At 42.1% G+C, this 57,671-nt stretch carries 52 protein-coding genes and 1 pseudogene (2 of these 53 running past the window's edge); 24 read left to right on the top strand and 29 right to left on the bottom strand.

Features of this window, described 5'->3' with window-relative positions; translation table 11 throughout:
• The 3 genes in view from CCS02_RS11825 to CCS02_RS11815 are tightly spaced (at most 7 nt apart) and all read left to right on the top strand, a layout consistent with a single transcriptional unit that may run on beyond the window.
• Positions 1–41 carry the final stretch of a TenA family transcriptional regulator gene (locus tag CCS02_RS11825; RefSeq protein WP_100636662.1) on the top strand. The gene continues 631 nt to the left of window position 1, outside the view, so only the last 41 of its 672 coding nucleotides appear in the window; its start codon lies beyond the left edge, outside the window; it ends in the stop codon at positions 39–41.
• 7 nt (positions 42–48) lie between these two features.
• Positions 49–888: an SDR family oxidoreductase gene (locus tag CCS02_RS11820; protein WP_084122430.1), complete on the top strand. Its 840-nt coding sequence runs from the start codon at positions 49–51 to the stop codon at positions 886–888.
• Positions 885–1,520 carry a tetratricopeptide repeat protein gene (locus tag CCS02_RS11815; RefSeq protein ID WP_100636661.1) on the top strand — a complete coding sequence of 212 codons (636 nt, stop codon included), beginning with the start codon at positions 885–887 and terminating at the stop codon, positions 1,518–1,520. Before CCS02_RS11820 ends, CCS02_RS11815 begins: the two co-directional genes overlap by 4 nt.
• Before the next feature lie 100 nt (positions 1,521–1,620).
• On the opposite strand, the gene CCS02_RS11810 is transcribed toward CCS02_RS11815, so the two are convergent.
• From CCS02_RS11810 to CCS02_RS11800, 3 genes are all read right to left on the bottom strand, one after another.
• Entirely contained in the window at positions 1,621–2,769 is a 1,149-nt protein-coding gene (locus tag CCS02_RS11810) for a N(5)-(carboxyethyl)ornithine synthase (protein ID WP_100636660.1), read from the bottom strand.
• Positions 2,770–3,081: 312 nt separating this feature from the next.
• Positions 3,082–4,596: a malonate--CoA ligase gene (locus tag CCS02_RS11805; protein ID WP_100636659.1), complete on the bottom strand. Its 1,515-nt coding sequence runs from the start codon at positions 4,594–4,596 to the stop codon at positions 3,082–3,084.
• Positions 4,597–4,598: 2 nt separating this feature from the next.
• Positions 4,599–5,846, bottom strand: coding sequence for a malonyl-CoA decarboxylase (locus CCS02_RS11800; protein ID WP_100636658.1), 1,248 nt, complete (start codon positions 5,844–5,846; stop codon positions 4,599–4,601).
• Between the two features lie 275 nt (positions 5,847–6,121).
• Between CCS02_RS11800 and CCS02_RS11795 the strand changes: the two genes are divergently transcribed.
• Positions 6,122–7,243: a DNA alkylation repair protein gene (locus CCS02_RS11795; protein ID WP_100636657.1), complete on the top strand. Its 1,122-nt coding sequence runs from the start codon at positions 6,122–6,124 to the stop codon at positions 7,241–7,243.
• Here the strand turns inward: CCS02_RS11795 and CCS02_RS11790 are convergent.
• Together CCS02_RS11790 and CCS02_RS11785 are read right to left on the bottom strand one after the other, a co-directional pair.
• Positions 7,240–8,598, bottom strand: coding sequence for a GGDEF domain-containing protein (locus CCS02_RS11790; RefSeq protein ID WP_100636656.1), 1,359 nt, complete (start codon positions 8,596–8,598; stop codon positions 7,240–7,242). The two genes, CCS02_RS11795 and CCS02_RS11790, sit on opposite strands and share 4 nt — an antisense overlap.
• Positions 8,599–8,639: 41 nt before the next feature.
• A complete protein-coding gene (locus CCS02_RS11785) occupies positions 8,640–9,998 on the bottom strand; it encodes a GGDEF domain-containing protein (protein WP_100636655.1) in 1,359 nt (452 codons plus the stop codon).
• A 301-nt stretch (positions 9,999–10,299) separates the two neighbouring features.
• Here CCS02_RS11785 and CCS02_RS11780 point away from each other — a divergent pair, with 301 nt between their 5' ends.
• Together CCS02_RS11780 and CCS02_RS11775 are read left to right on the top strand one after the other, a co-directional pair.
• Positions 10,300–11,820, top strand: coding sequence for a bifunctional metallophosphatase/5'-nucleotidase (locus CCS02_RS11780; RefSeq protein WP_100636654.1), 1,521 nt, complete (start codon positions 10,300–10,302; stop codon positions 11,818–11,820).
• Positions 11,821–11,822: 2 nt separating this feature from the next.
• Positions 11,823–13,493, top strand: a complete 1,671-nt coding sequence (locus CCS02_RS11775) for a GGDEF domain-containing protein (RefSeq protein ID WP_100636653.1) — start codon at positions 11,823–11,825, stop codon at positions 13,491–13,493.
• Positions 13,494–13,554: 61 nt separating this feature from the next.
• Here CCS02_RS11775 and CCS02_RS11770 read toward each other — a convergent pair whose 3' ends face one another.
• Positions 13,555–14,751: a sugar transporter gene (locus tag CCS02_RS11770; RefSeq protein ID WP_100636652.1), complete on the bottom strand. Its 1,197-nt coding sequence runs from the start codon at positions 14,749–14,751 to the stop codon at positions 13,555–13,557.
• A 283-nt stretch (positions 14,752–15,034) separates the two neighbouring features.
• Between CCS02_RS11770 and CCS02_RS11765 the strand changes: the two genes are divergently transcribed.
• From CCS02_RS11765 to CCS02_RS11755, 3 genes are all read left to right on the top strand, one after another.
• A complete protein-coding gene (locus CCS02_RS11765) occupies positions 15,035–16,648 on the top strand; it encodes a methyl-accepting chemotaxis protein (protein ID WP_100636651.1) in 1,614 nt (537 codons plus the stop codon).
• A gap of 202 nt (positions 16,649–16,850) precedes the next feature.
• The gene (locus CCS02_RS11760) at positions 16,851–18,074 is read left to right on the top strand and encodes a GGDEF domain-containing protein (RefSeq protein ID WP_100636650.1); all 1,224 of its coding nucleotides are present in this window, start codon (positions 16,851–16,853) and stop codon (positions 18,072–18,074) included.
• A gap of 116 nt (positions 18,075–18,190) precedes the next feature.
• A complete protein-coding gene (locus tag CCS02_RS11755; RefSeq protein ID WP_100636649.1) occupies positions 18,191–19,237 on the top strand; it encodes a Fe(3+) ABC transporter substrate-binding protein in 1,047 nt (348 codons plus the stop codon).
• A 42-nt stretch (positions 19,238–19,279) separates the two neighbouring features.
• On the opposite strand, the gene ilvY is transcribed toward CCS02_RS11755, so the two are convergent.
• Positions 19,280–20,173 (bottom strand): HTH-type transcriptional activator IlvY, encoded by an 894-nt coding sequence (gene ilvY / locus CCS02_RS11750; RefSeq protein WP_100636711.1) that lies wholly within the window; start codon positions 20,171–20,173, stop codon positions 19,280–19,282.
• 225 nt (positions 20,174–20,398) lie between these two features.
• On the opposite strand from ilvY, the gene ilvC reads away from it, so the two are divergent.
• On the top strand, positions 20,399–21,871 hold the full coding sequence (ilvC, locus tag CCS02_RS11745) for a ketol-acid reductoisomerase (RefSeq protein ID WP_100186424.1): 1,473 nt from the start codon (positions 20,399–20,401) through the stop codon (positions 21,869–21,871).
• 129 nt (positions 21,872–22,000) lie between these two features.
• Entirely contained in the window at positions 22,001–23,440 is a 1,440-nt protein-coding gene (gene modF, locus CCS02_RS11740; RefSeq protein ID WP_100636648.1) for a molybdate ABC transporter ATP-binding protein ModF, read from the top strand.
• 65 nt (positions 23,441–23,505) lie between these two features.
• Here modF and CCS02_RS11735 read toward each other — a convergent pair whose 3' ends face one another.
• Positions 23,506–23,781 (bottom strand): helix-turn-helix domain-containing protein, encoded by a 276-nt coding sequence (locus CCS02_RS11735; RefSeq protein ID WP_100636647.1) that lies wholly within the window; start codon positions 23,779–23,781, stop codon positions 23,506–23,508.
• Between the two features lie 217 nt (positions 23,782–23,998).
• Here CCS02_RS11735 and aphA point away from each other — a divergent pair, with 217 nt between their 5' ends.
• Positions 23,999–24,709: an acid phosphatase AphA gene (gene aphA, locus CCS02_RS11730; protein WP_100636646.1), complete on the top strand. Its 711-nt coding sequence runs from the start codon at positions 23,999–24,001 to the stop codon at positions 24,707–24,709.
• A 98-nt stretch (positions 24,710–24,807) separates the two neighbouring features.
• Here aphA and CCS02_RS22370 read toward each other — a convergent pair.
• Positions 24,808–25,341, bottom strand: a pseudogene (locus CCS02_RS22370) (HD domain-containing protein).
• A 368-nt stretch (positions 25,342–25,709) separates the two neighbouring features.
• Between CCS02_RS22370 and CCS02_RS11720 the strand changes: the two are divergent.
• On the top strand, positions 25,710–26,105 hold the full coding sequence (locus CCS02_RS11720; RefSeq protein ID WP_100636645.1) for a hypothetical protein: 396 nt from the start codon (positions 25,710–25,712) through the stop codon (positions 26,103–26,105).
• A 186-nt stretch (positions 26,106–26,291) separates the two neighbouring features.
• On the opposite strand, the gene CCS02_RS11715 is transcribed toward CCS02_RS11720, so the two are convergent.
• From CCS02_RS11715 to CCS02_RS11695, 5 genes are all read right to left on the bottom strand, one after another.
• Positions 26,292–27,344, bottom strand: coding sequence for a Stealth CR1 domain-containing protein (locus tag CCS02_RS11715; RefSeq protein ID WP_100636644.1), 1,053 nt, complete (start codon positions 27,342–27,344; stop codon positions 26,292–26,294).
• Positions 27,345–27,508: 164 nt separating this feature from the next.
• Positions 27,509–28,318: a substrate-binding periplasmic protein gene (locus tag CCS02_RS11710; protein ID WP_232728870.1), complete on the bottom strand. Its 810-nt coding sequence runs from the start codon at positions 28,316–28,318 to the stop codon at positions 27,509–27,511.
• Complete coding sequence (locus tag CCS02_RS11705; RefSeq protein WP_232728869.1) at positions 28,308–29,483, bottom strand: sensor domain-containing diguanylate cyclase; 1,176 nt, start codon at positions 29,481–29,483, stop codon at positions 28,308–28,310. The genes CCS02_RS11710 and CCS02_RS11705 overlap by 11 nt, the downstream gene beginning before the upstream one ends.
• A 326-nt stretch (positions 29,484–29,809) precedes the next feature.
• Positions 29,810–30,625, bottom strand: coding sequence for a 2,5-didehydrogluconate reductase DkgB (gene dkgB, locus CCS02_RS11700; RefSeq protein ID WP_100636641.1), 816 nt, complete (start codon positions 30,623–30,625; stop codon positions 29,810–29,812).
• A gap of 13 nt (positions 30,626–30,638) precedes the next feature.
• Positions 30,639–31,826 carry an MFS transporter gene (locus tag CCS02_RS11695; RefSeq protein WP_100186437.1) on the bottom strand — a complete coding sequence of 396 codons (1,188 nt, stop codon included), beginning with the start codon at positions 31,824–31,826 and terminating at the stop codon, positions 30,639–30,641.
• 170 nt (positions 31,827–31,996) lie between these two features.
• Here CCS02_RS11695 and CCS02_RS11690 point away from each other — a divergent pair, with 170 nt between their 5' ends.
• The 3 genes from CCS02_RS11690 to CCS02_RS11680 all read left to right on the top strand — a co-directional run bounded on the left by CCS02_RS11690 (position 31,997) and on the right by CCS02_RS11680 (position 35,233).
• Positions 31,997–32,887 carry a LysR family transcriptional regulator gene (locus CCS02_RS11690; protein WP_100636640.1) on the top strand — a complete coding sequence of 297 codons (891 nt, stop codon included), beginning with the start codon at positions 31,997–31,999 and terminating at the stop codon, positions 32,885–32,887.
• Between the two features lie 135 nt (positions 32,888–33,022).
• Entirely contained in the window at positions 33,023–33,238 is a 216-nt protein-coding gene (locus CCS02_RS11685) for a YgaP family membrane protein (RefSeq protein ID WP_072840111.1), read from the top strand.
• A gap of 27 nt (positions 33,239–33,265) precedes the next feature.
• A complete protein-coding gene (locus CCS02_RS11680) occupies positions 33,266–35,233 on the top strand; it encodes a putative bifunctional diguanylate cyclase/phosphodiesterase (RefSeq protein ID WP_100636639.1) in 1,968 nt (655 codons plus the stop codon).
• Positions 35,234–35,272: 39 nt separating this feature from the next.
• Here the strand turns inward: CCS02_RS11680 and CCS02_RS11675 are convergent, their stop codons facing one another.
• From CCS02_RS11675 to CCS02_RS11665, 3 genes are all read right to left on the bottom strand, one after another.
• Positions 35,273–36,094: an SHOCT domain-containing protein gene (locus tag CCS02_RS11675; protein ID WP_100636638.1), complete on the bottom strand. Its 822-nt coding sequence runs from the start codon at positions 36,092–36,094 to the stop codon at positions 35,273–35,275.
• 304 nt (positions 36,095–36,398) lie between these two features.
• A complete protein-coding gene (gene yghU / locus CCS02_RS11670) occupies positions 36,399–37,259 on the bottom strand; it encodes a glutathione-dependent disulfide-bond oxidoreductase (RefSeq protein ID WP_100636637.1) in 861 nt (286 codons plus the stop codon).
• A gap of 45 nt (positions 37,260–37,304) precedes the next feature.
• Positions 37,305–38,081 carry a ferredoxin--NADP reductase gene (locus tag CCS02_RS11665; protein WP_100186442.1) on the bottom strand — a complete coding sequence of 259 codons (777 nt, stop codon included), beginning with the start codon at positions 38,079–38,081 and terminating at the stop codon, positions 37,305–37,307.
• Between the two features lie 455 nt (positions 38,082–38,536).
• On the opposite strand from CCS02_RS11665, the gene msrA reads away from it, so the two are divergent.
• The 4 genes from msrA to CCS02_RS11645 all read left to right on the top strand — a co-directional run bounded on the left by msrA (position 38,537) and on the right by CCS02_RS11645 (position 41,440).
• Complete coding sequence (msrA, locus tag CCS02_RS11660) at positions 38,537–39,163, top strand: peptide-methionine (S)-S-oxide reductase MsrA (RefSeq protein ID WP_100636636.1); 627 nt, start codon at positions 38,537–38,539, stop codon at positions 39,161–39,163.
• Between the two features lie 258 nt (positions 39,164–39,421).
• A complete protein-coding gene (locus CCS02_RS11655) occupies positions 39,422–39,991 on the top strand; it encodes a porin family protein (protein WP_072840118.1) in 570 nt (189 codons plus the stop codon).
• 144 nt (positions 39,992–40,135) lie between these two features.
• Positions 40,136–40,873, top strand: coding sequence for an oxygen-insensitive NADPH nitroreductase (gene nfsA, locus CCS02_RS11650; protein ID WP_232728868.1), 738 nt, complete (start codon positions 40,136–40,138; stop codon positions 40,871–40,873).
• A gap of 42 nt (positions 40,874–40,915) precedes the next feature.
• Positions 40,916–41,440 (top strand): peroxiredoxin, encoded by a 525-nt coding sequence (locus tag CCS02_RS11645; protein WP_072840120.1) that lies wholly within the window; start codon positions 40,916–40,918, stop codon positions 41,438–41,440.
• A 94-nt stretch (positions 41,441–41,534) separates the two neighbouring features.
• Here the strand turns inward: CCS02_RS11645 and CCS02_RS11640 are convergent, their stop codons facing one another.
• Positions 41,535–42,767 (bottom strand): NAD(P)/FAD-dependent oxidoreductase, encoded by a 1,233-nt coding sequence (locus CCS02_RS11640; protein ID WP_100636634.1) that lies wholly within the window; start codon positions 42,765–42,767, stop codon positions 41,535–41,537.
• Positions 42,768–42,814: 47 nt separating this feature from the next.
• Entirely contained in the window at positions 42,815–43,687 is an 873-nt protein-coding gene (locus tag CCS02_RS11635; protein WP_100186446.1) for a LysR substrate-binding domain-containing protein, read from the bottom strand.
• 100 nt (positions 43,688–43,787) lie between these two features.
• Here CCS02_RS11635 and CCS02_RS11630 point away from each other — a divergent pair, with 100 nt between their 5' ends.
• Positions 43,788–44,213: a VOC family protein gene (locus tag CCS02_RS11630; protein ID WP_100186447.1), complete on the top strand. Its 426-nt coding sequence runs from the start codon at positions 43,788–43,790 to the stop codon at positions 44,211–44,213.
• 73 nt (positions 44,214–44,286) lie between these two features.
• On the opposite strand, the gene CCS02_RS11625 is transcribed toward CCS02_RS11630, so the two are convergent.
• Complete coding sequence (locus CCS02_RS11625; protein ID WP_100186515.1) at positions 44,287–44,769, bottom strand: Hsp20 family protein; 483 nt, start codon at positions 44,767–44,769, stop codon at positions 44,287–44,289.
• A gap of 190 nt (positions 44,770–44,959) precedes the next feature.
• Complete coding sequence (locus CCS02_RS11620; RefSeq protein ID WP_100636633.1) at positions 44,960–45,922, bottom strand: LysR family transcriptional regulator; 963 nt, start codon at positions 45,920–45,922, stop codon at positions 44,960–44,962.
• Between the two features lie 174 nt (positions 45,923–46,096).
• On the opposite strand from CCS02_RS11620, the gene CCS02_RS11615 reads away from it, so the two are divergent.
• Entirely contained in the window at positions 46,097–46,753 is a 657-nt protein-coding gene (locus CCS02_RS11615) for an NAD(P)H-dependent oxidoreductase (RefSeq protein ID WP_100636632.1), read from the top strand.
• A gap of 267 nt (positions 46,754–47,020) precedes the next feature.
• On the opposite strand, the gene CCS02_RS11610 is transcribed toward CCS02_RS11615, so the two are convergent.
• From CCS02_RS11610 to hutU, 7 genes are all read right to left on the bottom strand, one after another.
• Positions 47,021–48,088: a GGDEF domain-containing protein gene (locus CCS02_RS11610; protein WP_100636631.1), complete on the bottom strand. Its 1,068-nt coding sequence runs from the start codon at positions 48,086–48,088 to the stop codon at positions 47,021–47,023.
• A 105-nt stretch (positions 48,089–48,193) separates the two neighbouring features.
• Complete coding sequence (locus tag CCS02_RS11605) at positions 48,194–48,655, bottom strand: heparin lyase I family protein (RefSeq protein WP_100636630.1); 462 nt, start codon at positions 48,653–48,655, stop codon at positions 48,194–48,196.
• 135 nt (positions 48,656–48,790) lie between these two features.
• Positions 48,791–49,327 (bottom strand): DUF924 family protein, encoded by a 537-nt coding sequence (locus CCS02_RS11600; RefSeq protein ID WP_100636629.1) that lies wholly within the window; start codon positions 49,325–49,327, stop codon positions 48,791–48,793.
• A 90-nt stretch (positions 49,328–49,417) separates the two neighbouring features.
• Positions 49,418–50,233, bottom strand: coding sequence for an N-formylglutamate deformylase (gene hutG, locus CCS02_RS11595; protein WP_100186452.1), 816 nt, complete (start codon positions 50,231–50,233; stop codon positions 49,418–49,420).
• Between the two features lie 13 nt (positions 50,234–50,246).
• Positions 50,247–51,467, bottom strand: coding sequence for an imidazolonepropionase (hutI, locus tag CCS02_RS11590; RefSeq protein ID WP_100636628.1), 1,221 nt, complete (start codon positions 51,465–51,467; stop codon positions 50,247–50,249).
• 78 nt (positions 51,468–51,545) lie between these two features.
• Entirely contained in the window at positions 51,546–53,081 is a 1,536-nt protein-coding gene (gene hutH / locus CCS02_RS11585) for a histidine ammonia-lyase (RefSeq protein ID WP_100186454.1), read from the bottom strand.
• 155 nt (positions 53,082–53,236) lie between these two features.
• A complete protein-coding gene (gene hutU, locus CCS02_RS11580; protein ID WP_100636627.1) occupies positions 53,237–54,925 on the bottom strand; it encodes a urocanate hydratase in 1,689 nt (562 codons plus the stop codon).
• A 302-nt stretch (positions 54,926–55,227) separates the two neighbouring features.
• Between hutU and CCS02_RS11575 the strand changes: the two genes are divergently transcribed.
• The gene (locus tag CCS02_RS11575; RefSeq protein ID WP_100636626.1) at positions 55,228–56,628 is read left to right on the top strand and encodes a formimidoylglutamate deiminase; all 1,401 of its coding nucleotides are present in this window, start codon (positions 55,228–55,230) and stop codon (positions 56,626–56,628) included.
• The gene (locus CCS02_RS11570; protein WP_100636625.1) at positions 56,618–57,232 is read left to right on the top strand and encodes a HutD/Ves family protein; all 615 of its coding nucleotides are present in this window, start codon (positions 56,618–56,620) and stop codon (positions 57,230–57,232) included. Before CCS02_RS11575 ends, CCS02_RS11570 begins: the two co-directional genes overlap by 11 nt.
• On the opposite strand, the gene hutC is transcribed toward CCS02_RS11570, so the two are convergent.
• On the bottom strand, positions 57,229–57,671 hold the 3' portion of the coding sequence (hutC, locus tag CCS02_RS11565) for a histidine utilization repressor (RefSeq protein ID WP_232617082.1). It continues 313 nt past the right edge of the window; the window shows 443 of its 756 coding nt (coding positions 314–756); its start codon lies off the right edge, out of view — the gene reads right to left on this strand; the stop codon is at positions 57,229–57,231. The two genes, CCS02_RS11570 and hutC, sit on opposite strands and share 4 nt — an antisense overlap.

Below are 57,671 nucleotides of genomic sequence, written 5' to 3'. Positions count from 1 at the left end.
GCGAGCTAGACAGTACAACAGCTCAAGCCGACGCGGCATAGGAGAAGCATGATGCAATGGCAACAACAAACCTGTTTATTAACTGGCGCGACGGGCGGCATAGGTCAAGCAATCGCGAAAGCCTTAGCCAACAAAGGGGTAAGCTTGATACTGCAAGGTCGAAGTGAATCTCGCTTGCAACAACTTAGCGATTCTTTGACTGGCGAACATAAGATACTCGTGGCGGACATCACCACAATACAAGGCCGTGAAAAAATCTGCCGCATGGCTGAATTGAACGCAATCAGTATGTTGATTAATAACGCAGGCGTTGGGCAGTTCTCTTTACTGGAAGAGACAGAAGAAGCCGTCATTGTAGACACCTTAGAAATCAACTTATTAGCACCAATTCTACTTATTCAAGAATTACTGCCTTTGTTGCAAAAAGCCGATCAACAGCAACCAGCACCGTCATACGTGATCAATGTTGGCTCAGCGTTTGGCAGCATAGGTTTCGCTGGACAATCGATTTACTGCGCCAGCAAATTTGGTCTACGAGGTTTTACTGAAGCCTTGTACCGTGAATTAGCAGATACGAATGTTCATATTAGTTACTTTGCGCCACGAGCAACCGCCACCAGCATTAACAGCGATCAAGCAATGGCGATGAACAAAGCCTTGGGCAATAGCGTAGATTCACCAGAAAGCGTTGCTAACGCCCTTATTCAACAACTTGAAAAAGGTCACGCCAGACTGTTTGTCGGTTTTCCTGAAAAGCTCTTTGTCAAAATCAACGGTGCTTTTCCACATATTGTGGACAAAGCTCTGTTTAAAAAACTTCCGATTATTAAACGCTTTCTACGTCGTGAAAAAGACGTCGAGCAAACAGCACAAGAGGTATTATCATGAAATCATTTATTACTGCTAGCCTACTCACTCTCGGCTTAGTTTCCTCTACTTGGGCCGCTGGCACCTCTAGTTTGTTAGAGATTCAACAGCGTTGGGCGCAAATTAACTATCAAATGGAAGACGATGCCAAAGAAGCAGCGTTTAACGACCTTGCGATCAAAGCGCAGGAACTGGTTAATGCAGAACCGAATAATCCAGACGATCTGATTTGGCTTGGTATTATTCAATCGAGCACTGCGGGTGCAAAAGGCGGATTAGGTGCGTTATCTTTAGCGAAAGCGGCGAAAAAGTCATTCGAAGACGCTATTACGATTAATCCTAGTGCTTTATCGGGTTCCGCAATGACAAGCTTAGGCGTGCTTTATCATAAAGTGCCAGGTTGGCCGATTGGCTTTGGTAGCGACAAAAAGGCCAAAGAATTACTGGTGCAGTCTTACAAACTTAACCCGACTAGCATCGACAGTAACTACTTCCTTGCAGAGTTTTTATACGACGATGGTGACTATGAAGGAGCGAAACAACACCTAGAAAAAGCCCAAAAAGCCGCTCCTAGACCAACTCGTCCTATCGCTGATATTGGCCGCCACAAAGAAGTGGATACCTTGATGGAAAAGGTAAATCAGAAGCTATAAAGGACACTCCTGTTTACCAATAAAATGACAGAAAGCCATCACAGCCAAGCTTCCATCTCACACCGGAATATTGGCTGTTTGTTTTTTTGCCTTGTTCTATTTACGCCGTTAGCGCGGCATAAGGAGGTGTAATTTCCCGATGTTGAAAGGATAAAATCAGCGGATTTTTAATCACGCCTTCATCGATGTTTATCGCTCGGCGAATGGTTTCGTTTTGCTGCCAATGCTCGCGGCCTTCTAAGACGTTTTCTAAGTAGACAATCAAGGCGGCAGAAATCGAGCGCGTGGCGCTTTCCCATAAGTAGCTTGGCGTATGATCGACAGCATAATAATCGATAGTGTTGTACTGAAACATCGGCTCTTGGAAGCTAGTCGGCTTGGCAAAGAAAAAGCCCATGCCTTCGTCACAGCTGACATCAATGATTAAACAATTTGGTTTCAACGATGCCGCTTCGGATTCGATAATAAAATTGGTCGGATGATCTGTTTCTTGGAAAGTACCATTCACGATAATATCCGTTTCACCAATCAGCTCAGTCAAAGGACGAATCGTGCCGTCGTGTTCAACCACCACCATGCGCGCTTCACCTTTTTCTCCTTCGCGTACTTTTACATAATGACAATCAAGTACTTCTTCACGTACTTCATGGTCTGGTCGCTGAATACAAATGGTGATATCACGAAATCCGTGGGCTTTAAGCGCATAAATCGCACCGCGACTTACTGCTCCAAAGCTAAAAATAACCACTTTACGCTGGTTGCCATAATGTCCGTCGATGCCTTTTAACTGCAAGGCATGAATCACCGCACAATAACCGGCCATTTCGTTGTTTTTATAAAAGGTATGACGACCAACTTGTCCCGTTGGAGACCAGACAAACATGTCTTCGAAAGCAATCAAGGTGAGCTTGCGATCCAGTGCCGCTTGGGTAATCTCCCGTTGTTGCACGCAATGAACATAACCCCACAAAATGCCGCCTTCGCGTAATTCTTCTAAATCGGCCAATACAGGTTTGGCTATAATTACCGCACCAATATCGGCAAGTATTTCATGGCGTGTGGCAATGCCGCCAGTTTGTGCTGCAATCTCGTCGTCAGAAATATTAAACGCTGATCCGTAGCCTTCTTCAAAAATTAAGCGATGACGAAGATATTCAGGAATGCGAACTAAATGCTCCGGATGGATAGGATAACGTCGCTCATCTGTTTTTCTAGATGTACCGATCACGCCAAAAGTTAGTTGACTCATACTGTTTCCTTTTTAATAAAGAATTTAATAAAAATATAAACTTGTTTGAGTTCACAAACGCGTGATCAACCACGCCAATAAACTGGTTTAGATCTGTTAAATGTCGTTAGAATTATTATTAATACTGCTGATGTATAAAAGATACGAAGTGGTCTGAGAGGGACATCCAATCTTGCAAAAGTAGGCGTCCATTACGGGGTGTGGATCAGTGCGAAGACAGGCCATGGTAACACCAAAGCCCATCAATAACTGGCTTAACCTGACATTACCAATAAAAAAGGTGGCACAATGTGCCACCAAGGGAGATTTTCTTTATGCTGCGAATAGATGCCCGAACTGATCTCGCAATAGATTTTTCTGTACTTTGCCCATCGTATTTCTTGGCAACTCCTCGATAACAACAAACTTCTTCGGTTGCTTAAAACGCGCCAAAGTCTGAGCAATATTTTTCTCTATCGACTCTAAATCTAGCGTCACACCTGGTTTTGCAATTAAAACGGCAACAACCGTTTCACCAAAATCTGCATGTGGCACACCAATCACGGCACTCTCTAATACACCTTCTTCTTCGTCGAGCAATAACTCCAACTCTTTTGGATAAATATTGTAGCCGCCAGAGATAATGAGGTCTTTATTACGTCCGACGATATGAACATAGCCATCTTTATCGATAAGTCCTAGGTCTCCTGTAATAAAGAAACCATCTTCACGCAGCTCTTCAGCCGTTTTTTCTGGCATTTGCCAATAGCCTTTAAAGACATTAGGTCCACGTACCTCAATCTGGCCAATTTCACCCTGAGGTAACGTTTCGCCTGTATCCATATCAGTAATTTTCACCTCGGTTCCCGGTAGAGGAAGACCAACAGTACCTGCACGACGCTCCCCGTCATAAGGATTAGAGGTATTCATATTGGTTTCCGTCATGCCATAACGTTCCAAAATGCGATGCCCAGTTCGTTCTTCAAACTCAACATGAGTATCGGCTAACAAAGGCGCGCTACCAGAAATAAACAAACGCATAGGCTGCGCAAGTTCTTTGGTAAAACGAGGATCACTCAATAAACGTGTGTAAAAAGTTGGAACCCCCATCATAACCGTCGCCTGAGGCATCAAATTCAACATGATATCAAGATCAAACTTTGGCAAGAAAATGATTTTACTACCTGCAGTCAATGACACGTTTGTCGCAACAAACAAACCATGAGTATGGAAAATAGGAAGTGCGTGGAGCAGAACATCTTGCTCAGTAAAACGCCATTCATCGGCAAGTGCTTGAGAGTTGGATAACAAGTTACCATGAGTTAACATCGCACCTTTTGAACGCCCAGTCGTACCTGAGGTATAAAGGAAAGAAGCCAAGTCATCCTCTTCACGAGGTACCGTATCAAACACTGTAGGCATAGTTTGAGCTAATACAGAAAACTCACCGGAACCATCTTCGTTTAGCGTTTTTAATATAGCGCCACAAACGGCGGCCACAGGTTGCAATGCGGCGGCTTGTTTCTCGTCACAAAGTAGCACTTTTGCTCGACTGTCTTTGACAAAGTAAGATACTTCATCCGCGGTATAAGCCGTATTCAATGGCAAGAAAACAACACCGGCTTGTGCACAGGCTGCATATACAGCTAAGGCTTGGGGAGACTTAGCAATTTGTACCGCTAGACAATCATCAGGCTGCAAACCTAACTGAACCAATGTATGGGCGTATTGCGAGGCCAATTCAAGAAACTCATTATGAGTCATAGTAGAGCCATCAGGCTGCTGCAAAAAAACGCTTGTTTTGCCTTTATGCTTACCAAATAAGCGATCGTATAGTGGGTTTGTCATTGTTATTCTCCTTTTTTTCTAGTCGCGATAGAAGCACTTAACGCATGTACCGCATCCGATGCCACTACTTTTTGTTCCGTGACGAACTGTTCGTGATTTTTTGAAACCTGAGATAAGTCGTATAAATAATTCACCATGGCACCATTTGACTGTTTCAAACCATTTTTCGAGATATCAGCATCGGCATGCACAGCTTGAATCATCGCACCATTACCGAGATGAAAACGCGTAACAGGGTCTAAAGGTTTACCATCAGGACGCTTAGCATTCAGCAGATAATATGCAGCTAAAGCTTGGTCTTTCCCCTTCCCTAAAGACCCCATTCCAGCGCTATTAGCCCACTTAGCCAAACCTGGAATAGGTGACAGGGTCACAAAGGTATTTAGATTATCCAAGTCTCTAGCAAGGTTTGCAGCAACTTGTTTGATGAGGAAATTACCAAACGATATTCCCGCTAATCCAGGCTGGCAGTTAGAAATAGAATAGAAAACTGCGGTGTCAGCTTCGTCAGCTTCAATTATTTCTCGATCGGTCGTCAACAAAGATTGTATGGAGCTCGCAGTGCCTTTGGTTAATGCGACCTCAACAAAAATTAATGGGTCGTCCGCCATAGAAGGATGAAAAAAGCCATAACAACGACGATCTGAAGGCTTTAAACGTTGGCGTAAATCATCCCAGCTATCGATGGCGTGCACAGCTTCATAAGCTATGATTTTTTCCAAAATACTGGCAGGACTGTCCCAATTAATTGGGCGTAGCACCAAAAAGCCACGATTAAACCAGGAAGTGAATAGATGGTTAAAATCTACGTCTAAAATCCCTAATGAGGCATCTTCTTTAGTGGCTTTTAATAAGTCTTCACGCATTTTTACCAATTTTGGCGTAGCGCCAGGAACTTGATTAAAGCGACGAATCAGCTCTTGTCGTCTTGGCTCACAAGCAGAGGCAAAGGCCTTATAAGTCTGCTTGCTTGGTTGCTTTTGATATTCCGTCAAAGCGGTAATCACTTCATCAGTAACCACTTCTAAACCGTGAGTCATAAATTCAAATAATTCACGTTTTTCATCGCTGGACATTTGATCATAACGATCGAGGATATTTCTCGCTAATGCGCCACCAGATACTTCACCATGACGAGTAAGTAAATCCTGACACATGGCTTTTACTGTTCGATTATCCTCTTCATTCGATCGTGCTTTGCGATAACGGCGATCAAAAACAGAAGAAAACAGCTCTGTAAAAAAATTCATATAATTAGCTCTCGTTATTTTTATTCGATTCCATTCTTATAAGATTCACCGTCACCATTGACGAAGTGAAGCTTAAGGATACTAATCTTTATGAAGACACCTAAAAAGAAGAGTTTTGAGATAATATCCTTGCCATTTAAGCAAAGCAAACAAACGTATCTTTATGATTCATTGAAACAATATTCAATTAAACTAAGCTATTTTTCTGCTGACAAGAACTGACATTAAGCGATGATAAGGTTACGCTGTTGCCCATTACTCAGGAAGATCAACGCATGACAGAACCTTTTAAAAACCTCTTCAATCACAATGTTATTAACGAGATAGCGAAACATTTTCAGCGCCATTGGAAAGACTTCGATAAACAAGGTTTTGTTGACGCGGCATGCGATCAACTTGAAGAGTTAGAACTAAAGGCCCGCTCACAACAAATCACCGCAGCCATGAGCCGTTATTTGCCGGATGATTTCGAACACGCAGGGCAAATTTTACTCGCAGCCTTGGCACCAGAAGCAAAAGAAAAACCAGCAACTGAGAGTGACGGTATTTCTGGCTGGGCGATTATGCCAATGGGCGATTACGTGGGCATGCATGGCCTTGCGCATCATGATCTATCCATGATTTTGTTAAATGCCATGACGCGTCGTTTTACCTCCGAATTTAGCATTCGTTTTTTCTTACTGGCCTCTCCAGAAGAAACGCTTAATACCCTCAAAAACTGGCTCAAAGATGACAACAAGCATGTACGACGTTTAATTTCAGAAGGTACTCGACCACGCTTGCCTTGGGCCATGCAGTTACCGAGTTTTATTCAGAATCCAACACCCGTAATTGAATTACTTGAAGCGCTTAAAGACGATCCAGAAGAATACGTACGTCGCTCAGTTGCGAATAATCTCAACGACATTGCCAAGGATCACCCTGACCTTGTAGCAGATATCGCCAAAAAATGGATGCAAGGCGCGGATATAAACCGTCAGAAGCTGATTCGCCATGCTTGTAGAACCTTATTAAAACAAGGTAACCAGAAGGCACTAGAAGTATTCGGTTATGGCAAACCAAAGTTAGGCAGTATTAAGTTGGAAATCCATGAAGAGCAGGTGAAATTGAACGGCAATTTGGAATTTTCACTGTTAGTCGAATCAACCAACGAGGGAGATCAAAGCTTAATGATCGATTATGTCATTCATCACCAAAAGAAGAATGGTAAAACAACACCCAAGGTATTTAAGTGGAAGAAAGCCACTTTACTGGCTGGAAAAAGTCTATCCATGAGTAAGAAACACCCTTTCAAAGCCATCACCACCCGAGTGTATTATGACGGCCTGCATGAGGTAGAGATTCTTGTTAATGGTCAATCCATTGCCAAAAATAGTTTCTTTTTATCAATAGACTAACCAACAACTACTCGATTACGTCCTGCGCCTTTAGCCTCATACAGTAAAATATCGGCGCGTTTTACAATCCGAGTCTGATCATCAAAATCTTGGTAATCGGTCACTCCCAAGCTAATGGTGAATGGAGGCATACCATTTTCATTCAGAAGGTCAATCTTCTTGCGTAGCTGCTCTGCCAATACACCAGCATCTTTGAGGTTAGTATCTCTTAGTAATATGGCAAATTCTTCACCACCAATTCTAAACAATACATCGGTTTCACGCAGGCGTTTTCGCAACGTGTTAACCAGTAATTTGAGCACATTATCTCCGACATCATGACCAAAGCCATCGTTGATTTTTTTAAAATGATCGACATCTAACAAGATTAAACTAAAATGATGGCCACGGTTCGCCAGCGCAAGTTCATCTTTAATTTGCTCGTCCCATTTGTGGCGATTAAACGTACCAGTCAACTTATCTCGTGTTGCTAGCTCAATCAACTGAGTTTCGACTTTATGTCGATTACTCATTTCTTTCGAAAACTGCCCTACTAATGCCTTTAAGTCTGTTTCTAATTCGTCAAGTTCATCTAAGCCTTTGTAGCTTAGCGAGGTATTGTCATGTTCGATAACAATTGAACGATGCAATGACTCTATCTGCCCACGTAGTGACCAAATTCGTTTACGAAAAGTAATGATGATATATAAGGTTAGATAAGTACCAATACCAAAAGCAGATACACCCAAAATAGCATTCATAATCACAAAATGACGTTCTTGACTTTCAACCGTTGCCGAAACATTCATGGTTAATTGGTCAATTTTTCTGAGCATCTCATCAGCCTGGGCATCTAAATCTTTATCCTGCTGTTCTAATATTTGCCAAGATGTTGAAAACCCTTGTTTGTCCTGCTCTAGAAAATCATCTACAAGACGATCAAAGCTCATTCGATGTTGGTGCAGAAGGTTAATTTGTTCAATTAAAGCCTTATGATCAAGTAATTTAATTCTTACGCTACCGAAACCAAGCCCAGTGTGTAGTATTTCCGTAGACTTATCCAACTGAGCGGCAAGCTGTTCGCTAAATTCATCAAAACCTTTTACGCTTTTCGCTTGCATGGATTTATTAGCAAAAAAAGCATCACCTTGTTGGCGAATACTCTCCATCAATAAATGCTGCTTAAGCTGCAACATTTCGATGTCTGCCATTACTTCAGAGAGCGGTACATCAATTTCTGCTACCTCATGCATTTCTTTATAAATACGCTGAGATTGGTAAGCAGAATAAAAAATCACGACAAATAAAAATGACAAAAGAATAAACGACAAACTGCTAATTTTTCGCGTCATAGATATATTTAACCAATTAAACATATAAAGCTTCTTGATAAATGTTGCATAAATAAAGCTAAAAGTTAGCCGATCATAACTCGATTTCGTCCAGCACCTTTGGCCTCATAGAGTAAGATATCGGCGCGTTTTACGATACGACTCTGATCATCAAAATCTTGATAATCAGTCACGCCTAAACTGATGGTAAATGCTGGCATGCCATCTTCATTCAAAGTTTCAATCTTCTTGCGTAACTGTTCAGCCAATACTCCAGCATCTTCACAATTTGTATCTCTTAGTAATACAGCAAATTCCTCACCGCCGATTCTGAACAACATGTCTGTTTCACGTAGACGTTTTCGCAAGGTATTAACCAGTAATTTGAGTACATTATCACCAACGTCATGCCCATGGGCATCGTTGATTTTCTTAAAATGATCAACATCTAGCAAAATCAAACTAAAATGATGACCGCGATTGGCAAGCGCCAGTTCATCTTTGATTTGTTCGTCCCATTTGTGACGATTAAATGCACCAGTTAGCTTGTCTCGTGTGGCTAACTCAATCAGCTGAGTTTCAACTTCGTCACGATTATCTTTTTCCAACGAGAAACGTGCCATCAGAATCTTTAAATCTTTTTCCAACTGATCCAATTCATCAGAACCTTTATTGCGAGTAGCATCGCTACTCTCATCAGGAGAAATAGAACGATGCAAAGACTCTATCTGACCACGCAACGAACCCACCTTCTGACGAAAAGACAAAATCGTATAAAGGGTTAAATAGCCGCCAATAGCAAAGGCAGAAAAACCGAGTATGGCATTCACAACCATAAAATCACGTTCTTGTTTTTCTACTGTCGCGGCGACCTTCATCGTGAGTTGGTCAATATTCACAAGCAACTCATCGGCTTGAGAATCTAATAAATTATCTTGTTTTTCTAGCTCAGCCCACGATACCGAATAATGCTCTTCGCCTTTGTTCAAAAACCGAGAGAACAAGTTTTCGAAACCTACTCTATGGCTATGTAACACACTAATCTGCTGAATCAAGGATTGATGTTCTTCTACTTTGATACGAATGCTGCCGAATATCATGCCTGTATGAAGTATGCTAATACTCTTATCAAGCTGTGCAGATAGCAGCTGACTAAACTCATCAAAGCCTTTGACACTTTTGGTCTGTGATACTTCATCAGCAAAAAAAGTATCGCCTTGTAGACGAATTCCCTCCATCAATAAATGCTGTTTAAGCTGCAAAATTTCTATATCAGCAATGACTTCGGAAAGTGGAATATCAATCTCCGCGACCTCTTGCATTTCTTTGTAGATTTTTTGTGTCTGATACGTTGAATAAAGAATCACCACAAAGAGAAACGATAAGAGAACAAAAGACAGGCTGCTTATTTTTCGTGTCATAGAGACATTTAACCAATTAAACATAGAGGGTTCTTGATAAGTGTTGTACAACTAAAGCTAGGATATAAAGCATAAAAATCAATCCAAACAATGAACTTAAATATTAACATAGTTAGATACTGTAAAAGTTAGGATATAAAACCTAAGTTTTTGAAAGGGCTTAACTACTTTAGTGTTTAAAAGTGATCATAAAACACTTTTTTGATGACGACATGCACGATCTGTTATGTAAAAATCAGAAAATAGCACAACTAAACAGGTTAACTTTAAGCAAGGTCGATCTATAAAATATTTATCAATAATGAAACAACAATAAGACTAATGGATGAACACATTCAAAATGCGCTATCTGACTATTGTAAAACTACTTACTCTTCTGACTTTTTTTGCTCAAAACAGTGCTTTTGCAGAGAAACAAGCGACCATTATTTTTGATGCTGAAATGTCGACAATTAACGATGCAGAAAATGGCAGCTATGCTCAGTTAGCAACTCTTATTGATGATTATAGAGAAAAAAGTACCAGTACGTTTTTCATTTTCGGTGGCGAAAGCTTAGGACCAAGCATGCTATCCTCTATGGACAGGGGCGCCCATATTATTGATGTACTTAATAGCCTCGAACCTAATGCTATGGGAGTTTCAAAACGGGAATTTAGCTATCAAGAAGATGAGCTGATATTACGTACCTATGAAGCCGCTTTTCCAATCGTATCAAGCAACTTATATGACCCTATCTCCAAGCAATCACCAGAAGGCATTGAAGCCTATACTTTGCTAAAACAAGGTGGGGTGAAACTAGGGTTCATTTCCATACTAGACCCAATCGTTACCGAAAAGTACCCAACAAAAAGACTAGTAATTACACCGCCACTACAAGCAGTCTTGGAAATAGCTAAATTACTTAGGAAGCAAAATGTAGATTTAATTGTTTTACATTACTCCACTTTTTCTCCTGTTATTAACCAACTATTGGAACAAGGCATCATTGATCTTGCTCTTTTTGAGGATCAAAACTTCCACTCTAATACTTATTTAAATTCCCCACGACATCCAAATAATCTTGTGCTGGCAAAAAAGAGTGACGCTGCGGTTATTCAACTTACCTGGCAACCAGATCACCCTCACGATAGTTTGGTCATCGAAGAGATCAGTGTTGATCTAACTTCTCTTCCTGCAAAACCTAAAGTATTGCAGTTGGAAGAAGAATACGATAATAGACTCAACTCATTATTAAACGAAGTAATAGGTAAAACCGACACACAAATTAATTTACAACGAAAAGTACTGCGTACTTCTGAAAACGGCTTTGCCAATTTGGTTACAGATACATTAAAAGATTTTACCGATGCTCAAATTGCTCTTATAAATAGCGGTACATTACGAAGTGAAAAAATACTCCAAGCAGGGTCGCCTCTTACAGTAAGAGACATTCGTGCCATGCTACCCTATCGCAATACCCTCCAGTTAATAGAAGCAACCGGGCAACAAATAATGGACGCACTAGAGCATGGCCTCAGCAAATTAGAATCACAAAGTGGCCAGTTTTTACAAGTCGCTGGAATTAAAGTAACTTATGACTCGTCACGCCCCATAGGCAAACGCCTGATTTCTGTTACATTAAACAAACAACCGCTACAACCAAAACAAATCTATAAAGTTGTCTCGCTCGACTATCTAATAAATGGTGGCGATGGATTTACTATGTTTAAAAACAGCAAAGCACTGACTTATAAACAAACCAACAGCTTAACCCTATCAGACATCATGAGCGTTGAAATTCACCAGAAAAAAGTCATTGCTCCTAAAATTGATGGTCGATTAAAAAATCTAGCGGTAGAAAATTAAACATGAACAACAAACCGCTATTTTCCCCTATTTCAAAGACAAGTAACAATCGGCGATTAAGCTTAGTAAAACAACTGGGCATATTACTAGTTATCGGGTTATTGCTTTTTGTTAGCGTTGGGTATGTATTGCAAACTAGGTTAGAGCAAACTAAATCCATACTTAATGACTTAACTCTCAATACTATTCCAGCGATGAATAATGCCACTAGAAGCGCGTTAAAATCAGGTGAATTGATGTCTGCACTTGAGTCCTTAACCTCCGCAACAACACCGGCAGAAAGAAGAATTGCCGAATTAGAGGTAACAGAAAAGCTCAAAGCACTAGAAAAAGAAACCAGCAAAATAACCGATAACCAAACTGTCATTATGTTGCTCAAAACCACTCAGGAAGAAACCGAGCACCTCAACGTCTTAATTGATCAGAAACTAGACCTAGCCTATAAAATAAAAGTTAACTTGAAAAAAATATGGGATCTGAAAATTGAAGCAGATCAAATAAACCCACCCACTAATATCTTGCCATTGGAGCAAACGTATTTTATGCAATGGCAGATTGCTTTATTACAAACACTCTCATTTGCCTATAAAATAGAAAACACTGAACGATTAAGCGATTTACAAGAAATACATCGTTTACTCGAACTCAACTTACAGAACATGGATGTGGTTTCGACAAACCTTGCTGCCCCATTAAAAAAACAAGTTGAACAGATTAATACTGATCTTAGATGCATCCTTTCAGATCCTGAAAATCTTGCAGAACAACAGGCAAATTATCTTCGAATTATCGGTAGAACTCGCGGGCGCGAGCATTTCATCCATAATATGATCAGCGACTACAGCAACATAACAAACCAACAGTCCCTTGTTGAATATAATAATTTAAACGGCAAAATAGCCTCACTGGCACAAGGGATGACAACACAGAAAATATGGTTCATTTGTGGTTTTATTTTATTATCCACAATGATCATTGCGACATTAGGACTTTATAGTTATGCGGTTAAGCGCTTACGAACCTTAACTCAAAAAATTAACCTAATGACCAAAGGCTCACACAACCTTCCTTCAAATAGGGATGAGATTGATGAGTTATTTCAGGCTTTTGATGAGTTCTCAAACACGATTAATACGCAAACACGCCGCTTGGAGAGCCTGTCTCTCACAGACAGTTTGACCAATATAGCTAACAGACGGGCGTTTGATCAGCGCTTGTTAGTTGAACTGTCATCAGACAAAAGTAGCAGGTACGACCTGTCCATCCTGCTAATAGATGTCGACTATTTTAAACAATATAATGACACATATGGACATATTAGCGGTGATGAAGCATTACAGAAAATTGCCTCGTCACTAGAAAGTATAATTAACAAAGAAACCGATTTGCTCGCCCGCTATGGCGGAGAAGAGTTTGTTGTCATCCTTCCAAATAAAAGCGCAAAACAAGCGGAAGAAATTGCCCAGCAAATGAAACAAGTAATTGAGTTAATAAACATAGAGCATAAAACAAGCAAGATAGCAGATGCCATCACGGTAAGTATAGGTATTGTAACTAGAGTAAAAAACGGAAAAACTGACACCGACACGTTAATGAAAAATGCTGATATTGCACTTTACCATTCAAAAGCCCAAGGCCGGGATCAAGCAACGCATATCGATAATATTAACTGAATTTAAACTAAGTACAGATACACTTTCGTATCTGTACTTAACAACACTCATAGATAAAATTCTATACTGCGGTAGGCTTACCAATACGTTTTAGTAGCGTCACAATCACCGCTAGAGCACAAACACCTAAAATAGCACCAGTGAAACCGACACTCCCCAAGCCAACAAATTGAATAACCTGATTACCAATCAAAGCACCCGCACCGATACCCAAATTTATAATGCCAGAATACAAAGACATAATAATATCAGCGGCAGTATCGTCTACTTTCAGCACTCGTATCTGCATGCTCAAGCCAATAATCATCAGCGACGCACCCCACAACAAAACGCTGGTAATCAGCAAAGAGCCACTTGGTGCGACAAAGTACAATGCACTCATACACAATGATGCGATGACGACACTAGAAACTAACATCAAAGTATTCGCTCTTTCACCAAAGTAGCTAAACAGCACACTTCCGACAATCCCCGCCATACCAAACAGCAATAATACCAACGTGGTGAATTGACCACTGGCTGAACCGATCTCTTTTAAGAAGGGCTCTATGTAGCTGTAAGCCGTGTAATGAGCAGAAAAAATTATAAAGATAAATAAATACATGCTTAGCAATACTTTATTACGAAGCACTTCTGGTACCTTACTAAGAGAACCCGAAAACAAGCTAGGCAAATTGGGCAACAAGCGATACATGGCTAACATGATAATTAATGCGATGATCGCAATAACAGCAAACGTCGTACGCCATCCTAAAAGCTGACCAATGATACGGCCTGCAGGCACGCCAAGCACCATCGCCAGTCCAGTCCCCGTTGCCAGTACACTCAGCGCAAAGGTATGTTTTCCTTGCGGAGCAACACGAATCGCAATAGAAGCGGTAATCGACCAAAACACCGCATGGGCAAACGCAATTCCGATACGGCTCACCAACAACGTCGTAAAGTTCCACGCCACGACCGTCAAAATATGACTGGCAATAAACAAGGCAAACAGACCTAGCAATAACGTCTTACGCTCTAGCTTACGCGTCAATAACATCATTGGCAGTGACATAAGCGCCACAATCCACGCATAGACAGTCAGCATCCAACCAACCTGTGCAGGCGGAATCGAAAAGCTTTGCGCAATATCCGACAACAACCCCACAGGAACAAATTCTGTGGTGTTAAAAATAAAAGCACTGAAGCCCAGCACAAAAACGCGCAAGTATTGAACACGGCGAGAAGCCGTATCCTCAGTAGAAGGAATTGATATCATGATGACCTGCAGGAATGAGAGCGACAAGAAAGACCGCTATTGTCCACTTTTTTAAGCATAACGGAATAGTGAAATATGGATGTTTATTGATAGTTATCTTAATGCTAGCTCTGATCAATTTAGAAAGTCTAAACATCCCCTTCTCCCTTACCAAATAATTTTTCTTTAAGAAGAATTACTTTGATTTTTTATGGAAAATGCCATACAAACTACGCACCAAAATAACGCAAAAAAACAGCACCAAGATCACGCGAGATAATCTATCAACGTTGAAGGAACCGACATGAACAATTTATCCGTAAAAGCGAAATTCATCACCCTCATTTTATCTATCATCATTATATTTTTGGTGGCATTAAGTTTAATAAAAGCAAAAAGTACAGAATTAGCAACTCGCTTTGACCGATTCTATGAAGAAAACCACAATGTTTCGCTCAATTTAGAGCGAGTGAAAGAAGCACAGGTTAATATCGTCCTCAATGTCCGAGGGTTACAGATTGCTTATCTACTATCACTCGACCAGCAAATCCCAGGTTATTTAGAAGCTATCTCAAAAAGCTACAACACAACACCGTCTCTTATTAATGAGCTTAACAAAGGCCTTTCTGATAAATCCGACGAATCTAGAAAGCTACAAACACTGCTTAATAATTTTCAAAGTAAAACAAAAGCTTTCGTCAGCGCGATGGAAAATTCGGCCGATAACAAAGCGCCCTTCCCCGTATTTTCTGCTTTCATCGGCTCATACAATGACCTGATGACATACTTCGCGCTTCTAACAGACAAGACAAACACCGAAGTCATTGAAGCAAAAAAACAAACGGAAAGTCTTGTTGCAGAAATTGAAATCGGCTTTTGGATTTCTATCTTAATCGCACTGGTTATCTCCATAACACTTAGCTATTTAATATCCAACAACATAGTACGTGGTATTTTGGCAGTTCGTAACGCCGCACAAAATATGGCACAAGGCCACCTTAATAAGCCAGTTCAAGTGTCAGGAAGCGATGAAATTGCTGAACTTGGTAATGCCATTAATACCTCTGCGAAAAATCTACGCTCTGTCATTGCTGGTGTTCTTAGTTCGGTAAACAAAGTAAATGAAAATAGCCAAGAAGTATTAAAGGTAAACCAAGAGGTAAGCGAATATTCTGTTCACATTATGGACAACACCACTCAAGTGGTTGTGGCACTAGATCAGATGTCCGCTAATAACCGCACCATTGCTGACAACACTCAACAATCAGCCGACGCCGCCAATAACATTCGCACTGTGGCACAAAACAGTTTAACCACAGCAAACGGAACCTTAGACGCAATAAATCAGCTGGTTGGCTCCTTAAAAGAAACAGGAACTGTTGTTACTCAACTACGCCAAGAAACAACCAATATAGAAACCATCTTAGATGTTATTCGTAGTATCGCAGAGCAAACCAATTTACTTGCCCTGAACGCTGCGATAGAAGCAGCTCGTGCAGGCGAACAAGGCCGAGGATTCGCCGTTGTTGCAGACGAAGTTCGAACTCTAGCGCAACGTTCACAAGATAGCGTAAATGAAATTGAAACACTTTTAGCTCAACTTAGTACTGCCAGTGGGCAGGCGGTCAATCGTATGGAGATCAGCTTAAAACTAGTCGACTCGTCTAGAGAACAAGTCGAAAAAACCAACGAACTCACAGGCAACATTTTAACAGGCATTGAACGAATTTCAGCGCAAGCTCAACACATTGCTCAATCCATAGAAGAGCAAACGCAAGTATCTGAAGACATCACCAAGAAAATGCACTCTGTGCAAAGCTTAACAAAACAAAGTGCAGAAATGGCCAAACGTTCAGGTCTTAACATGGCTCAAAGCAGTGTCGACGTGCAGCAGCAATTAAGCTTCTTTAAGCTTTAATACCAACCACCTTAATCCTCTATGCGTCTATCCATTTATTAAATGGTTAGGCGCTTTTCATGGCTGTAACTTCTACCTTTCTTTGTTACGACAACACCACAAGATCCGCACATAGGTTCTTAAAATTCCTACATTTTTTTACAGAATTCCCCCCTCACCTATGAGACGATGTTGATTAATAAATAAACCGCTATGAGTACCAATGACGCCTTCTATTTTATATTTTTCACCTCAACTAGCATCATGGAAGACGCAACTAGACACACTATTATTGACTTGTGGGCAAGCCGTCGAATGGCAAGCTGTACAAAGTATTGATCAGTCACCTGTTCTATCTGTCGCATTACTTGCAGAAAAAGATATAAAAGCATCTGATTGGCCTCTTTTAGCATCCAGAAAGACCATAGTTATCGTCGACGAATGGAGCTTAGAACGAAGCGTTACATGGATACAAAGAGGAGCAGCAAACTGTTTTGCACGTGATGACGAACATCTCGCTGCGTGGATAATATCTGAACTCTCAAGTTTTACTTTAAACCCTTCCAATCAAACTGAAAATGACGTGTTACAAGTCATCATAGATGCGATTCCCGTACCTATTTTTTTCAAAGACCATTTGCATATTTATCGAGGCTGCAACACGGCATTTTGTCAATCCCTTGGTTTTTCTCGTGAAAAAGTCATTGGTCATTCTGTATATGATGTAGCGCCAAAACACCTCGCAGACACTTATTATAAAGCTGATTGCCAATTATTAGCCAAAGGCGGCACGCAGTGTTATGAGGCGGAAGTACGATTTTCCGACGGTTCCCTCCATGAAATGGAGTTCAATAAAGCCGTTTTCACTAAATCAAATGGTACAGCCTTAGGACAAGTTGGCGTCATGCTGGACGTTACTGAGCGTAATCAATTAATACGCCAATTAGATAAAGCCACTCGTACAGACCCCTTAACTGGAACGTCAAATCGTAGAGAGTTTAATCTCATCATTCACGACGAGTTCGATAAACGAAAACACTCAGAGAAAAAACTTAGCTTAATGACGTTAGACGTAGATTTTTTCAAGAAAATCAACGACAAATTTGGTCATGGTGGAGGCGATCAAGCACTGCAATTAATCGCTAACTGGTTACAAAGCCAATTACGCTCCTCAGACACTTTGTTTCGTGTTGGTGGCGAAGAGTTTTATATTTTAATGCGAGATACCGATATACAAAACGCACTAAAAACCGCAGAGAGATTATGTAAAGGCATGGCGACTCATACCTTCTTAATCAATCAACAATCAGTACACATTACACTGTCTGCAGGTGTTATTGAATTAGACCCAACTACAGACCTAGAAAACGCTCTCGATATGGTAGACAAGGCATTGTACGAAGCAAAATCAGACGGTAGAAATTGTGTTTGTCCGGTATTTCAGTAATACATAGAAAATTTATTAAAAACACAACCTTAAACGGGAACGATTTCCATTCCCGTCTGTCTATAGCGAAGTAATCATTGGCAGTCCCAACTTCATACTATAGATAGGAACCCGTAATGAAACGTCCAACAACAAAAACATCACTAATAACCTTAGCTGGCGCAACCTCGATACTCGCTTTTAGCAGTACATCCGTTCAGGCAAGTGGCGAGGTTAATATTTACTCTGCTCGCAGCGAAGCACTTATCGCACCTTTGTTAGATATCTATTCAAAAGAAAACAATGTCAAAGTAAACCTAATTACCGGTAGCGCGGATACTCTATTGAGCCGACTACAATCAGAAGGTGACGCTAGCCCAGCCGATGTATTCATTACTGTTGATGCAGGACGTTTATACCGAGCAAAAGAAGCAGGTGTGCTTCAGCCGTTTGAAACTGACAATCTAAACAAAGTCGTGCCTGAGCACCTAAAAGACCGCGAAGGTTACTGGTACGGCCTTTCTCAACGTGCTCGCGTTATCCTTTATAATCCAGAGACTGTATCCGCTGCTGATCTATCAACTTACGAAGATCTAGCTGACCCTAAATGGAAAGGCAAAATTTGCATTCGCTCTTCTAACAACATATACAACCAATCTTTGGTTGCTTCGATGATAGATGCAAACGGTGAAAAGCAAACTCTTGAGTGGATTAAAGGTTTAGTAGCCAACTTTGCTCGTCCACCAGCAGGCGGCGACACTGATCAGCTAAAAGCCGCAGCTGCGGGGGTTTGTGACATTGCCATAGCGAATACCTATTACTTTGGCCGTTTAGGGTTAAGCGACAAGGCAGACGAACGCGCTGTTTTTAACAAGCTTAAAATGTTCTGGCCTAACCAAGCTGACAACGAACGTGGCGCTCATGTGAATGTCAGCGGTATTGGCATCACCGCATCCGCGAAAAACAAAGAAAACGCTCAACAGCTCATTGACTTCTTAACCAATAAGCAAAGCCAAGAATGGTACGCCAACGTGAACAACGAATACGCAGTGATCGAAGGCGTGGCGCCACCTAAAAGCTTAGCAACGTTTGGTGAGTTCAAAGCCGATAAAGTGTCTTTGAGTGTATTAGGTGAAAACAACCGTCAAGCGGTTAAATTAATGGACCAAGGTGGTTGGAAGTAAATTAAGCTTTCCACCTCACGCAGCAAAAAAAGAGAAGAGGCGCTACGGCGTCTCTTCTTCCATCAAATTCCAAAACGCTTCTACCAGCGGGTTCTTCAAGCTTTTCTTCAGAGCAAACAAACCAATATCGTATGGCTCCAATTCAGGTTGTACATCTAGCACCTTAATTCGATCCACCAATGGGCTGTTATCCAAGACGATTTTTGGCACCACGCCGATACCAAAACCTAGGCTCACCATACTCACGATCGCTTCGTTACCGGTGACTTGTGCATAAATCCGTGGCGCGATGTCGTGCTGGCGAAACCATTCATCGACACGCGTTCGAGACACACCGCTTTCCGAGAGAATCATTGGAATATTCGCCCACTCTTCCGGCGTAGTTGGCGTGTTTGTTGGCACATTCGGCACTTGTTGTTCAAGAGGCGCAATAAACAACAAGGGCGAAATAGCGATAGGCTTAAAGGCTAATCCTCGAGGCAAGTTAGTTGGACGTGCAGCAAGACTAATGTCTTCTTTACCATCGAGAACATGGGCTATAGCGTGTTCTGGATCACCCGTGCGCAGTTTGATTTCAATAGCAGGATAGGCAATACGAAAACGCCGCAGCAACTCATACAAAAAACTGTAACTCGCTGTTACTGAGCCATAAAGGCTGATTTCACCGCTAAGCTGGTCGGAATTATCCGTCAGTTCATGACGAATTAAGTTCCATTGTCGGCTGGTATCACGCGCATACTTGAGAAATTTCTGCCCTTCTTGGGTCAATGCCACGGTGCGATTGTCGCGGTTGAACAGCGCTACACCTAGCTCATCCTCTAAGTGCCGAATGTTACGCGACATGGCAGAAATACTGATATGGCATTCGTCACTGGCGCGTCCGAAGTTCAATGTTTCCGCCAAGGCGAGGAACTGTTTAAGCGTCTTAATATTCATCATGAAACCTTAGTCACCTACTATTCGCCCATAATAAAACATGTTTGCAAAAAATGGGACACTATATTGCGAATATATCAATTTACGAAAAGATCCCACTAGGATAGATTAGCCCTACTCGCAGGACGTCATGAAAAGCATGGCTTGGCGACTGTGTAATCCATTTTTAATATCAGCGTGTTTTTATCGTTGATACATTAATCAAATCTATAGGATGTGTATAACATGGCTAACTACTTCAATACTTTGCCGCTACGCGAGCAACTAGCTCAATTAGCAAAATGTCGCTTCATGGACAGCTCTGAATTTGCAGATGGCGTAGAAGCGCTTAAAGGCAAAAAAATGGTTGTTATCGGTTGTGGTGCACAAGGTCTTAACCAAGGCTTGAACCTACGTGATTCTGGTCTAGACGTTTCTTACGCTTTGCGTCCTGAAGCGATTGCACAAAAACGTCAGTCTTGGAAAAACGCGACTGAAAACGGTTTTGTTGTTGGCACTTACGAAGATTTGATCCCAACTGCCGATGTAGTTTTGAACCTAACACCAGATAAGCAACACACTCCAGTTGTTACTGCTGTTATGCCTCTTATGAAGAAAGACGCTTGCCTATCTTACTCTCACGGTTTCAACATCGTAGAAGAAGGCATGAAAATCCGCGAAGACTTAACAGTAATCATGGTTGCTCCTAAGTGCCCAGGTTCTGAAGTTCGCGCTGAATACGTTCGTGGTTTCGGTGTTCCAACTCTAATCGCTGTTCACGAAGACAACGATCCTAAAGGCGAAGGTCTTGCGCTAGCAAAAGCGTACGCGGTAGGTACCGGCGGTCACAAAGCAGGCGTGTTGATGTCTTCTTTCATCGCTGAAGTTAAATCTGACCTTATGGGTGAGCAAACTATCCTTTGTGGTATGTTGCAAACTGGTTCTATCCTTTGCTTCGACAAAATGGTTGAAGAAGGCATCGACGCTGGCTACGCATCTCGTTTGATCCAATTCGGTTGGGAAACTATCACTGAAGCATTGAAATACGGCGGCGTGACCAACATGCTAGATCGTCTTTCTAACCCAGCTAAGATCAAAGCATTCGATCTTTCTGAAGAACTAAAAGTGATCATGCGTCCTTTGTACAACAAGCACCAAGACGACATCATCAGTGGTCACTTCTCTCAAACTATGATGGAAGACTGGGCGAACGATGATAAAAATCTTCTTCAATGGCGTGCAGACACGGCTGAAACTAACTTCGAAAAAACACCTGCTGGCGATGTAGAAATTTCTGAGCAAGAATTCTTCGACAACGGTATCTTGATGGTTGCTATGGTTAAAGCTGGCGTTGAGCTTGCTTTCGAAACTATGACAGCAGCTGGTATCATTGCTGAATCGGCTTACTACGAGTCTCTACACGAAACTCCACTAATCGCGAACACTATAGCTCGTAAGAAATTGTACGAAATGAACGCGACAATCTCTGATACAGCAGAATACGGTTGTTACCTATACAACCACGCTTGTGTTCCACTATTGGCTGACTTCATGAAAGACATCAAAACCGACGTTATCGGTAAAGGTCTTTCTGTAGAAGACAACGGCGTAGATAACGCTCGTTTGATCGAAGTAAACAAAGCACTTCGTTCACATCCAGTAGAAGCAGTTGGCGCGGTGTTACGCGGCCACATGGCGGATATGAAAAAAATCGTTTAATACGACGATTAGATTAATGCGCGCTCGCTTATAAGATCGTGCTTTAAACTCAAAAAGCCGAGATTGTTTACATAAATGATCTCGGCTTTTTTGTCTCTTCTTGTTCTAAACAAAACATTAGGAAATACCATGGACAGCATCCGCTTAGACACTATCCAGTTAAAGAAAGTGACAGTGAACTTTGATGATCGCTTTACACTAAGCGAGATTAACTGGACCATTGAACCCAACCAACATTGGGTGATTACAGGCACTAATGGTGCCGGTAAATCCGCTTTGGCAGCAGTCTTAGCCGGAGTGGGCGATATTGAAAACGGCACAGTAACTGGTCTTCCAAAAAATGTGGGATTGGTGTCTTTTGAAGCCCAAGCCGAACTGATTGCCAAAGAACTGAAAAAAGACGACGCCGACATCATGGACGTGATTTCACTCGGCACACCTGTACATGAAATAATTTTCGATAACTGCCGAGATCCAGAGCTAGCCCAAGCACTGGTAGAAAAATTTGGCCTAAGCAAACTACTCGACCGCGCCTTTCGTAAACTTTCCACAGGCGAAACCCGCAAAGTCATGCTAATTCGCGCTTTATCCAGCAAACCCGACCTACTAATTTTAGACGAGCCATTCGATGGTTTAGACGTCGACACCCTTGCCATGCTGCAAGCGCATCTCGCTTCTATCATAGAAACAACGCCGATGATCATGGTGCTAAACCGCTTTGATGAAATGCCTGAGTTTATTACTCATGTGGCTTATGTTGATAAGGGACGAGTGGAACTGACAGTAGATAAAAAAGACGAAAATGCCTTCAACGAGCTCTACCAATTACTGCATTTGAAAAACACTGACCTAAGTGTGCCAGAAGCCGACCCAACCAATAAACTACCAGCACTCGACCCAAGTCAGCCGCTAGTGAAACTGAACCAAGCAACCATCAAATATGGCGACACGATCATTGTCGACAAACTGGATTGGACCATTCAGCAAGGCCAACATTGGCAACTCAGCGGCCCCAACGGTAGCGGCAAAACATGCGTTTTATCTTTGATCACTGGCGATCATCCACAATGCTACACCAACGATATTTTCGTCTTTGGATTTCAGCGTGGCAACGGCGAAAGCATTTGGCAAATCAAACAATTTATCGGCTATGTTTCCACGGCACTGCAATGGGAATACCGCGTCAGCACCAGCTGTAAAAACGTCATTATTTCCGGCTTCTACGACAGCATCGGCATGTACAGCAAATCCACCGATAACCAAAAGAAAATCGCCGACCAATGGCTTGCACTACTCGGCATGGCAGACCGCGGCGACCAGCCATTTAACAAGCTCTCCTACGGCGACCAACGTTTACTGCTCATCGCCCGCGCCATGGTGAAACATCCGCCACTCTTGATCCTAGATGAACCTTGCCTCGGCCTAGACGACATGAACCGCCAGCTCGTCCTCGCGCTGATCGAGAAAATATGCCAAGGCAAAGAAACCACCGTTCTCTACGTTAACCACCACGCAGAAGATAAGATCAAAGGGATAGAGAACTACTTGGGATTGAAGAAGAACAGCTAGGATTTACATCTTCCAGAAACACAAAAGCCAACTCATTGAGTTGGCTTTTGTGTTTTTAGCAAAATTTAAACTAAGCGGATTTCTAACTTCTTCCCCAATGCGGAAGCGAACTTCTCTAACATCGACAATTTCACGTCTTCAGAGTGATTTTCAATTCGTGATATCGCGCTCTTTTGGATGTGTAATTTATCCGCAAGATCAAGCTGAGTCAGACCTGCATTAATACGCGCTTCTTTCAGTAACACACCGAACTTAAAGACCTGATAACCCTCATCATAGTTATCGGCAAAATTGGCGTCGCTCTCTTTTCTTTTCGCTATGTATTTTTGAAGATCACTCATAAGGGTTTCCTCTGTAAATAATTTTTATTATAAATTTCAATGACCCGAGGTTAACTTACAAGTGAACTTTGTCAATATTTACTGCCACTGCCGTCCTTTATAAAAAGTAAATACGCTTACTCTGCCCTTCATTCAAATCAAACCAAGATGATAGCAAGCCGTATTTTTTAGCGATAGAATGAGAAAATCACTACTAATGAAACCTATAAGGAACACTATGAACCATACCTTACGAACCATGACTATTGTGCTGGCTTGTGTCGCCAGTCTATCTGCTAACGCAGACCCAAAAACACCCGGCACTCATAAAGGCTATTCCACCATTGATATGACCACGGCGGGCATGCCAGCTGATGTGAAGATGATTTCTGTTGCGGATATTCAGAAAGAGCTGCAAGGCAAAGCGCCTTTTGCGGTTGGTTTTGATATCGATGATACGACCTTGTTTAGCACGCCGGTTTTTTATCGTGGCCAACAAGAATTCTCGCCAAACGGTTATTCTTACCTAACGAATCAAGACTTTTGGGATAAAGCAAACTGTGGCTGGGACGCATTCAGCATGCCGAAGAATATTGCCAAAGAGTTGATTGCGATGCACCAAGAACGTGGTGATAGCATTTATTTCATTACAGGTCGTACCGGTTCTGATTGTAATTTCACTACTGAGTATTTGAAAAAGACTTTTGATATCAAAAATATGCATGATGTTATTTTTGCAGGATCAAGCCGTACTGAATACACGAAAACTAAGTACATTAAAAACAATGACATCAAAGTTTATTACGGCGATGCGGATGGTGACATTATTTCAGCACGCGACGCAGGTGCCGAGGGGATTCGTGTAATGCGTGCGGCTAACTCTAGCTACACACCTATTCCAAAGAATGGCATCTATGGCGAACGAGTATTAAAAGACTCTCAATACTAACCTCTCTTTCGATTAGTATCAGAAAGGAGAAAGCCGAAAATCATTGAATTTTCGGCTTTCTGTTTTTCTACTATTAGGCTAATTCAAGACAGCGGACTCTATCTATGAAAATACTGGCCAACCAATTTTTGCACTAGATTCCAGATTCTTTTTGAGCCCGCGCTAATCACTGACCCATAACGCTGTTTAACTTGTTCATGGCTGACATTACCTTCGATCCATGTACCGCCGTTGGTAGCCACGTTGTGAATCAATGGTTGTAGTCGGTCTAGAGATTTCGCAAATACGGCGTCATTTGTTTAAGCGGCTTCAAATTCGTACCAAAGGGCTTTGAGTTCTTCACCTTGAGATGTTGGTAATAAACCAAAGAGACGATCCCCAGCTTTTTGCTCTGCCTCTTCTTGAGCTGTGTTATCCACCGTTTCATGTATCGGGTGATCACCCGCGTCGATTTCAACAATGTCATGGATCAAGAGCATTTTGATCACGCGCTCAATATTAATTTCCTTGTCGGAACTGTCTTTTAGGATTAAGGCATACATGGCCAAATGCCATGAATGTTCGGCAGAGTTCTCTCTTCGTGATTTATCAATCAATGGCGATTTACGGATAACAGATTTTAGTTGGTCTATCTCACATAAAAAGGCGAATTGTTTATCGAGAGTTTAGTCGTTTAGTTGCTCTGGCATGAAATACCTTAATCTGTCTTATTAGAGTTTGATCCAGAGTAACCAAGAAGCTATGAGAATTCGACCCTAAGTTTAAGGCTAACCTACAGATAGCAAAGCAGGCTTTAATAAATAGCCAACTGAAAAAGACATAACACAATAAGAGTTATATTCATTTCATCTAATGTGATGTAGCGCACGATCTTAGTCGGAATAAACTTCTATGATGGAACTAAGAATTGATCCGCGGAGTGTCCGCGAGGTTGAGTCTTAGGTCGTATCGCTGGCAAGGCTTAGGCGACACGGTTTTTTACCTATTTAAGGAGATCCGTATGTTTAAGCAACTCACTTTACTATCTATTATTGCTGGTGCATCCATTATGACGGCCAGTAATCCGATTTTTGCAGCTGATCAGGACAGAACTCAAGACAAGGATCAAATCCAGCGTGAAGACATGGAGATGGTTTATGGTTCTCAACTCATGACCCAGCAAGAGCGGTTACAATATCATCAGCAATATTTTGCATTAAAAACAGAACAAGAACGCGAAAAATTTCGTGACTTGCACCACAACCAAATGCTAATTCGGGCTCGTGAACAAGGTGTCACTTTGCCTTCTTGGTCTAGTGACATGGGAATGAATGGCGGTGGTATGGGAAGTAATCGTAATGGTGCAGGAAGCAATGGCGGCAAAGGTAACGGTGGTTCAGGTTCACCGTCGAACTAGTTAATTCTAGACGGGTCAACTATTCAATGAGTTTATCTGAAAGTGGGCTCATCTCTTTAGCTTCCACAATCTAAAAGATCTAATAGCCTGTCTGTCTGGTTGATTTAAGTGTACTAAACCATTAGCCACACTTATTTCTTTGTAAACTAGCCACTCATTCCGCTGTTACATTGTTCGATAGCGACATCATGCTTCTGCCAAATTTGTCGCCGACTCCTCTGATTGCAAGCACAATCTCTCAATTGTTGTATTTTTAGCCAGCGCTGGAAACCCGCCGATAGCCTGAGCAATCCATTCTTCAGCATTAGGAATAATCTCTACCAGTTGAGGAAGATCGTTAACACATAGAAACTTGATTTCAGGCTCTGTCGCTCTGGTCAACAGCGCTAGGGTGTCGGCAGGAGGTTGCCCTTTTCCATGTCCGCTTGAGATATGAAGATGGTCATCTGTCGTGCTAACCTTGGCCTCTTTATCCCTTATACAAGCGTGATTGTGCAGTCCCTGCGGGAAAAATTGATCCAAATTCCGAAATCTATATTTAATGTTATTGAGAAACTTATCGGGATACCGGGCAAACAATTCGGCCATCTTTGAACGTCGAAAAGGATGCACAACATGAGCAGCAGAAAACAGTTCTGTAGCAGGAAAACCAATAATTTGGGCTGCATTTATTTGCATGAAATAGTGAAATTTCGCAGGGTCATTCCGTATTTCGGTACTGATAAGTAGACCGCTGTAGTCAACCCATTTGCCTCGCAAAATAGGAGTAAGCCCGTCAAAAATGTCGGTCGGATTTAGAGGCGCGGTCAAGAACACATCATCATTAAAGTACATGAAGCGCTCGCTCAGCCCGTCAATGCGCCACAGCATGCTCTCAATCGCCAAAGAGTTGAATGTGGGCAACACCTGCGTGAATCCGTTAAAGATTTCTGCATGATAGGCAAGATGCACCTTGGCTCTAATGCTTTCTGAGAGGCTTGATAAATCAGGGCCTTCTTCATCAACAACAATCCAGATTTTACCTATCCACGGCGCATGGTTTTCGATCGATTGAATGCAGTATAAGATTTCATCGTTACACATCCATCTATGAGGGTTCGACGCATTCTCATGCAGTGGTAGAGACTCCATTGCCATATATCTTTGTCGTTTCTGGCGGTGTTTCACAGCACTTCCATCAACCCAAGTGATAACAGCATCAATCGGTTCAAGCTGGTGTTCGGTTGTATTACTTTGCATTTCAATATCCGTGCATGATGATCTCTTAGCTGATACAAATAGCGGCTCAGGCTGATCACCGGACGAGTCAATTCTAGGTGGGTCAACTCTTCAATGAGTTGATTTGATAGTGAATCTATCGATTATTTTCTATCCATTCAAAAAGAAAAAAGGACTGTCTTACATTACTTTTCTAATGATACCTCATACTTGTTAAGAAGAGCCTGCTCTTTTTTGCCTTTCATCGCCAAGCGTCCTTCATTCCAAATATTGATCAATTCTTGTCTTTTGTCGGTGGGGATTTTTTTTGAAAAGATGGGCATTTCAACTAATTTTTTTTCTAAACCGGGACGCACAATTCTAAGGTCATCATTTAAATCTAATTGGTTTAAAACATATTGAAGAACAAGGTCGTTATCGGCGTATAAGTCGACGCGATCCTCTTTAATCATATGGAAGATACGATCAACTACGTCATCATAACCCGCGATTACTTCAACAAAATCCGAGTTCGCAGGATCATCAATATAATGTTGATAGCCAGCACTCATCGAACTGTAATCCCAACCCGGCCCCGTGGCGATACGTTTGCCATTTAAGGATTGAATGCCTTGATAGCGCCAAGAGTCACTTTTTCTGACAACAAAAGCGGTAGCGTATGAAAATGTTGCCTCACTGGCATAGACAAAGGCATTGTCTGAATTCTTCGAATAGAGATATTCTGGCAGCATGTCACAAAGCCCTTCAGCTACCATGTCTAATCCCCTTGCTAGCGGCACTTCAAAGTATTCGAGGGAATAATCTTTTGATGAATAAATTTGCTCCACCATATCGATGACAACACCGCGTTCAGGCACTTCTTTTGTGGGAAATATGGTCATTGGTGGCCATTGGTCATAACACACTTTTAGTGTTTTCGCATGGCTAACACTCGACACGCCAGCTCCCAAGGCAAACATAAGGAAAGATAGCATTCTTAGTTTATTATCTCTCAACGCGATCTCTCCCCTTACCTTTCGCTCCGTACAACTTCAAATCGACACGCTTAAACAGTTCATCAATTAATTGATCTTCGGGACCAGATGACTCAACACCAAGGCTTACAGTATAAGTGACCGTCTTACCTTCCACTTCTAACGCGGCATCACTTATAGTTTGACGTATTTTATCAGCAAGCTGGCAAGCAGCATCTAATCCGGTATCAGGAAGAAATATGGCGAACTCTTCACCGCCCACTCTGCCAAGAAGGTCTGATTTTCTTAAAAAGCCCTGAAGTGTTTGGGTAAAGTGGATCAGTACTTTGTCCCCGATAAAATGACCATAAGTATCATTGATACGCTTAAAAAAATCTAAATCCATCAGGATAAAAGACGCTATCGATTTTTGACGCTGGGAAAGAACCAGCAACTGTTGTGCTGTTTCAAAAAAGCTTCCTCGATTTAAGACGTCAGTCAAAGAATCTCTTGTTGCGAGGTGTTTGAGTTTTTCATTGAGAATTTGTAGGTCTTCGGTGCGCTTTGCCACAGCATCTTCTAACCAATCTCGCCGGGCTTGCTCGCCTTCAAGCAGTCGAGCTCGATCTGTCGACATGGCACTGAGCATATTATTCATATGTTCTTGAAGCTGGCTGAGTTCATTATTGTCAGTGTTTGATAAATTAATTCGCTTACTAATGCTTGGGCTTAATTGCACCTCATTCACCTGCGACATCAGCTCTCTTAAAGGAGCGGCTAAATAGCGGTCAAAGGCCCAAATAAACAGCCAGAATAAAACAGTTAACTTGATGAATGCGGTAATAGCAATCAAAGCAAAGCCGAACCAAACTCGTTCTAGCACCACACCTGAGGATGAATAAAGTACCAGCGTACCAAGAGGTATGCTTTCGCCATTTAGAGTCCAGCTTAACTCTGATGTTGAATCAAAAATAGACAGTGGAACAGAGCTAGGGTCGTAGAATCTTTTCGATATTATACTTTGCGAATTTTGGTCTAAAACATCCACACCTTCAATAATTGGCATTTGAATCAGCCCCGAAGTGAGCGAATCTAACTGCTTATGGTTGTACTGCCACAAGCTAGTCGAAATAGGACCTCGAACGGTTGCATCCAATTGCTGTAATTCACTGACAATAGCATCCTGCGTTTTCAGATATTCACTCAAAAACTGCAAACTTGTGATTAGAAGGGTAACAACCAAATAAATGGAAAAAATCACACGCATCATTTTTTGGGAGAGATTGTTTGGACGCAGGAACCTTACAAACATTAAAAATGGACCTTTCCAGCAAACTTTAAGCTAAAGTTTACCTTAGATGATTCCCGTGCTAAATGAAATCTACTTATCTACAGCAAAGAAAAACCTCTGCTTACATATTTTGTATTTTTCGCAGCTATTTTATTCTTCTATTTTTCCCAAAACGAAAAAGCCAACTCGTCGAATCAAATCCCTCAACAAGCCAGCTTTTTAAACGCTAATATTCTTTAAAACTAACTAAATGCATCCCATTCAGGGGCAAAATCTGGGTTGGCCTGTCGATCATTACAATCCAATTCGGCAATTCGATCCATGTCTGCATCGCTTAGAGTAATACTTACTTTCTCAAAGTTTGAAGTAAGGTTCTTACGTTTAGTAGACGACGGAATAGTGACAATATCGCGCTGAGCCAGCCATTGAATAACTAGTTGCGCAGTACTTATTTGGTGTTTTTCAGCAATAGCTTTTAGCGTTTCATCAGCCAATACTTTGCCATAGGCAAACGGCATATAACCTGTCACTGCAACCTTATTAGTTTGGCAAAAATTCACTAGCTTGTCGTTTTGCAAATATGGATGCACTTCGATCTGGTTCGTGAATAGCTCGTCTTCACCCAGAATGTCTAGCGCTTGTTGAGTTTGCGCTATGGTGAAGTTAGAAATACCGATTTCGAGTGCTAACCCCATATCTTTCGACTTTTTCAATTCGTTTAGATACAACACCATATCGACTTCATCTTGCGGCGACGGCCAGTGAATCAAAAGTAAATCCACATAATCGGTTTTCAACTTAGTAAGGCTTTTTTTCACACTATCGATGAATTTGTCCTCGCTAAAAGCTTCGAACCAAACTTTTGTCGTAATGAACAATTCGTCTCTTGGGATACCGCTATCTGCAATGGCTTGCCCTACTTCGGCTTCATTCCCGTAGATTTGAGCAGTGTCAATATGGCGATAGCCTTCTTCTAACGCCATTTTCACAGAGTCATAAGCGACTTTATCTTGAAGTCGAAAAGTGCCCATTCCCAGCGTAAAGTTGGTATTTTTCATAATATTTTTCCTGTTAAAGGTTATTTAATTGAACCGTAAAGCGGTCTTTCTTATCTAAGTAGCCGCTAAAGCGTGTCAGAACCAGCGCCACCAAAACAATGACCGCACCAACCCAAGCCGTATCTATTAAGCGATATTGATCAACAATGTGTCCGCCTATAAGCGCTCCTAACGCAATGCCTACATTGAACGCAGCGATGTTTAAACCCGAGGCAACGTCTACTGCGTGGGGCGTTTCTCGTTCCGCAATTTGCACTACATAAACCTGCAAGCCTGGTACATTACCAAAAGCGAAAGCGCCCCAAAGCAATACGGTTATCAAGGCCAGCCATGGATAGGGCGCGGTGAAGTAAAAGAGAACAAGCACCGCAGCCAAAGCCAAGAAAATATAAGACAAAGCACTAATCGGACCAATTCGGTCAGCCATTTTTCCGCCCCAAATATTACCAATCGCTACCGATACACCGTACACCAGCATGATCAAACCAATGGCGGAAGATGGGAAACCGCTCACAGATTCAAGAATGGAGGCGAGAAAAGTAAAGGCCACGAACGTTCCGCCGTAACCCACTGCTGTCATGGCATACACCAAAAGCAAACGTGGCTTAACCAATACAGACATTTGTTTTACCAAACTGGCATTAGGGGATTGTTTAAGATTATTTGGCACTAGAATAGCGCTGCCAATCATGGCGATTAAGCCCAATGCTGAGACCACCAAGAAAGTCGCACGCCAGCCGAAATGCTGTCCAATCCAAGTTCCTAACGGAACACCAGTAACAAGAGCAACGGTCAAACCAGTAAACATGAGCGCAATCGCGCTGGCCTCTTTTTCTTTCGACACCAAACGTGTCGCTATCGTCGAACCGATCGAAAAAAATACTCCGTGAGCCAATCCGGTTAAGATACGAGCAACAATGAGCGAGTTATAACCCGGTGCCGCCCAAGCCAGCATGTTGCCAAGAATGAACAAACTCATTAAGCCAATGAGCAGCCATTTACGATTGAGCTTGCCCGTCAAAGCCGTTAGCACTGGTGCGCCAACCGCAACACCTAACGCATACAAACTGACGAGCAAGCCTGCACTGGGTAAACTGACGGATAAATCATTCGCTATCGTCGGTATCAAACCTACGATAACAAACTCTGTGGTTCCTATTGCAAAGGCACTGAGAGTCAGCGCCCAAAGAGCAAGTGGCATAATCATGCACTCCTATATTGAAGAAACATTCCATTAAAGAAAGCTACCTTTAAAAGAGACATTTCAAGTTTTGTTGGAGTGGAGTATGAAGCTTGCTAATATTTACAAAAACAGCATAAGTAACAAATTACTTTATCAATAACAGCAATAATAATGTGATGGAATAAGCAATGAACGGCATTCGATCAAAAACAGAAGACTTAGAAATATTGCTTGCGGTTGCCGATCATGGCGGCTTCTCTGCAGCAGCCAATGCATTAGACATTCAAGTGGCGAAAGTATCTCGTGCCATAACTCGCTTAGAGCAAGAACACGCATGCAGTTTGTTTACCCGCACGACACGAAAAGTCAGCCTAACACAGGAAGGCGAACGCTTTATCATGGCGATTCGCAGTGCAATGGAACAGATTGCTGGTGCGGAGTTTGCGCTTACTGCCCAAAAAACCAGACCTTCTGGGCGATTACGCATCGATGCAGCTAGTCCTTTTGTACTTCATCAACTCGTTCCTCTTATTAAACCCTTTAGAGCGGCTTATCCAGATATTGAACTTGAGCTAGTATCGAACGACAGCATTATTGACTTAATTGAAAAACGCACCGATCTTGCTATTCGTATTGGAGGATTAAGTGATTCAGGATTACATGCCACCTTGCTTGGAAGAAGCATACTTCATTTGGTTGCTTCGCCAGATTATCTGGCAATAAACGGCACACCAAAGACAGTCGAGGAGCTAGCATTGCACGATATCATCGGCTTTTCCGATATTGCCAATTTAAACAAACTGCCAACAATACCACCTATTCAACTGTCAATTGACATCAAAGCAAGTAGCGGCGAAACCGTTCGTCAATTGTGTTTAGCAGGTAATGGCATTGCCTTACTCTCTAACTTTATGGTGAGTGAAGATATCAAAGCAGGACGCTTGATCAGCCTACTAATCGAATCCATACAGACACCCAATCCCAGAGAGCAAGTTAATGCGGTCTACTACAAACACACAGCTCTAGCATCTCGTATTGAAGCTTTTTTAAACTTCATCAAAACGCGCCTTATTTTGTAGTCAGGAAGCCCTGTCAACACACTCCAATTACAAATGTGATGCAATTCCTTACAGTCTTGATATTGTTTCTTATCCGCATAAAGCCGATTATTTTGCAGTACTCGTGATATTAATAAATTTAAAAGGCAGTCCTAAATGAAAAGAAATTTACATCCTGCGGATAGAATAATTCGAGGCGTTGTAGGAATTGTATTTACTGGTTTTGCTCTTTTCAACGGCGACTATTTAGAAGAGCCTGTATTAGAAGTATTAATAGGCGTATTCGGTGCACTCAACTTAATATCCCTATTGTCAGGATGGTGCCCCGTTTATCATGTCGCAGGGATTAGTACCTATAAAGTTAAAAAATAAGAAGCCTTCCACCTACTCAAGGTTTTTATGACAGCACTGTTAGAGTTACAAAGAGACAAATCCTTCCGCTTAAAGCTGATACTGATATGTCTTACTGTTGCGTTATCTGTCGCCTCTATTTATACGGTCGTATCTTATCGCCTTGCGGCTGATCTGGGTCTAAAAACAGCGCTAGACTCACTACATAGGCAAGCCATGTTGATCCATGGTGAACTTCTCATTACTAACAAGAAAGCTCCTGAAGAACACCTCGCAGAACTTATTAAGTTGGTCTACTTTAATGGTCATTTAGAGGAATCAGAGCTTTATATAAAAATCACTGGACCAAATCTAGAATGGTCTATTGATCATAAAATGAACCCTATTGAGATTGATCTCTTATTATCTAAACTCATATTGTTGACAAGCACGTCTTTATCTACCGTTGATATGCCAAATGGCCAAGAAACAATGAGTGGAAAGCAATTTCTTTGGCAGGTGGTAAGAGGGGATAAATACCAAGTCATCATTATCAAGACATCAGAATATATTGATAATACACTCACATTTGTGATGAAACGCCTCATCATTACCTCCATTATCGTCTTCTGGTTAGCCACTTGGTTCGCACTAACTCTATCCTCATGGATGAATAAACGTGTTCAAGATAAAAACGATTCACTAGCTCATCTGGCAACTCATGATTCATTAACAGGATTACCCAACCGCCTGTTTCTGGCTAACATGATGCACCCAATCATTATCGATCACTCGGATCCAACGCATAAAAAATACGAAGAATTTTATAGCCACTACCCTAAACAAGGCTGTCTTTTTGTCATCGATTTAGACAAGTTCAAAGAAGTAAACGACACATTCGGCCACGCAGCAGGCGATACTCTTTTAATAAACGTGGCTAAAAAGTTAGGTCAAGTATTAGACGACGCTCAAACGCTTGTTCGCTTTGGTGGTGACAAATTTATCATTTGGGCACCAGAAGTGGATATTGAGCAAGCTAAAAATCTTGTACAGAGATTAATCATTACCTGTAATGAGCCGGTAATGATTAATAAACTCGCGATTAGCACAGGTGCCAGCATTGGCCTTTCACATTATCCAAGCCAGGCCACAGACCCAGAGTCGTTGATACTATATGCTGATACGGCCATGTATGAAGCGAAACAAAATCGCAGTGGCTGGAGTATGTTTAATGAAAGAAATATACAGTGCGGTCGCCAGCGCTTAAAACTTCGTGCCGATTTAGATGATGCATTATCTGAAAGGCAAATTAAGCTTCATTATCAACCTAAAGTGTCACTTAAAGATGGTCATATTATTGGTGTTGAAGCATTAGCTCGTTGGTATCATCCAACAGATGGGCTTCTACCCCCAGCCCATTTTATTGAGTTGATAGAGCAAAGTGGTCGTGTTCAAGAATTTGGCCGCTACGTTATTACAAACGCAATTGAACAGCTTGACCTTTGGCACCAGCAAGGGCTGTTTACACCCATCGCAATTAACCTATCACCTTACAATTTACTCGACCCAAGTTTATTAGACTTCACTCTTAGGCTCCTTAAAAATCATAAAATTGAAGCAAATAAACTAGAAATAGAGTTAATCGAATCTGCAACCAGCGTCAACATAGAATACATATCTCAAAGTCTAAATAACTTTAAAGAAGCCGGAATCAAATTAGCTATAGACGATTTTGGCACAGGCATGAGCTCTTTGTCTTACATCAGCAATCTTAATGTAAACCACATAAAAATTGACCGATCGTTTATTGATGGAGTAGAGCAGGATATTAGAAAACAAGCCGTCGTGTCATCTGTCGTCATGCTGGCAAATTCTTTTGAATGCGAAGTCATCGCGGAAGGCATAGAAAATAAATCGCAATCAGAAATGTTAATCGAAATAGGCTGCCTTTACGGGCAAGGCTATTATTACGCCATGCCAATGACAGCAGAAAACATGCAAGCTATGTTACTGGCTGATGCTGCTCTGCCGCTCTAATTGGTTGCAATTACCTAACAAAACACTCTATTTACTCAATCAAATACGATTGAGTAAATCTGTTTTTTTAGAATTGTATTCGTTATCTGAAATCGCGCCCATATCTCGCAACTTAGCCAACTTTTCAATCAATTGAATCACTTCATCAACAGACGATGCATTAGTCAAATTCTGAGGAGCTGGCATCGCAGGCGCTGGCGTAAAGGCCATTGCCGCAGGCGGAGCCACAAAGTTATTCTGTGGTGCTAGATTTTGTTGTGCTGACTGTTGAGCTGACTGTTGTGATGATTGATTGTTCGTATTTGAGCTAGACGAACCTGCGCCAGAAACAATAGGTAAGGTATTCACCGGGATAGTGCCGTATTGGCTCGAAAAAGTCAGTGATGAATTACCGCCCTGCTGCTGGCTTATGCCACCAATATTATTGTCTAACGTATCGTAAACCGTCACATTGCCATTCACTTCAACCGCTAAACGATTCGGAAAAATAGCGTAACGCGTGCTATTTTGCGCACCGCTGCTAAAAGGCTGACCAAGATCACCCGGCCACCATTGATTACTGGATTTTGAGCCCTTTGGTAATGGCATGAATACTTGCATATTAGCCAGGCCGTTAGCCAATTCATTACAGAGGTTATCCACTGTCGATTTCAAACCATAGTTGAACATGTCACCCACCATGGTCATGCCGCCGCGCATCCACTGACCGCCACCACCCAGCTCAGGGCAGTTGAACTGTGCCATCGAACCATTGCCATTATTGACGGCAATCAACATGTGCATCACAGCATCAAAGCTTAGGTTGTAGCGACGGGAAAGGGAGTTAACTAGGTTTTGTCCATCTTGCGTTAAATTTTGCATGGTAAAGCTCTCTAAATGAGACGTAGAGCTGTTCTCTTTTATCTAGCCGCTGCAGAAAAAGGCAAACATCGCCTAGTACATAGACACAAACAAAGAGTAGGTTGCAGCATCATGCTGGCCAACAGATTTCGTAGGCCTCAATTCTAACACAGACACGTCTTACAAAATGGTGACAAGCCACAGAATAAACACAAATAACTGTTTATTTTTTGAACTCTTCTTATTTATTACAAATAAAAAAGAGACAAGCCATTTTATGCCTTGTCTCTTTATAAAAATGCACCATTTCAGCTCTATTTTTTTACTAGATAAGGCCGTCGAAATCCGCTGCATCATGGCGTTCTTGAAGCTTAGCGCCATCACCAAAAGCCTTATTAACAATGCGACCGCGCTGTACCGCTGGACGCTGCTCAATAGCTTTAGCCCAACGCAATACGTTTTTATAGCTAGTCACATCAAGGAATTCCGCTGCGCTGTATAAATTACCTAGCACCAAATTGCCGTACCAAGGCCAAATCGCGATATCAGCAATAGAATATTCCTCACCCGCCATATAAGTATTATTCGCTAACTGCTTATCCAATACATCTAACTGACGTTTGGTTTCCATAGAAAAGCGATCAATTGGATATTGCATTTTCGTTGGAGCATAGGCGTAAAAATGACCAAAGCCACCGCCTAAATAAGGCGCAGAGCCCATTTGCCAGAACAACCAGTTACGACATTCTGTTTTAGCAGCTAGATCTTTTGGTACCAAGGCATCAAACTTTTCAGCTAGGTATTGCAGGATAGAACCAGACTCAAATACACGAGTTGGTGGCGTGGTACTATGATCCATCAAGGCAGGGATTTTGGAGTTAGGGTTGATCTCAACAAAGCCTGAACCAAACTGATCACCTTCACCAATGTTAATCAAATACGCATCGTATTCTGCTTCGTTGATTCCCAAAGCTAAAAGCTCTTCCAGCATGATGGTAACTTTTTGACCATTCGGCGTAGCCAAAGAATGAAGTTGAAGTGAATGCTTACCGACTTGCAGGACTTTTTCGTGCGTTGCCCCTGCTATTGGACGGTTAGTACTGGCAAATTTACCACCATTTTCTGTATTCCATGTCCAAACCTTTGGAGGAACATAATCTTGATTCGATTTTGTATCAGTACTCATAACATCTCCTAAATTTATTTGTCAGCGAGAAAATTACTCTCGCAGTTAATGTTCGACAAAAGCTCGCTCGATAACATAATCCCCTGGCACACCGATTTTTGGTGATTCGTTAAAACCAAGTTCATCGAGCAAAGCGGACGTATCTTTAAGCATACTTGGGCTACCACAAATCATGGCTCTGTCGTGAGCAGGATTCAACTGAGGCAAACCAATATCTTCGGCTAATTTACCACTGCGAATCAAATCGGTCAGACGACCTTGATTGCGGAACGGTTCACGCGTCACGGTTGGATAATAAATTAATTTGTCTTTTACTTGCTCGCCGAAGAATTCATTTTCAGGCAATTCTTTTTCGATGAAGTCAGCGTAAGCCAACTCACTAACGTGGCGAACACCGTGAATCAAAACAATTTTTTCGTATTGTTCATAAGCGTCAAAATCTTGAATAACACTTAAGAAAGGCGCCAAGCCTGTGCCAGTAGACAACAAATACAAGTTTTTACCTGGGTGTAAATCGCGAGTCACCAAGGTACCAGTCGGTTTGCGGCTGACCAAAACATCATCGCCGACTTTTAAATGCTGTAAACGTGAAGTTAACGGCCCGTTTGGCACTTTAATGCTAAAAAACTCCAAGTGCTCTTCATAGTTAGGGCTAGCAATACTGTAAGCACGCATCAAAGGACGAGTTTCCGTTTCCAAGCCAATCATAACGAATTGACCATTATCGAAACGTAAGCTTGGATTACGTGTGGTTTTAAAGCTGAATAAATTTTCATCCCAGTGGTGAACGCTTAATACACGTTCAGTAACAAATGCACTCATGACTACCCCATTAAAATTTGTACAAAGAATATTTCTTTTCAAACCTCAAACAGCACAGCGGTAATCTTCACCTACCTAACAGTGCGAATTAACAGTGATCGTATCCATGAACAGATGAGAGTTGAATTGACTGTTAAACATACTATAAGACAATCCTATATTTGTTTAATTGATTATTTAGATGTCTTTAATATGCTCAGCATATATACAGCCAAATAACGGCTCCCTTTAGAACCGCATCTAGTGTGCCATGCAAATGTACAAAAAATAGGTCATTAAGTAGGAAGATAACGTATTAAACTTGCTTACACCTTATCTAGCATTCGAGATGTCAATTTCCTCCTACTGTTTATATCTATTATATAAGTGTAAGAAAAAATAGATGTAAGAAAAGCATTCCCCATAACGTCAAAGAGCTAGATGACATATTTCTTATGATTTAAAGGACACACAAAATGAGCATAAAACATATATTTAACAGCGCTTTAGGATTGCTGCTTCTTACTGGAGTAACAACTTTTAGTAGCATGTCACAAGCCGCACCACAAACCATGATAGTCGCAGGCGGTTGTTTCTGGTGTGTAGAATCTGATTTTGAATTGGTTCAAGGTGTCAGTGATGTTGTCTCTGGCTATACAGGAGGTCATACTGAAAACCCAACGTACAGCAAGGTATCTGCCAAAAATACCGGCCACTTTGAAGCCGTTGTCATTCATTTTGATGATGACATCGTTTCTTTAAAGACATTGGCTGACTATTACTGGAAAACAATTGACCCAACCGATGCCGAAGGTCAATTCTGTGACAAAGGCTCTCCTTACAAGACCGCGATGTTTTACCAAGATGACCAACAAAAAGCAGTTTTTGAAGCGTCTCTAGCTAAGGTCAAAAAAACAAAACCGTTTAAAAACGATATTGTTACCGAAATTCTTCCTGCCAAAAAGTTCTACCCTGCTGAAGAATACCATCAGAGCTACTACACCAAGAATCCCATTCGTTATGCTTTTTACCGTGCAAGCTGCGGCCGAGACAATCGTATTGAAAGCTTATGGGGAGAAGTGGCTAGTCATCAATATCATTGAATAAATACATAAAGGTGCCAGTGTAACTTCGAAGCTCTGGCACCTTTATGTAATTCTTTTACTATCTTCAACCTAATTTTCTCCGCTCAATCCCTCTCTATAAAGTATCAGCAAAGCGTTTCTTACCTAGGTTTAACGCATAGAAAATGAAGCAAATAGGTAAAAGCCTTCGGAAAACTAGCCATTTAAAAATTCATGTCCCAGAGTAGTAACTCAACTCGCAAAGTTCTCAATTAAGTAACTAAAAGGAGTTATACAATGAAAAAATTTATTCCAGTAATCGCAGGTAGCATCGCTATAGCCTCATTCAGTGCCGCAGTGAAAGCGGAAGATATGGCTGAAAACAACAGTGGTTTCTATGTTGGCGGTAATTACGGTTATCTTAAAGTGGAAAGCGATGATGACTTTGATGACGATAACGATGTAGTACAAGGTATTGTCGGTTACCGTTTCAACTCTTTCCTTGCCTTAGAAGGTAGTTACATTGACTTTGGCAGCTACGGCAACAGTGCCGCAAATGCAGAAACAACTGGTTACACAGCTGCGTTAAAAGGAACAATCCCTATCACTCAAACGGTTGAGCTCTTTGCAAAGGCTGGTCAGCTTTGGCATGAAACCGACTATAACATCGCCTCGGTTAAAGGCAGTTCAGACGATAGAAGCTTATTTGCAGGCGCAGGTGTTAACTTCAAAGTGACAGAAAACTTACTAGTTAACGCTCAATATACATGGTACGACGTTGATCTAAACGCAGATAACGTTGATTCTAATTCAGACTTTGACTCTGATTTTAAACAAGCTAGTGTTGGTGCTGAATACCGCTTCTAAAAAAACTTCACCTGTACATAGAAAGACTTACCCCAAATGGGTAAGTCTTTCCTCTGTTTATACTTCTTTATTACTGATAGTACTTTGACCCATCACCACTAAGCCTCTAGTATCTATGCATCTCATTTTCAAAAGATGTCGACTATGAACCCAATTCTTCAAGCTCAGTCAAATCATAAATCTATTCGTCAATACACAGACAAAGCCATTGATGAAGTTTTACTCAAGCAACTTATCCAGTGCGCACAAGGCGCGGCCTCTTCAAGTTTTATTCAGGCCTATTCCCTTGTTCAAGTATCTAACAAAGAAAATCGCCAGAAAATTGCAACGCTGGCAGGCGGTCAAAAATGGGTCGAATCTGCAGCAGAATTCTTTGTCATCTGTGCAGACCTTACTCGCGTTGAGTATTGCAGCTTAGAGCAAGGCTTAGGTGAGTTAGAAGGCAACACAGAACACTTTATTGCAGCGACAACCGATGCGACATTTTTTGCACAAAACCTAATGCTTGGCGCAGAATCGGTTGGTCTTGGCGCCGTGTTTATCGGTGGTATTCGCAACGATCCAGAACAAGTTGCTGAAGTATTGAATCTTCCTGATCAAGTTTACCCAATCTTTGGTCTTTGCCTTGGCTACCCAGACGCACAACCTGATTTAAAACCACGTCTACCAGTCGATGTCATCCTTCATAAAGACAGCTACGACAGCAGCCGTTGTGCAGAAGATGTTAAAGCCTATGATGCGCAAATGCAGGCGTATTACCAAAGCCGTGGTGATAATCAGAAAAGCAGTAATTGGTCTGAGCAAACTGCGGCCGCTGTACAGAAAAAGAAACGCGAACATATGCTAAGCTTCTTGCAGAAACGAGGTTTCTTAAATCGCTAATACGTAAATTCAAATTATTAATACGCAAAAAAAGGAAAGAAAATGATTACTAATGTACCTAATGTTGTCTTTAAAACACGTGTTCGTAATGAAGCGTTAGAAGGATCGAACCCATTTGAATGGAAAGACGTCACTACTGCTGATTTGTTTAACAACAAAAAAGTCGTTGTTTTTTCTTTGCCAGGTGCATTCACTCCTACTTGTTCAACATCTCACCTACCACGCTACGAAGAACTATACGAAGAATTCAAAGCGCAAGGCGTTGATGCCGTAATTTGTATTTCTGTGAACGATGCGTTTGTTATGTTCCAGTGGGGCAAAAGCCAAAACGCGAAAAACGTTTTCCTTTTACCTGACGGCAACGGTGACTTCACTCGCCAAATGGGTATGCTTGTCAAAAAAGACAACCTAGGTTTTGGCATGCGCAGCTGGCGCTATTCTATGCTAGTAGAAAACGGCGAGATCAAGAAAATGTTCTCTGAAGCTGGCTTCCAAGACGATGCTCCAAGCGACCCGTTTGAAGTATCTGATGCTGACACTATGCTGAACTACTTGAAAAGCAACTAATTCAAGACGTTAATGAATTGGTCAATAAAAAGCAGACGTTTTCACAAACGTCTGCTTTTTTTGTTTTTACTTTTCTTATTTTCTTTTAGATGGATTACAAACGATTAATTGGTGCAAGCGCTTCTAGTAACTCATTACGCTCACCTTCTATTGCTTGAATCAACAACTCTGACGTAGTTGGGCCAAGCGTAAAACCTTGATGCCCATGACCAAAGTGAAACCACAAACCCTTATGATTTGGCGCTTCACCGACAAGTGGCAACATGTCAGGCATACAAGGGCGAGTTCCCATCCATTGAGGTTCTTCTACTTGTTCGCCTAAGTCGATGATTTCATTCAATGCGATAGCTCCGCGTTTAAGCTGGCTAGTATCAATAGCTGAATTAAGCGGTACCAAAGCCGCGCCCGTCGTCACTCTTAATCCTTTAACCATCGGTGCAGCCAGCACGCCATTGGCCACGTCTAAAAATGGCCGTTGCAGTGTTTTTGGCGCGTGAAAATGCCCATGATAACCACGCTTGTACACCATCGGAATTCGATAACCAAAGCGCTTTAGTAACTCTGGCGACCAAGGCCCAAGTGCTACTACCACTTGCTCGACCTTCAGCTCGCCATCACTGGTGAGAATCTGCCAACCCGAAACAGTATGTTGCAAAGTACTGGCGTCACCAGTGACAAAGCGGCCCCCTCGTTTGACGAACAAATCGCAGTAGGACTTAGTTAAATCCCCCGGAGAAGAACAACTCCAACTTTGCGTGTAATGCACCGCACCCGCTGGTGTTTTCTTTAATGCAGGTTCTTTTTTCTGATAGCTTTTGCCATCAAAAATATCAGACGTGACGCCATATTCTTTCATGAGAAATTCGGCTTTTTTCGAGGCTTTCTGAAACTCTCTTTCGTCCCTATGTAACATGACAAGACCACAATGAGTAATCAAATGCTCAGATTCAGAATCGCGAATCAAAGGCTCATGATCAGCAGTAGACCGAAAAGTTAGTTGAGAATGAACACGAGAAATCTTAGCGTGTTTTTCGGGTGACGAATTGCAAAAATACGACCACAAAGCAGGCGCCATTTGTAGCGCACCGTTCATCTTCCAAGTCACATCATTGCTAATTTCAAGCGCGTATTTAAACAATGTTGCCATATCTTTTGGCAACGCATAGGGCTCAGCAGCCTCGACTTGAATCATACCCGCATTGCCATAACTGGTTTCAAGACCCGCACCAGTACGATCAACGATTGTTACTTGATGACCACGAGCTTGCAGCGCCAACGCACTGCTCACACCAACCATTCCTGCACCTAAAACAAGAAATTCCGCCATATCCCTACCTCGACATCATTCCAATAGAAAAACATTTAGTCTCATCACTATAGCAACTCACGTGACATTTTGATCAACTGAATTAAACCATTTATATCAATATCAACAAGTGAATGCTTTTTATAAACTAAGCCAATTTCACGCTGTATATTATGATCACCAAGTTTTAACGCTTTGACTGACTTAGGCCAAGTTCGATGCTCTTCTGTTTGCGGCACAATGGCAACGCCAGCACCTAACTCCACCAGCTTCACAATCGCACCTATCTCATCAACTTCACACTTTTCATCAAGATAAAAAGGCAGCTGCTGTAGCAACTTATCCACTTGCCGCCCACCAAAAGACGTTCGATCATAACGAATAAAAGGACATTGTTTGAGAGCAATTTTCCAATCATTTACGTCATAACTACGTGGCACGATTAAGACAAACGGCTCCTCTATCAAGGCTTCCCAAACCAAATCAGAATGCACCACGAAAGTAGGTTTAATCATTACAGCAAGGTCCAGCTCTCCTGAATCCACCTGATCCAACAACGCCATCGAAACACCTGGAAATATTCGTGTTCGACAATGAGTATGTTGCTGATGAAATTGCGCCAAAACAGTAGGTAAAAGCGTTCTTTGTATAGAGGTAATCGCACCAACATTAATAAGCTTAACGCCTTCCGATGCTTGTGGCGTCATACCTAATTGGCGACAACGTTCAACAATATCTTTCGCCTGCTCCAACACAGTCAATCCAGCATGATTAAGATGAGCGGAACGTCCAACTCGATCAAACAAAACTAGACCTAACTCATTTTCCAATCGTTGTATTTGAGCACTAACCGCCGCTTGCGTTAGGCCAATTTTATTACCCGCTGCTGCGAACGTCCCTTCCTCTGCCACGGCAATCAGTGTTTTGAGTTCTTTAATCATTGATCAATTTTTCTTATCATTCATAAAAATATTCATTGATATTATTGTTCTATTGATCGATTTACAATCTCTAAAGTCAGTCATCTGCAGGAGATAAAAAATGAGCTTACAACCCTTTCACCTTGCCATTCCCGTTTACGACGTTCCGCTAGCACGGGCATTTTATCGTGATGTTTTCGGTTTAGAAGAAGGACGATCCGCCGAGGCTTGGGTAGACTTCAATTTTTTCGGTCATCAGTTGGTGATTCATCATCACCCAAAAATGTCATATCAGGAAGCGGCTGGCACGAACTCAGTGGACGGGCACAATGTGCCAGTTCCGCATTTTGGAGTGGTATTAACTTGGGAGCAATGGGAAGCATTAGCTGCGCGACTCAAGGCCGAGGAAACAGATTTTATTATTGAGCCTTATATTCGCTTCAAGGGCCAAGTGGGTGAACAAGCCACAATGTTTTTCCTCGACCCTTGCGGTAACGCTCTGGAATTCAAAGCCTTTAAAGATATGAGACAACTATTCGCAAAATAATATTTATGACTAAAAATTGATAAAAAAGGGCCGTGATTTCTCACAGCCCTTGTGCTTAATAAGCTATTCTTACTTAAGCTACTTTGGACTTACTTTCTATTGAGTCATCTTTTTGATGCTCAAGAACACCATCACTTGCTTGGTTAATGGCAATATTTCTTGGTTTCATTGCCTCAGGAATTTCTTTCACCAAACTGATGGTAAGTAGTCCATTTTTTAGCACCGCATCGGTTACCTCAACATAATCGGCAAGATTAAATTTGCGCTCAAATGAGCGGTTTGCAATGCCTTGATGGAGATATCTGTGCCCATCAGAATCCGCTTTATCACCACGGACAGTTAGCACATTTTTTTCCACCTTAATATCTAGATCACTTTCTTCAAAACCTGCTAAAGCAAGCGAAATGGCATAGCGGTTATCATCGACCACTTCGATATTATAAGGTGGATAACCCGCAGACACATTGTCCGTTGTTAGTGCATTGTCAAGTAAAGACGCCAAACGGTCAAAACCAATGCTACTGCGATAAAGTGGGGTAAAATCAATTGAGTTCATAATAGATCCTCCTAATTGAAGCAAAATACTAATCATCAAAAGTCGTAACAGAAGTTCTCTTTTAACGTAAGACGAACCTGTCACATTGCTAAAAATAGGATCACCAAGCAAATTTTCAAGCACCTCTTTTAGAAAAAAAAGCTCTATTAAAATAAGCATTTTTTATAAAGCATGTCGTAAAGCAAAGCATTCAATCCTCCAGTACACTTTTCCCTAACAACCCTTTACCTACTAATTGAGTTAAAAGCGCCTTGGTGCGCTCTCGAAACATATCTCGCAAGAGGCGCACCGTTGGCGTGATGGATTGACGACTCGGACTAATTAACCAAAGCTCCACTTGGGGAATTTTATAATCCGGCATCAAAGAAACAACATGACCTGCAAGCAAGTCATTGGCAATATCCAACGAGGACTTTATTGCCACGCCTTTCCCCGCCACGCACCAACGCCGAACCAAGTCTCCATCGTTCGCCGCACAATAGGCTTTGGGCTTAATTTTATAAGAGCGCTCTGCACCAGGCTTTTCACCTGACTCTTTACATGAGAAGTGCCAAGTATCGTTCAAAATATTTTGTAGCTGATAAAACAAACCTTGATGATTAAGCAAGTCTTTAGGATGTTCTGGCGTGCCATGCAATTCAAGATAGCTTGGACTCGCCACTAATAATCGAGGCACATTACATATTTTAAAACCGTACAAGTTCGAATCCGCTGGCGCGCCATAACGCAGGGCAATATCCAACGCATCACGATAAAAATCTATATTGCTGTCGCTAACATGAGCTCTTAAGGTGACTTGTGGATACTGCTCCATAAAATCATCCACCCAAGGAATCGCAATATTTCGCCCCAAATCAGACGACACCGCTAAACGAATCTCACCGCTAATGATATCCAAATCATTGTGAATAGTTTGTTTAGCTTGATCCAACATAGACATGGCGGCAATACATTGTGGCAAATAGCGCTCACCAGCACTGGATAAACGTAAGTGACGCGTGGTTCGAACAAACAATTCAACACCAAGTGCAGCCTCTATTCGCTTAACCGCCGCACTTGCTGTCGCCATTTGCATATCTAAATGTGTTGCAGCAGCCGTAATGCTACGAAACTCTGCGACTTTCAGAACGACTCGAAGATCTTCAAGCTGCATGGTTTAGTCCTTATTAGCAAAGAGAATTACCATCTATTATCAAATAATATTTGATAATAATTCAATAAAAACCCTGTTCTTCATTTAATAAAGTCTCGTTACTATAGCGCCATTAATTTTAGCGCTGCTAGTTTTCAGAGCGCTAAACACTTTTGCTTATTGTGGAGATAAAACATGTCACACCAGATTATTGCCGACTTAGAAAAACGTCATACAGCAAAGCAATACGACGCTTCGAAGAAAATTTCTCAGGCAGATTTAGAGGTTATTTATGAAGCAATGCGCCTATCGCCTTCTTCTATTAACTCTCAACCGTGGAAATTTATCGTGATTGAAAGTGATGAAGCGAAACAACGTTTTCACGATACGTTTGCGAACAAATTCCAGTTCAACCAAAAGCACGCCAAAGATGCATCACACATCATCTTATTTGCTCACAAAACCCATTACAAACGTGAGGACTACGCAAAAGTTGTAGACAAAGGCATAGAAGACGGCCGTACTAAACCTGAAAACAGAGAACAGGCCTTCGGCGGTTTTGCTTTCGCAGAAATGAACATGGATGATAACGGTAACAACGCGGCGTGGACAAAGTCTCAGGTCTACATAGCCCTTGGCAATGTCATGCACACCGCAGCTCGTCTTGGTATTGACTCCACACCAATGGAAGGTGTTGATCCAGAACTGATTGGTGAAATCTTCCAAGCACAACTTGAAGGCTACCAATGCGACGTAGCACTCGCTATCGGTTATCACCACAAAGACGAAGACTACAACGCAGCGCTACCAAAATCGCGCTTAGCTATAGAAGACGTAGTAACCGTGCTTTAAGGTTAGCCAAGTTTCTATAGACAAAAAAGAGCAAGCCATGAAAGTAGCTTGCTCTTTTTTATTGGAATACTTTTACTTAGCAGAAGCCTGCTTATCCGTCTAAGTTGCTGCTATTTGACGCCAAAGATTAATAAAATCCGCTTCAAAAGCGTCAAAGTGTGTGGCGAATAAAACTCTTTTTATTAGAGAATCAATAAATCCTAAATGCTTCATCAATATTAATTTAATCAAGCTGCAAATTTATCTCAAAATATTTGAATTAATTCGCTATTCAACGACAGTACAGTTCCGCCCCTGATTCTTTGCTTGATAGAGCAGCCTATCAACCCGTTTTAAAAATTGATCTTGGCTTTCATCTGGCTTTACTTCAGCCAACCCTGAACTGAAAGTAACAGGACCATTTAACAGTTTCATCTCTGCAAATCGATCATGTAATATCTGTATATGTTGATAAGCTTCGTTGAGTGTGCATGGCATCATCAACATAAATTCTTCGCCTCCCGTACGAAAGGCCAAAGATCCTGTGTCCTTGGACATTTCAGACAATTGAGTAGAACTATTTATAAGTACCTCGTCACCATAGTAATGGCCCCACTGATCATTAATTTTTTTGAAAAAATCGAGATCAACTGCCGCAATAGTCAAACATTCTTTAGTCTCTTTCCACTCAGTAAAACTACTTTCAAAAGCACGCCGATTTAGCAACCCTGTCAATGAATCTCGTTCAGATAATTGACGTAACTGTTCTGATAGTTGTTCTACTTTTGAATGCCTTAAAAGGAATTTTCTAGTCAGATTTTCCATCATTAACAACATAAAAATGCTAGTCACAACAGAAGTTGAAGCTAGATCAATTAAGCGCGTTTCATTATCAGGATAAGTCGAAATCCATTCAGGATGGTAATATTCAATCATTACTAATGGGATAGGTACTAAGACGGCAAAACTTTGGCCAAAATAGCGATAATAAGGGTTTTTTCGAAATGCGACTGAGATATACATGAAAACACAAATATTTAAGAAAAAAGTCGGACCGAAAGAACCACCATTCAAGAACCAATTAATCGGTAATGTAATCGTAGTAATCATGACCATAAAAGTGATGGCCATACGTTGATATTCGTTATGCCAGCGAGAACGATACCAAATACCTAATGTGCTAATGGACATAGCTAACTGGATACAGATATTAATATAACCAGAAGCTGAGGTTACATAATTGATAGCCGCAGCGTACAAAAATGCAACAAAGACAATTAACTGAACCGCATGCTGCGTGTATTGCTGTGGATTATCTCTACTTCCAAGTAACCAACTCCTTGTTTTTTCAATCATGTTTCTTCAATCCATTGTTAGGAAATAAAAAAATATAGCACTAGACCATTGTTAGTTTTTCTACTTCAGGGGTCAAATAAACTGAATACAAAACCATCAAGTTTCCTAACTCATTCCGCTATATAGTTTGAAAGCTCTTCCGGCAGTTAAAAAAATAAACGGTGGGCCTGAGCCATTATGTTGATGAAACTGACCAAGGGTAACTGTTGCTGGGGATATGCTTTCAAAATCAGTGGGTATATACAGTGACCAGTTAAACCAAATTTCACCAGTCACATCACCAGTCGAATATTCATAGCGTTGACGATCATTTTTGCAGTCACACCACCCCTCTCCATCATGACCGCAATCTCCATCTCTAACTTCGAAACGGAACGATGAGTTACCGGTACGAACCGGCGCTCCATCAGACACATTAGCAGTTGCCACACCATAAGGCTTAAATCCAACAGATAAACTCTTTTTAACCGATAAATTGGTATTGGAATCCAAGGTAGAGCAAGCACTCAGAAATAAAAAGCAGCTTAAAAATAGTAATATTTTAATCCGGATTATCAATTTACCCATGAAAATATAGCGTTTTATAAATCGAATAAATTAACCTTCTATCAGATTAATTTATTGTTGATCAAAAAACACTCATTTCATTATAAAAGTGAACACTGGATAAAAGCATGAATACGCAAGACGTTTTGATGAGAATTAGAAACTTGAATTGGGCTCTTCTAAAAATACCAACTCTTCAGCGGAAGATTTTCGCCCTAAGATGGCATTTCTATGTGGATAACGTCCGAAACGATCCACAATTTTTTTGTGCTTTAACTCAAAATCTAAATTATTAACAATACCCAAGTCTCTAAATAGATTTACTGCTTCCTCGTGAATCACGGCGGATTCACTGTGCATAAACGGCATGTATAAAAAGCTTCTCTCTGACAGAGATAATTTTTGATCAAAACCCTTATGAATTGCCACCTGAGCCAGCGCTAACGCCATAGGGTCAGCTGCAAAAGATTCAGGTTGATCGCGGTAAATATTACGTGAGAATTGGTCCAGTATGATTATTTCAGCCAATGCGCCTTTAGGAGAATGACGCCAAGCGGACAACTCGCCCTGAACCGCTTGTTGATGAAGTTTGCCAAATTTAGTGATGATTTTATTATCGAAGTCGATGTCTTTTTTAAACCATGATTCCGGCTCAATATCATTAAACCAAAAATCCAAAACGTCTTGATACATAACGTCAGCCTCACATTTAAGATGTAGCTAAAAATATAGTGCTTAGAATCGTTATATTCCAATCACTATATTTTATACCTCGCAGGCAGACTACAACCTAATCGCCATTAAAGCCTCAATCACGTCTTTAAGTTGTTGTGTAATCACTGGCTGTTTCTTTTCATCCAATTGATATTCAGACTGTTTTGCCAATTCATCATTTAAGTACGTTGCTTGGGAAAGTTCGAGCTGGATAGCGTGAATACCATCGCTTGGTTGGCCGAAATGGCGAGTGATGTAGCCGCCTTTAAAACGTCCATTGAGTACTTGCGTGTAGTGTGGTCGCAGTATTTGCGTGACGGCGTTGGCGATTTTCTCGTCACAAGCTTTACCTTCGTTGGTGCCCCAGTTAAAGTCTGGCAGCGTGCCTTCAAATAGCATAGGCACTTCGGCCGCTATACTGTGAGCATCGAATAAGATCACGTAGCCGAATTTGGCTTTCAATCGAGCCAACTCTTTCTCAATCATATCGTGATAAGGTTTCCAGATGTGATCTTTGCAAAAAGCTTTATGTTCGTCCGTTGGCGCTTTGCCATCGACAAAAACCGGACTATCTTCGAATAAAATATCAGGAAACAAGCCTGTGGTTTTCGTCGTATAAAGTGGTTTGTCGTCATAAGGACGATTTAGGTCGATGACGTAACGAGAGTAATTTGCCTTGATAAAACCCACATCCAATGGTTCTAAAAACTCATAAAGCTCAGGAATAAACCAATCGGTATCAGGCAATTTTTTAGCTTGATCTGTCAAACCAGCTTGCACCTCAGCAGTCAAGTTCAAGCCTGAGTGAGGCATACTGACCAATATAGGCGAGTCTCCTTGTACAAAATCAAATGCTGGTACAATTAGCGTCTTGTGCGTTGTCATCTTATCTTGCCCCTTATTCTTTCTCGCCTTGGTACACACGAGCTTTTAATAAATCGCCACCTAACCAATAACTTAGCTCTCCAGGACTTTCTACATCCCAACAAACAAAGTCCGCGACTTTACCAACTTCTAAGCTACCATGAGTATCAGACATTCCCAATGCTTTTGCAGCATGAATGGTCGCGCCAGCAAGCGCTTCTTCTGGCGTAAGTGCAAACAAGGTACACGCCATGTTCATCATGAGTCGAAGCGATAAAGCAGGAGAGGTTCCGGGGTTGGCATCCGTGGCAATCGCCATCGGCACACCATATTGACGCAACAAAGCAATCGGTGGACGCTGAGTTTCTTTTAGAGTGAAAAACGCTCCCGGTAATAACACAGAAACCGTGCCGGACTCTGCCATAGCTTTCACATCGGCTTCTTCAATAAATTCAATATGATCCGCCGACAACGCCTTGAACGACGATGCCATACGAGTACCGCCTAATGAAGACAATTGCTCCGCATGGATTTTCACCGACAAACCTAACGACTCAGCGGATTTAAAATAACGCGCCACTTGCTCTGTATTGAAGGCAATGCCTTCGCAAAAAGCATCCACCGCATCAGCCACGCCAAGCTCAGCGACTTTTGGTAGAACCGTTTCACAGAGATAATCAATATAAGCGTCTTTGTCGTCAAATTCTGGCGGCATGGCGTGTGCAGCTAAACAAGTACGTTTTACCGTCACGGGAAATAGCTTTCCTAGTTGCGTCGCTACGCTCAGCATTTTTAGCTCAGAATCGAGCGACAAACCATAGCCTGATTTGATCTCAACCGTGGTTACACCATCGGCCATCAAGCTTTTTAGACGACGGGAAGCACTGGCTATTAACTCTGCTTCACTGGCGTCACGCGTTGCCTTCACAGACGACGCAATGCCTCCGCCCTGCTTGGCGATCTCTTGATAACTCACACCATTTAAGCGCTGTTCGAATTCGCCCGCGCGATTACCGCCAAACACAAGATGCGTGTGGCAATCGATCAAGCCAGGTGTAATCCAACCGCCATCCAGATCATGTTCGCTTTGAGTCTCATAGTCTGGCAGATCTTGCGCTTCGCCAATCCAAACGATACGGCCGCAGACGACGCCTATCGCTGCGTTTTCAATCACGCTATACAGGCCATTTTTCATGGTAGCGATATTAGCACCACGCCATAAGCTGTCTAACTTCATTGGGGTATCGTTTGTCATAGCTGTCCTTTTAAATATTTACTTTTCGCTTTGCTTATAAGCTTGGCTATTTATACGCTAGGTTACTTATAAACTAGGCTATTTAACACTAGGTAATAGCCCTTCAGGCATCGTTTCGTTATGTACCGCTTCCAATAGTAATTCATTGGCTTTTTCAATGTCTGGCGCGAAGTAACGGTCTTTATCGTAGAAAGGCACGCGAGCACGTAACGTTGCACGAGCATTCTCTAGGCGTTTGCTGGATTTCAAAGGCGCACGGAAGTCTAAACCTTGTACCGCAGACAAAATCTCAACAGCCAAAATACCGCGAGTATTTTCCGCCATATCTTTCAAGCGACGTGCCGCAAAAGTTGCCATAGAGACGTGATCTTCTTGGTTAGCCGACGTTGGTAAGCTATCTACAGACGCAGGATGCGCATAGCTTTTATTCTCACTCGCAAGGGCTGCAGCCGTTACTTGAGCAATCATAAAACCAGAGTTCACACCGCCGTTATCCACCAAGAATGGTGGTAATTTACTTAGATTGCTGTCGATCAACAACGCCATACGGCGTTCTGATAAACTACCAATTTCGGCAATCGCCAAGGCAAGGTTATCTGCCGCCATAGCAACAGGTTCTGCGTGGAAGTTACCACCAGAGATAATGTCGCCTTCAGCGGCAAAGACTAATGGATTATCGGATACTGAGTTGGCTTCTACACACAAGACTTTCGACGTGCTGCGGATTTGCTCAAGGCACGCGCCCATAACCTGTGGCTGACAGCGCAATGAATACGGGTCTTGGACCTTCTCACAATTTTGATGAGAGTCACCCAGTTCGCTGGTTTCGCCTAATAGATGACGATACGCAGCGGCTGCATCGATTTGTGTTTGATGACCACGGACTTCATGAATACGCGCATCAAATGGACTACGGCTACCTAACGCAGCTTCCACAGACAAAGAACCACAAACAATAGCAGAGGCGAATAAATCTTCCGCTTCAAACAAACCTTCCAAGGCAAATGCGGTAGACGCTTGCGTGCCGTTTAGCAGCGCCAAACCTTCTTTTGGTGCCAAGGTAATAGGCTCTAATCCAGCGATAGACAACGCCGCTTGACCGGAAATCACTTCGCCACGGTAACGGGCTTTGCCTTCGCCTAATAAAACAGTACTCATGTGAGCCAATGGCGCTAAATCGCCAGATGCGCCAACAGAGCCTTTTTTCGGAATACATGGATACACTTCTTTGTTAATCAAAGTAAGCAGTGCTTGAATCACTTCCAGACGAATACCAGAGAAACCACGCGCTAGGCTGTTCACCTTCAACGCCATGATCAGTTTGACGGTTTTGTCTTCCATCAAAGCACCGATACCTGCAGCGTGAGATAGTACGATACTGCGTTGTAACTCATCCAAATCTTCTGGGGCAATACGCGTATTCGCCAACAAACCAAAGCCTGTGTTAATACCGTACACCGTACGATTTTCCGCTATTACATCGTTAACCACTTGCGTGCTAGCATGAATCGCTGGGAAAGCGCTTTCGTCTAACGTCAATTTAACGTGACGACGGCTAATTTGACGCAATTCGTTTAGAGTCAATTGACCTGGTTTTATGGTTAATTCAAACATAGTGCTCTCCAATCTTGATGTAATATTCTGCCATCAAATAATTTTTATAATATTGTTTTACGCCCTTGTGAGGCTTCTTCTATAAGCAGTACGCAGCACTTAAAACAAATAATATTTAAGTGCTGCTCCGTATATTAAGATCTTGTAACTGTCTATTACTTTCCGGTAATCATAGGCAGATTTAATCCCTGCTCTTTCGCGCAATTGATAGCAATCTCATAACCCGCATCTGCATGACGCATCACGCCTGTCGCTGGATCATTATGAAGAACTCTAGCAATACGCGCTGCCGCATCATCACTGCCGTCACACACAATCACCATGCCAGAATGCTGAGAGAAGCCCATGCCTACGCCACCGCCGTGGTGCAAAGATACCCAAGTTGCACCTGATGCAGTGTTCAATAAGGCATTCAATAGAGGCCAATCCGATACCGCATCAGAGCCATCTTTCATACCTTCGGTTTCACGGTTCGGGCTCGATACAGAACCAGAGTCCAAATGGTCACGACCAATAACAATTGGCGCAGACAATTCACCGCTACGAACCATTTCATTGAAGGCTAAGCCAAGTTTGGCACGTTGACCAAGACCGACCCAACAAATACGCGCTGGCAAACCTTGGAACTGAATACGCTCACGCGCCATGTCTAACCAACGATGCAAATGCTCATCATCCGCGATCAATTCTTTTACTTTGGCATCCGTTTTATAGATATCTTCTGGATCACCAGACAAGGCAGCCCAACGGAAAGGACCGATACCGCGACAGAACAAAGGACGAATATAAGCAGGTACAAAGCCTGGGAAATCAAAGGCGTTTTCCACGCCTTCTTCCATCGCCATTTGACGAATGTTGTTACCGTAATCAAACGTCGGCACACCCATTTTTTGGAAATCCAACATAGCTTGAACGTGTTTCGCCATGGATTTTTTCGCAGCGGTTACGATTTCTTTTGGCTGAGTTTGTGCTTTTTCTCGGTACTCTTCCCAGCTCATGCCTAATGGCAAGTAGCCGTTTAATGGATCATGAGCCGATGTTTGGTCTGTCACCATATCTGGGCGAATACCACGTTTTACCATTTCAGGTAGAATTTCTGCAGCATTACCGCAAAGCGCGATAGAAACCGCTTTGCCTTCTGCGGTGTATTTCTTAATGCGAGCCATGGCATCGTCTAGGTCAGTCGCTTGCTCATCCACATAACGAGTACGTAGACGGAAATCGATGCGGCTTTGCTGACATTCGATATTCAACGAACACGCGCCAGCCAAGGTTGCTGCTAGAGGTTGTGCGCCACCCATGCCACCAAGCCCCGCCGTTAATACCCAACGACCTGCCAAGTTACCATCGTAATGCTGACGACCCGCTTCAACGAAAGTTTCGTAAGTGCCTTGCACAATGCCTTGGCTACCAATGTAGATCCACGAACCCGCTGTCATTTGGCCGTACATCGCCAAGCCTTTGGCATCTAGCTCGTTAAAGTGTTCCCAGTTGGCCCAATGTGGCACTAAGTTTGAGTTGGCAATAAGTACACGCGGTGCGTTGCTGTGGGTTTTGAATACACCCACTGGCTTGCCAGATTGCACCAATAAAGTTTCGTCTTCTTCTAGTTCTTTTAGGGATTCAACGATCTTGTCATAACATTCCCAATCACGCGCCGCACGCCCAATACCACCGTAAACCACCAATTCTTCTGGGTTTTCTGCCACATCCGGATCTAGGTTGTTCATTAGCATACGCATTGGCGCTTCAGTAAACCAAGATTTTGCGGTAAGAGTCGTTCCAGTTGCCGCTTTCACCACACCTGCGCGGTAACGTTTTTGAGCGAGTGTTTGCTTAGTCATTTTTTCACCTATCAAAGAATGTCTTTTTATTCTGATTAAAAGGAAGATTTAACGAACATGTATATACAATTAATCTAAAGATAAAATCTAATTTTTCTGGATGCAAGCCATTTTTTAAAATTAATCGCCTTTTCATCTTTAAAAATAGAGAAAAAAACCATCAACACAACAAAAAAACCTTAATAAACAGTCACTAAATAAACGAGTAAATAGATAACTAATAAACCCATTAAAAACACACTTGTATATACATTATATTTTCTATTACACTCAGAGCATCAATATTTATTAGGGAATGACTTGTGACGGGCCATAACTCAACTCATTGCGATAGCACTCAATACTATTTTTCTGAACGAGCTTTGCTCTCTTCTGGCTGGTCGAATAATGTGCTTTTCTCAGTAAAAGACGGACAATTTCATTCTTTTAAAGCAGACAGCACACCGATAACAGACTGCCATGTATTATCTGGCCCAGTCTTGCCAACGCTTGCCAACGTTCATTCTCATGCCTTTCAGCGAGTGATGGCTGGTGCAGCAGAAGTCAGCTTAAATCCGAATGATAGCTTTTGGAGTTGGCGAGATTTGATGTACAAGATCGTGCAAAAACTTACGCCAGACGATGCTCGTATTATTGCCAAACAACTTTATATCGACATGCTAAAAGCCGGTTATACACAAGTCGGAGAATTCCACTATCTGCACCACGATATTGGCGGAAAGCATTATGGCCAGTTTGGTGAGATGTCGAATCAAATCATCGCTGCAGCGGACGACTCTGGAATGGGCTTAACTTTGCTACCAGTGCTGTATTCGCACTCTGGTTTTGGAGGGCAAGCACCTAACGCCGGACAAGCGCGTTTTATCAATTCCACAGATTCTTATTTGGCATTACATCAAGCCTGCGATAAAGCGTTAGCGAATCATGCTCGCCATAGGCTAGGGATTTGCTTTCACTCATTACGCGCGGTGACCAAACCGCAAATAGACACCGTCTTACAATCTCTCGCTAAAGATTGCCCGGTTCACATTCATATCGCGGAGCAACAAAAAGAAGTTCAAGACAGCCTAGCCTTCAGCGGACAACGTCCAGTGGAATGGCTACATAATGAAATAGGTTTGAATGAGCGCTGGTGCTTAGTTCACGCCACTCATCTAACCGATGCAGAACGCCAAGCCATTGCGAAGAGCAAAGCCGTTGCGGGATTATGCCCAACTACCGAAGCAAATCTAGGCGACGGCATTTTCCCTGCGGTGGAATTCGAGAAAGAAAATGGCCGTTGGGGAATTGGCTCCGACAGCCATGTTAGCTTGTCGATTGTTGAAGAGCTAAGAACACTGGAATATGGACAACGTTTGCGCGATCAACAGCGCAACCGTTTATACCGTGCTGACCAAACCAGCGTCGGCGACAACCTATACCAACAAGCCTTATTGGGTGGTAATCAAGCTTGCGACGTGTCATTGGGATTAAGCCAAGGTAACCGAGCTGACTTTATGGTGCTCGACGAGTCTCACCCTTTTATCGCCGCAAGCGAATCAAAGAGCTTACTCAACCGTTGGTTATTTGCCACCAATGAAAATCTCGTTAAAGACGTTTTTGTCGCTGGCAAACACACAATAAAAGACTTCCACCACCAGCAAGAAGAAAGCAGCCGTCAGGCTTTTATTCAAGTGATTAAAAAGGTGATGTATGACGTTTAATACTTCGTTGCCATACCAGATCATTGCGCAAAGTGATTACCAACGCATGCCTTGGAAAAACGGCCTTGGCGAAACCCTAGAGATTCAACGCCATGAAGATGAAAGCGGCCTGCGTTTTCGTATCAGCCAAGCATCTGTGGTTGAAGACGGCGTATTTTCAGACTTCAGCGGATTGCATCGCACCTTAGTCTTGTTGTCTGGCGAAGGAATGACACTCGAACATGCAGTCAAAAACAACAGCCACACAAACAAGTTAAGTAATGCATTGGATATAGCGCGCTTTTCAGGTGGAGATACAACTTATGCCACACTGAAAAGTGGCAAGATTGAAGACCTTAACATCATGGTGCGAGAAACCGACACTCATGCCAATGTTCAAGCCTTCACAGCACCTTGCTCGCTCTTATTTTCAAATAATAGCACCTTGTTTTCAAATGACGACTTCTTGTTCTGTGGTTTTTATGTTTGCGAGGATGGAATGCTAGAAATTGAGAATACTGTCTTGACGATAAGTGCACACAGCATGGTGATTTTCTCGCAAAACGCCAATACAAAATTAACTAAAGGCAGTGGCGTTTTTATTAACATTACTGAGTTAGATTAACGACCAAAATGCCCAAAAAGTTGAAAACGAGAACCAGGATGCAATAAACGCGCAGCGGTGACGATGTCATCGCCCGCCCAAGTACGGCGTTTTATTTGCAAACACGGCTCTGATGCTTGAATTTGTAAGCGTTCACATTCGACTGCATTAGGTAAAATAGCTTCCACCAAATGCTCGCCTTCTGTCATCGGTGCAGCACTCATTAAATATTCGTAAGACGTATGCTTTGCAAAATCCTGTTTATCGTATTCTGGTGCTAACGTCGCATTCACAACACGTTCTTCAATTTGAATTGGTAAATCATTTTCGAAATGCAAAACCACCGAACGGAAAATCCCATGATTGGTACGAACACCTAACGTCATCGCTTCTTCCATTGTCGCTTTGGCAGATTCCAAGACTAATAATTCAGAGCGATGTTTATGACCGCGAGCAGCCA

Source organism: Marinomonas sp. ef1, from assembly GCF_002806845.1.
In the GTDB taxonomy this organism is placed as follows: domain Bacteria; phylum Pseudomonadota; class Gammaproteobacteria; order Pseudomonadales; family Marinomonadaceae; genus Marinomonas; species Marinomonas polaris.
Note: the sequence above shows the minus strand (reverse complement) of the source record. Positions and strands in the feature narration are given on the sequence as shown.

Coding starts and splice junctions, on each gene's coding strand:
- CCS02_RS11820 (WP_084122430.1), top strand. CDS start 49: ATGATGCAATGGCAACAACAAACCTGTTTATTAACTGGCGCGACGGGC.
- CCS02_RS11815 (WP_100636661.1), top strand. CDS start 885: ATGAAATCATTTATTACTGCTAGCCTACTCACTCTCGGCTTAGTTTCC.
- CCS02_RS11810 (WP_100636660.1), bottom strand. CDS start 2,769: ATGAGTCAACTAACTTTTGGCGTGATCGGTACATCTAGAAAAACAGAT.
- CCS02_RS11805 (WP_100636659.1), bottom strand. CDS start 4,596: ATGACAAACCCACTATACGATCGCTTATTTGGTAAGCATAAAGGCAAA.
- CCS02_RS11800 (WP_100636658.1), bottom strand. CDS start 5,846: ATGAATTTTTTTACAGAGCTGTTTTCTTCTGTTTTTGATCGCCGTTAT.
- CCS02_RS11795 (WP_100636657.1), top strand. CDS start 6,122: ATGACAGAACCTTTTAAAAACCTCTTCAATCACAATGTTATTAACGAG.
- CCS02_RS11790 (WP_100636656.1), bottom strand. CDS start 8,598: ATGTTTAATTGGTTAAATATATCTATGACGCGAAAAATTAGCAGTTTG.
- CCS02_RS11785 (WP_100636655.1), bottom strand. CDS start 9,998: ATGTTTAATTGGTTAAATGTCTCTATGACACGAAAAATAAGCAGCCTG.
- CCS02_RS11780 (WP_100636654.1), top strand. CDS start 10,300: ATGAACACATTCAAAATGCGCTATCTGACTATTGTAAAACTACTTACT.
- CCS02_RS11775 (WP_100636653.1), top strand. CDS start 11,823: ATGAACAACAAACCGCTATTTTCCCCTATTTCAAAGACAAGTAACAAT.
- CCS02_RS11770 (WP_100636652.1), bottom strand. CDS start 14,751: ATGATATCAATTCCTTCTACTGAGGATACGGCTTCTCGCCGTGTTCAA.
- CCS02_RS11765 (WP_100636651.1), top strand. CDS start 15,035: ATGAACAATTTATCCGTAAAAGCGAAATTCATCACCCTCATTTTATCT.
- CCS02_RS11760 (WP_100636650.1), top strand. CDS start 16,851: ATGACGCCTTCTATTTTATATTTTTCACCTCAACTAGCATCATGGAAG.
- CCS02_RS11755 (WP_100636649.1), top strand. CDS start 18,191: ATGAAACGTCCAACAACAAAAACATCACTAATAACCTTAGCTGGCGCA.
- ilvY (WP_100636711.1), bottom strand. CDS start 20,173: ATGAATATTAAGACGCTTAAACAGTTCCTCGCCTTGGCGGAAACATTG.
- ilvC (WP_100186424.1), top strand. CDS start 20,399: ATGGCTAACTACTTCAATACTTTGCCGCTACGCGAGCAACTAGCTCAA.
- modF (WP_100636648.1), top strand. CDS start 22,001: ATGGACAGCATCCGCTTAGACACTATCCAGTTAAAGAAAGTGACAGTG.
- CCS02_RS11735 (WP_100636647.1), bottom strand. CDS start 23,781: ATGAGTGATCTTCAAAAATACATAGCGAAAAGAAAAGAGAGCGACGCC.
- aphA (WP_100636646.1), top strand. CDS start 23,999: ATGAACCATACCTTACGAACCATGACTATTGTGCTGGCTTGTGTCGCC.
- CCS02_RS11720 (WP_100636645.1), top strand. CDS start 25,710: ATGTTTAAGCAACTCACTTTACTATCTATTATTGCTGGTGCATCCATT.
- CCS02_RS11715 (WP_100636644.1), bottom strand. CDS start 27,344: ATGCAAAGTAATACAACCGAACACCAGCTTGAACCGATTGATGCTGTT.
- dkgB (WP_100636641.1), bottom strand. CDS start 30,625: ATGAAAAATACCAACTTTACGCTGGGAATGGGCACTTTTCGACTTCAA.
- CCS02_RS11695 (WP_100186437.1), bottom strand. CDS start 31,826: ATGCCACTTGCTCTTTGGGCGCTGACTCTCAGTGCCTTTGCAATAGGA.
- CCS02_RS11690 (WP_100636640.1), top strand. CDS start 31,997: ATGAACGGCATTCGATCAAAAACAGAAGACTTAGAAATATTGCTTGCG.
- CCS02_RS11685 (WP_072840111.1), top strand. CDS start 33,023: ATGAAAAGAAATTTACATCCTGCGGATAGAATAATTCGAGGCGTTGTA.
- CCS02_RS11680 (WP_100636639.1), top strand. CDS start 33,266: ATGACAGCACTGTTAGAGTTACAAAGAGACAAATCCTTCCGCTTAAAG.
- CCS02_RS11675 (WP_100636638.1), bottom strand. CDS start 36,094: ATGCAAAATTTAACGCAAGATGGACAAAACCTAGTTAACTCCCTTTCC.
- yghU (WP_100636637.1), bottom strand. CDS start 37,259: ATGAGTACTGATACAAAATCGAATCAAGATTATGTTCCTCCAAAGGTT.
- CCS02_RS11665 (WP_100186442.1), bottom strand. CDS start 38,081: ATGAGTGCATTTGTTACTGAACGTGTATTAAGCGTTCACCACTGGGAT.
- msrA (WP_100636636.1), top strand. CDS start 38,537: ATGAGCATAAAACATATATTTAACAGCGCTTTAGGATTGCTGCTTCTT.
- CCS02_RS11655 (WP_072840118.1), top strand. CDS start 39,422: ATGAAAAAATTTATTCCAGTAATCGCAGGTAGCATCGCTATAGCCTCA.
- nfsA (WP_232728868.1), top strand. CDS start 40,136: ATGAACCCAATTCTTCAAGCTCAGTCAAATCATAAATCTATTCGTCAA.
- CCS02_RS11645 (WP_072840120.1), top strand. CDS start 40,916: ATGATTACTAATGTACCTAATGTTGTCTTTAAAACACGTGTTCGTAAT.
- CCS02_RS11640 (WP_100636634.1), bottom strand. CDS start 42,767: ATGGCGGAATTTCTTGTTTTAGGTGCAGGAATGGTTGGTGTGAGCAGT.
- CCS02_RS11635 (WP_100186446.1), bottom strand. CDS start 43,687: ATGATTAAAGAACTCAAAACACTGATTGCCGTGGCAGAGGAAGGGACG.
- CCS02_RS11630 (WP_100186447.1), top strand. CDS start 43,788: ATGAGCTTACAACCCTTTCACCTTGCCATTCCCGTTTACGACGTTCCG.
- CCS02_RS11625 (WP_100186515.1), bottom strand. CDS start 44,769: ATGAACTCAATTGATTTTACCCCACTTTATCGCAGTAGCATTGGTTTT.
- CCS02_RS11620 (WP_100636633.1), bottom strand. CDS start 45,922: ATGCAGCTTGAAGATCTTCGAGTCGTTCTGAAAGTCGCAGAGTTTCGT.
- CCS02_RS11615 (WP_100636632.1), top strand. CDS start 46,097: ATGTCACACCAGATTATTGCCGACTTAGAAAAACGTCATACAGCAAAG.
- CCS02_RS11610 (WP_100636631.1), bottom strand. CDS start 48,088: ATGATTGAAAAAACAAGGAGTTGGTTACTTGGAAGTAGAGATAATCCA.
- CCS02_RS11605 (WP_100636630.1), bottom strand. CDS start 48,655: ATGGGTAAATTGATAATCCGGATTAAAATATTACTATTTTTAAGCTGC.
- CCS02_RS11600 (WP_100636629.1), bottom strand. CDS start 49,327: ATGTATCAAGACGTTTTGGATTTTTGGTTTAATGATATTGAGCCGGAA.
- hutG (WP_100186452.1), bottom strand. CDS start 50,233: ATGACAACGCACAAGACGCTAATTGTACCAGCATTTGATTTTGTACAA.
- hutI (WP_100636628.1), bottom strand. CDS start 51,467: ATGACAAACGATACCCCAATGAAGTTAGACAGCTTATGGCGTGGTGCT.
- hutH (WP_100186454.1), bottom strand. CDS start 53,081: ATGTTTGAATTAACCATAAAACCAGGTCAATTGACTCTAAACGAATTG.
- hutU (WP_100636627.1), bottom strand. CDS start 54,925: ATGACTAAGCAAACACTCGCTCAAAAACGTTACCGCGCAGGTGTGGTG.
- CCS02_RS11570 (WP_100636625.1), top strand. CDS start 56,618: ATGACGTTTAATACTTCGTTGCCATACCAGATCATTGCGCAAAGTGAT.